A 57,671-nucleotide genomic window follows, 5' to 3' on the forward strand; every position below is an offset into this window, starting at 1 on the left:
CAGGGAATGGATATTCGACATTATCGGTTGAAATTTATTCTCGTGCAAGGCAAGGGGTAGCGTTATCGATCAATGCGTTGTCTACGTTGATCTTCTTGTTCACTGTTATGCTGGTGGTTGGCTACTATATGATCAATCGCCGGGCTACGAATAAGCCACGCCGCGAAGAACCGATCGCAGTAGGAGGCCCAAGATGAAGACTCTTACCCGAATGTTTCTCAGTATTATTGTGGTAGCGCTGATCTTGATGTATACCGCATCACGCTTGAATGTGAGCGAAGGATACTCCAGTGGAAATACGCTCACGATCTACAACTGGGGCGATTATATTGATCCCGATATTCTCGATCAATTTCAAAAAGAAACAGGCATTACGGTTATTTATCAGACGTTTGATTCTAATGAAGCAATGTTGACGAAAATCGAGCAAGGCGGAACGACATTCGATGTAGCGATTCCGTCAGATTATGCGATTTCCAAAATGCGCGAAGAAAATCTATTAATTCCGCTCGATCATAGCAAATTGCCGAATTTGAAAAATATCGATCCTAAATTTATGAACCAATCATTCGATCCAAACAATAAATATTCTGCTCCTTATTTCTGGGGAACAGTAGGTATTGTCTATAATCCGAAGCTAGCGCAAGGCATCAAGTTCGATAGCTGGGACGATCTCTGGAATCCCAAGCTGCGTAACAATGTGTTGCTAACGGATGGAGCGCGCGAAGTAATGGGAATGTCGCTGAATAGTCTAGGATATTCACTAAATGATACCAATGAGCAACATTTACAACAAGCTCTAACCAAGCTCAAAACGTTAACTCCTAATGTTAAAGCGATTGTCGGGGATGAGATTAAAATGTTGTTAGCCAATAACGAAGCGGCAGCAGGATTGGTCTTTTCCGGTGATGCTTCTGAGATTATGAGTGAAAATGATCAATTGGACTATGTAGTACCAAAAGAAGGCACGAATCTGTGGTTCGATAATATGGTTATTCCTAAAACAGCCGCCAATGTCGATGCCGCGCATAAATTTATCAACTTTATGCTAGATCCCAAAATCGCCGAGCAAAATACAGAGTATGTTGGCTATTCTACACCAAATGCCAAAGCACTGAAATTACTGCCGAAAGACATCTCTGGGGATGAGCGCTTTTATCCTCCACAAGAGCTGACCGATAAGCTTGAAGTGTATGATAATCTGGGGAAAAAGATGCTCGTGCATTACAACGAATTATTTTTACAATTTAAAATGAATAAGTAACGATCTAACCGAGCTGTCCTGTATCAAGGGCAGCTTTTTTTGTGGTTGGCAAAATAAAGAAAAATATAAGAAAAGCGAATACCTTGAAAATACAAACTATAAATCTTAATTTCACACATTGTTAAAAGTAAGCGCTAACATCATAATAAAGTCATAAACAGTACGTTTTGTACAAATTATCCATTGAGGGGGATATTAAAAGATATGAAAATGCCAAGTAAAACAATAGCTCTGTTATTAGCAGGCGCCATGGCGTTCGGGCTTGCAGGATGCGGTAACAGTGATTCAAGTTCAAGCGATTCAGGAGCGAGTGGAAACAGTGGTGACAAAACGAAAATCACGTTCCAAAATATTTATCCTGATCCAACTACACCAACGTATAAAATGATTCACCAGATCGTTGATCAATATGAAAAAGAACATCCAAATATTGATATCGAACTGGATACGCTAAATACAGATCAACAAAAACTCAAACTCAAAACACAAGCGGCTTCTAAAGAAATCCCTGATATCACAATCGTGAATCCAGCGGCTCAGATGAAACCGTATGTCGATGCAGGCTTGCTTGCTCCATTAAACGATGTGATTGATAAGGGCGGTCTCAAAGATACATATCAAAAAGGGCTGCTTGATTATTACAGCAAAGATGGAAATGTATATGCACTTCCAGACGGTAATAATATCGAAGTCGGTTTTTATAACAAAGCTTTATTTGCCAAAGCAGGTATTGCCGCTCCACCTACAACATTCGATGAGCTACTTGCAGATGTGAAAAAGCTTAAAGATGCAGGTATTACGCCTATCGCAATCGGTGAAAAAGATTCATGGACAGGGTCATTCCTATTTATGAACATCTTGCTTCGTACCAACGGTGGCCCGGGCTTCTTGCAAGATGTAGCAGATGGCAAAAAAACATTTAATGATCCTGCATTCGTAGAAGCTGTCGATGCGTTCCAAAAATTAGTTCAAGCCGGTGCTTTTCCTGAAGGCGCAACATCGATTGACGCTACAGCAGGCGGTAATATGTTCCGTACAGGTCAAGCTGCAATGTTCTTTATCGGAACATGGGAGACTGGCGCAAATGATGGTTCAACTGTTGGTAAAGACGTGAGCGTATTCAAATTCCCAACAGTGAATGGCAAAGGAAATCCAGATGAGTTTATGCTTGCTCCAGGTAGTGCATTTGCTGTATCTGCTAATAGCGAACATTTACAAGAAACCAAAGATTTCTTAAACTATTTTGCACTGAACTTACCTAAAGTATCTTTTGAATTGAAAAATGCGGTCGGTCTAGGTCAAAAAGTAGATGGTGACTTCAAAGCGGCTGGATATTCTCCTCTAGCGATTGATGTACTGGATCTGTTCAAAAATGTAAAAGGTGGCGACCTGTCATTCGATAACACGATGAATCCAGCCGTATCTCAAGTACATTTAAGCAGTATCCAAAGTCTATTTGTACAACAAGTCGATCCAAAACAAATTGCTCAAGAACATCAAGCTGCATTTGAAGCGAATCCTTAAATCAACCTAGAGATAGATATGTAGAAGCGAGGGGGCGTCAACAGCGTCCCCTTCGCTATGAGTAGAATAAGCTAAAGAGAGAAAATACACTTTTGAGTTGGAAGGAGGGAGAAGCCATGAATGTACTAAAAGTACCTGCTCGCACGATTGCTATTTTTGTACTTCCTTGTCTGATCCTTTACATAGGGACGGTGTTTGTTCCTATTCTGGTTTCTTTTTATACGGCGATGTTGGACTGGAATGGGATTTCGGATGCTAAGTTTGTCGGTCTGGCGAATTTCAAAACATTGCTTTTCCATGATCCTAATTTCTGGATGTCAGTGAAGCGTACGATTATGTATGCCGTCTTCTCCATTATTGAGATTCCTTTTTGTTTGCTGTTCGCTATTTTGCTGAATCGCTATGTACGTAAAGGAAATCGTCTGGTTACGCTCTATTTCGTACCGGTTATTTTATCTAACGTTATTTTAGGGCAATTGTGGAAAACGATCTACAACCCGGCTTCGATGGGCGGAATGTTAAATGGTGTGTTGATCAAGCTAGGTCTGGATAGCTGGACACATAGTTGGTTAACAGAACCAGCACTTGCGATGTATGCAATCTACTTTGTATCGTTGTGGCAATATTTTGGTTACCACTTACTGATTCAATTTACAGGGGTACAAAATATACCGGATGAAATCTATGAAGCTGCCAAAATTGATGGTGCCGATGGATTCAAAGCAGATCGTTATATTACGTTCCCGATGGTTGTACCTATTTTCAAAATCTCGGTTGTGCTAGCATTTATCGGATCATTACAAGCATTCGAACTGGTCATGGTTATGACTGGCGGTGGGCCTGCACATGCGACCGATACGATAGCGACGCATATGTATAATATGTCGTTCTTATCTCAGAAGTATGGTTATGGTAGTGCGGTAGCGACATTCCTTGTTATTTTCTGTCTGGTTATCACTGTGATTATCAATGGCGTATTTAACAAAATCGAACGTAAAGTGACGTAGAGGAGGAGAACACGATATGAATAATCTGAAAAAATGGTTCGTGTATCTGCTCTTCGCGATCCTGATCGTTACACAGTTATATCCGCTGTTATGGTTAGTGATGTACTCACTCAAAACGAATGAAGAAATTCTGGGAGGTAGCTTTTTCGCTCTTCCACATATTCCGCAGTGGCATAACTATGCAGATGCGTATACATCCGGTAGTTATCTGAAATATCTAGGAAATAGCGTACTGGTTACAGCAGTTAGTTTGTTCGCAGTTGTTATTTTAAGCTCAATGACTGCTTATGCGATTACGCGCTTCAAATGGAAATACGGGCAATATGTGATGTTGTTATTTTTGCTAGGAATGATGATTCCACTACAAGCGACATTATTGCCACTAATGATTATTTTCAAAAACTTAGACTTACTTAATACACGCTGGTCGATTATTATTCCGTACACAGCGTTTGCGTTACCGATTGCTGTATTTATTTTAAGTGGATTTATGCGGTCGATTCCGACCGATATTGAAGAATCTGCTTTTATGGATGGAGCGAGTGTATACCGGATTTTCCGTAGTATTATTTTGCCGATCTCGGTTCCACCTGTGATGACAGTATGTATTTTAACTTTTATCAATATCTGGAATGAGTATATTGTAGCGGCGACGTTTATTTCATCCGAAGAACTCAAAACATTACCGTTCGGGGTGTATACGTTTGTTAGTCAGTATTCGGTCAATTACGGAAATATCGGAGCATTCCTTGTAATGGGTGCGTTACCGGTTATTATTTTCTACTTTATTTTGTCTGAACGTATCACGAAAGGTATGGTAGCAGGAGCAGTTAAAGGATAATAGTATAAAATGATTTTGCCAGAAGCTACCTTTATTGGTACTATCTCTGTATAGGGACTTGGCGGTAATCATAAAGAGGACCCAATCCTTTTTATGGTTACCGCCCTTTGGCTTTTTTAGCGACCGATGTAGAAAGGAGCATTTCACTTTGTCACGTAGTCTGCATTCGATCCACAATCGATTGTTTATTTTGTTTTTATTCTGTATGGCCGGGATTGTACTGCTGGTCAGTATTCTTTTTTATAACCGTACAACGACTCAATTTCATGAAAAGTTAGGTGAGATTGCGCAGAAAAATGTATCACAAACCGTGGGATTGCTTGATCTTCTACTCGGTAGTTATGATAGTCTGTCCAAATCGATTAGTGCCAATGTTGATATCGTACGTCTGCTCGGTCAGAAGTCTGCTAGTTCACCACAGGTTGAGTATATTAATCAGAATTATATTACAACGATTATGGGAGCGATTTACTTTTCACGAGATGATCTAGTAGGTATTCATGTGATTGGTGAAAATGGCAAAATCTATGACTATAGCAATTCGATGAATGTGATCGATCCTGAATATACCAAGTCGTCATGGTATCAGCAGATTAGTGGGTCATCCGGTCAGATGGTCTGGTTAGGTGTATTTCCTCACTCGATTATTGATCAGGCAGAAGATCAGCCTGTGTTTGCTTTTGGTCGCCCGATATTTAATCTTAATGAACAGCATCAGATTGGAATTGTGCTGGTTGAAGCAAGAGCGGATACTTTTTTGACAGCGATGAATAATTTGAAATTAGGGCCTCATAGCGAAGTGAATATTGTAACAGGAGACGGCAAACATATGCCGACTTCGATCGAACCAAATAGTAAGCCAGGTTCACTACCGCCGAATATTTCGTTGCCACAGTTATCCGGTCAGGTGAATGTACAGCAGAATAATAGCCGTCTGATTGCAGCTTCCAAGCTTGGCACGACCAATTGGACGATTGTCAGTTCCACACCGGATCGTGATCTTAATGTTGAACTGACTCAGACCAAGCGGTATCTATTTATCGTAGTCACTGTGTTGATTGTCGTGTCTGCGCTGATTGCTTTTATCGTGTCTCGTACGATATCTTCACCGCTCAAGCGATTAATTCGGGAAATGAAGCAAGTGGAAAATGGCAACTTTCGCGGTATGGTTACAGTCACATCCTACGAAGAAATCAATTCGCTTGTATTATCGTTTAACCATATGGTCGCTCGTATTGAAGAACTGATCGAACGGGTCAAAGTCTCTTCGGTTAGTGAAAAAAATGCCGAACTTCATGCGCTTCAGTCGCAGGTCAATCCTCACTTTCTCTATAATACACTGGATATGATCTACTGGATGCTCGATGAGAAAGGCAATGATGAACTAGGGGATGTCGTGTTATCGCTATCGCATATGTTCCGGTATAGCAGTCATTGGGAAGATCATGCACTGGTGACATTACGTGAAGAAATCGAACAGATTAGTCATTACCTGACGATTATTACGATGCGACTGGATGGGCGATTGAGCGTAGAGATCGATGTCGAAGAGCAGTGGATGGATCTGCATGTGCCCAAAATGTTATTACAGCCCATTATCGAAAATGCAGTTAAGCATGGTCTGGAAGCGTTAGATCGACCGGGTATTTTGCGAGTAAGAGCAATACCTGATCGAAAATATCTTAATATTATTATTTCAGATAATGGCAAAGGAATGAATGAATCTACATTAGAACGATTACGAGATTCTTTACTTCATCCAACCGATGCTGTGCATCGTGATCGCAAAAGTATCGGTTTACAAAATCTACATCAGCGCCTATCGCATATGTTCGGAATTACTAACGGGATACACATTGAGAGCGCTCTAGACAAAGGAACAGCCGTCAAACTGGTATTGCCGTTATCCGATGCTTCTGCTGTAGCGCAATTCTCTTCACAGACGGTAGAGTCTAAATATTCAGATCAACCGATTTCGATCGATAAAGGAGGTATTGTGCGTGCACATTCTGATTACAGACGATGAAAGTTTTATTCGCGAAGGCATCAAACGTACTATCGAAAGTGTTTTTCCAAATTACCATGTTCATCTGGCTTCATCTGCTGAAGAAGCGGTGTTGATGATGAGTGAGCACCGGATCGATATTATTTTAACCGATATTCTAATGCCTGGAATTAACGGTCTGGAACTGATGCGTATTTCCCGTCATAGTCAGCCCCAAGCGAAATGGATTGTAATCTCGGCACATTCAGAATTTTCCTATGCTCAACAAGCGATGCATCTGGGTGCACGAGACTATCTACTAAAACCGATCGGCAAAAAGAAACTGGTAGAATTAATGGAATCGCTTACGATAGAGATTCGTCAAGAACGAGTCGTTTCTAAAGGTGAAGAAGCGCTCAAAGATGGATTAAACTATTTGCGTGAAGCTGTTTTTCAACGATTAGCTGCCGGGCTTAGTATGGGCAAAATCAGTCTGGATACATTTATCGCAGACTATCCTGAATTTTATCTAATTGTAGTCAATATCGAACAAGGTGAGCGAAGTACCCATTTAGAGCATTTTATTGTAGAAAATGTATTAAATGAATTGATCGATCAGTCAGGACAAGGATTCGTTGTGAGTTTTGATCGCAATAGTCTATTAGGGCTGGTGACACTGCACAATCATGTTCAGATGGAGCAACTGCTAGAACCGTTACAAGAACATTTGCAAAAGTATTTGAAAGTTCCTTTTGTAACCAGACATTCCGGCCCTCACCAAGAGATTGAACAGGTTGCGGTCGAAGTAAATCGCTTACGAGAAGAAAAGATAGAGCCAGTGAATGCGCCCGAAGAAGGAAGCAGTAGCGATCAAGCGATTCAGGTCGCTCTTCAATATATTCGTGCTCATTTTAATGAAGAATTGTCTTTAGAAAAGGTAGCGGCTGTTGTATTTCTCAACCCGATCTATTTCAGTCAATTGTTCAAGCAGAAAACAGGGCAAGGGTACAAAGATTATGTCATCTGTCTACGGATGGAGCAAGCCAAAGTGCTATTGCATAATCCTAAGTTCAAGCTTGCCGATATCGCAGAACAAATCGGCTACACCAATGTAGGGCATTTCACCCAAGTATTTCGCAAAAAATTTATGTTAACTCCGACCGAATATCGAATGCAGGAGAAAATTCTGAATACGTGAGTGTTTTTTAGCTTTTTCAGGGTTTAATTCGACCTTGAATAAGCAACATTCGCGAACTCAATATAGAACATACAAAACCCTAACTTCGCATAGAAGTCAGGGTTTTTATGTGTAATGTTCTTATTTATTGATAAAAATCAAGTGTTAACGCCGAGTCTAATAAGCCAATCCTACCCGATGTCCAATATAACGAGGATCACTTAACTGCTGATACGTGAAATACGCTGTATCTCCCGTCGAAATTGATGCTCCACCTTCAGGCAAAACATCTTGCTCATCACGATAGACACCGGTATACTCTCCATCCGGCAAATACGTTGGACATACCACTGTCCAGTCTAGCCCGGAATCTCGTAACGTCTCATACATCATTCGGTGTTCTTCCGCAGCGCGGGTACTTTTGCGCTTGGATTCAGAAGATTCATAGCGGTATGTATCAGTTTCGATACGGCTTTGTAAAATACCTGCTGTGCCGACTGTAATAATGCGCGCAATCGACTGCTTCTGCATCAGTTCAGCAATGATAGGTGTGCTGACAGATAACGTATTCGTTTTATCGGTGTTCAGTGTACTAATTACAGCTTGTACCCCGTCTAACGCCTTATAAAGATCATTATGGTTTAATGCATTGCCCACGATAACGTGCAGACCCGGAATCTGCTCATTGATGGGTAAAGAGTGATCAATCGCTGATATCGGCTTAGAAGAACCACCCAAATCTTCTGCATATGCTAACAATTGTTCATTTAATTTATCCAGAGAACGTACCAGTACAGTTAGTTCATGTCCATCTTGAAGTGCATATTGCAGAACCGATTGTCCAACACGTCCTGTAGCACCAAGCAGTAATATACGCATTAGTTACTCTCAGCGTTTTTCCAGTTTTGCTCACAAAATGCTGCTAACTCTTGCTCTTCCTCTTCTTCCAGATCGAAATCCAGTACACGATCTGTACCTTTTTCAATAATATCGTAATTGACAATGCCATTACCTGTGTCTTGGACTTTGTAGATGGCACGAATATATAGACCGTTTACCGAGTAAATATCATCTTCTTCATCTACTTCAAAATCAATAAAAAATTCATAGCGTGTGCCCACCAAAATTTCAAAAGGGTCTTTAATCATTTCTACCTGATAACTTGTTATTTCCATTATTCTATTCCTCCTGCATCTATCAAAGATGCGCTTATATTATTCTTATAATGATGTATATACGAAGTGCACAATGATTGCTCAGTGCCGTCTTATTATAACACGATTGCTAGAAGATAGAGGATAGTGAACGTAGCAATTTCTTTTCGCTTGAACAAATGTTTAAAGTCTATTGAACAATTGTAAAAAGCATTGTATACTCGGAAGATACATGACATGTCAGCTTTGCCGTAAATGATCGTCATCCAGATTGGCTTAGAGGAGAGAAATAGAATGAAGGCTTTATCCAAAGGGCAGACTGCTCTGTTTTTAGCATTTTTGATCTTAATGTGGGGCGTGAACTGGCCGTTATCCAAGTTCGCTTTAAATTATGCACCACCTATTTTGTTTTCCGGTATTCGGACATTGATTGCAGGGTTATTGTTGTTGGTTGTCGCTTTACCACGTTTGCGTGATTTACGTTGGAAGCAGACTTGGAAAATCTATGCAATCTCTGCGGTTCTAAATATTATTTTGTTTTACGGTTGTCAGACGATCGGTATCGCTTATATGCCTGCTGGATTGTTCTCGGCAATTGTCTTTTTACAGCCTGTCTTAGTCGGATTCTTATCCTGGTTATGGGTAGGCGAATCAATGAACCCGCTCAAAGCGATTGGTCTGGTCTTAGGTTGTGCAGGCGTAGCGACGATCAGTGCAGGCGGATTCTCCGGTTCGATCTCGGTGATTGGTATTGTATTGGCTCTAGCATCTGCTGTTAGCTGGGGTGTCGGAACCGTCTATGTGAAAAAGGTAGGCGATCGTGTAAATCCGATCTGGTTAGTAACGATCCAATTGATTATGGGTGGAGTCGTAATGACAGCGGTAGGTACAGGTACTGAAAGCTGGGCAGATATTACGTGGAACGCTACATTTATCGGAGTATTGCTGTTTATCTGTATTTTTGCTATCGCCCTAAGCTGGTTATGTTTCTTCCGTCTTGTTGGTTCAGGCGAAGCAAGTACAGTCGGTTCATATACATTTTTGATTCCGTTAGTATCTATTATTCTTAGTGTGCTCTTTATGGGTGAATCGGTAACCGTTAATCTGATTATCGGCTTGATCTTGATCGTTATTAGTATCTTGCTGGTGAATCGTACACCAAAAGAAAAATCCGATCATACGCCTATCGTCAATATCGATACCAAAGAAGTTCATTCGTAATAGTATAAAGAAGTTCAGTAGCATATACGTGTATAAATAAAAAGACTCTTGGATTGAAGATTATTCAATCAGGAGTCTTTTTGGTATCGTCTTGTGTATTTAGCTAGAGGATTCTAACGGTTCAGTCTGTAACTGTTGGTGCTTGTTGAATAAGCTAGGAGCGATAAATAGACTCAGCAAAATACTTGTAATAATCGCTGAAGTCATTGTAGTGAATACAATCAACAATTGAAAACGCACCGCTGTAATCGGATCAGCACCGGCAATAATCTGTCCGGTCATCATACCGGGTAACTGTACCAGTCCAAGTGTTTTCTGACCGTCTATCGTTGGAATCATACTGGAACGAACCGCGCTTTTGAGTACCGGCATTATCGCTTGTCTGGGCGTTCCTCCAAGTGACAGTAGCAAAATAATTTCACGCTGACGTAACGTCACTTCAGAACGTAAACGGTTCACTAATAAGCTTCCCAGTATCATTGAATTGCCGATAATCATACCGCTGATCGGAATAATATAACGTGCAGTTGCTGGAATAATCTCAAACCCTAATAATAGCGACTGTGTTACGATCTCAACAATCACTAATGTCAAAAACACTTTGATCGTCATATAAGGAACCGATTTACCTTTTTTAGATACATTAAGTGAAGCAACAGTAATCATCACTAATAGAAACACACCGACGACCCATAATTGCTCTAAGCCGAAAACAAAATTCAACACATAGCCGATAATCAGCAGTTGAATAGTGGCTCGTAATGTAGCGATCAGTACATCTTTTTCCAGACCTAATTTGAAAGAACGAGACAATACTACAGCAAATAACACAAAACATAAAGAAAGCGTTAATGCAATTATTGTCATTGTAGTTCACCTTTGATAAATCGCTGTGCTTCTTCTGTCTGTGGATGTGCAAAAAAGTCGGCAGTTGGTCGCTGTTCTAACAATTGTCCATTCATCAAAAACCATGTTTCTTGCCCGACCCGTTGCGCTTGTTCCATCTGATGGGTGACCCAGATTAACGTTATACCGGATTCACGCTGGATCTCGAGTAACAATAGCTCGACTTCTCGTACAGAAGAAGGATCAAGAGCAGAAGTAATCTCGTCGAGTAGCAAAATCTGCGGTCGATTAGCAAGTGTGCGTGCTAGAGCTAACCGTTGTTTTTGACCACCTGAAAGGTCTTGTACTTGCTGATGAAGCACCTGTGCAGACAAGCCTACTTGTTCGATAAGAGTCGCAGGATTACCGATATCGGTTCCATGTAATCGCTGAGAAGTCTGTAAATTATAAAGAGCAGTTCCTTGTACCATCGGAGCATCTTGAAATACAATTCCTACATTTCGGCGTAATTCAGTAATCGACCATGTCTGTATCTCTTTGCCTTGAATATATAATTGCCCAGAGTCTGGTGTAAGCAGTAGATTGCATAGTGATAGCAATGTACTTTTACCTGAACCGGAAGGACCTACCAGTGTAGTAATCGAACCTTGTCTAATAGTTCCGTTAATCTTGTCCAATACAGGTGTAGCTTGTTTTACATGGGGAAAAGATTTAGAAATATTCTGAAATTGAACCGCATATGTAGATGATAATGTCATCTGTGTATCAATCATCCTTTCCGTCTATGGCTACGTATTATTGTAGTATAAATGCGTTTGGGACAACAGAAAGATTATGTAGTGTATCTTTTGGTATACTGAGGATACAAACAAGAAGAAATACAGATGCAGGAGGATCGAAAATGTCATTTTCAATCGTTGTTTTTCAAGGCCCCAGTGCATCAGGCAAAAGCACATTACAAGCACGATTAGGAGTACCCAAAATTGTCACATGGACATCCCGTCAACCACGAGCAGGTGAGCAAGATGGGGTTGATTATCATTTTGCGACCAGAGAACACATCGAGCTTATGTTTCGTCAAGGATTGATGTTAGAAATGAGTGAATATCGTAATAATCTGTACGGTACATCGATCAGTTCAATTGAAGATGCTGGCAAAGATGGACAGGTACGTTCTACAGTGATGGACGCGCCAGGAGCTAAGCTGGTCAAAAAAAAATGGGGCGACCGGGTATTGCTTATCGGAGTACTAGCAGATCGTGAGCAACTAGCAAAACGATTATTCGACCGTAAAGTCAGTATTGAGGAACAAACGCAACGACTTCAGAGTTATGATCAGGAACGTGCGGCATTATCGGAATGTGATCTGATTATTCATAATTCAGAAGGGCAATTACGTACAGCGGAAAAAGTAATCGACTATATTCGAGAAGGCATTACTCGTACAGCGCGCAAATAAATTCAGCTTACCGATAGCATCAAGATCAATACAAAAAGAATCATTGATACCACTATAATCAGATAAAATCCTCCTATAAAGTCAGCAAGCTATACTGACTTTATAGGAGGATTTTTTTGTGTCTTTTACATTATTAAGGTTTATGATTGATCGGCGTGACGTTCTTGCAGTTCAAGCCAGATAGCGGCTAGATCCAGTTCACCTTTACCATTTTCATTGGCTTCACGATAAGTCTGATCTGCGGCTTGAGCTAGTGGCAATTGTACATGTAATCTTTTGGCTTCATTCGTCAGTAAGCCTAGATCTTTGGAGATTAGACTTAACATAAATGCGGCTGGAAATTCGTTGTTGATAAACATATCTTTTTTACCCGCTAATAACGGTGTGGCTACAGCAGATTCACCGAACATTTCTAATACTTGTTCACGTTGCAGTCCAGAACGTTCGGCGATTAATAGAGATTCGGCAATCGCTTGCGTAGAAATGCCTAACAATAAATTGATCGATAATTTGGCAGAGCTACCATGACCGACTTCGCCGAAATGGATCGTTTTTTTACCTAAAATATCAAAAAACGGTTGGCAAGCCTGAATATCTTCAGTCTGACCACCTGCCAGAATAACCAGATTTCCTTGTTCTGCCGGAGCCACCGAGCCGGATACCGGAGCATCTATATACATTGCTCCTTTGGCTGTAATCTGCTCCGCGAAATCTTTGGCTTCTTCAGGGCTGATCGTACTCATATTGATCACATACATACCTGCACGTAGCTGATTAAGAATGCCTTGATCTCCTGTTAATACATTATCGATCGCGTCTTTTTTGGTCAACATAATAAAAACAACTTCGGCTTGAACAGTCGCTTCGGCAGGGGTAGCATATAGTGTTGCTCCTGCACTTTCTAACGGCTTCGCCCGTTCATTGGTGCGATTGTAGACGTGTAATGTATATCCTTCTTTGAGCAAATTATGAGCCATAGGTAAGCCCATATGCCCTGTTCCGATCCACGCTATATTTTTCATAATGACACTCCTTAGATTTGGATACTATCGTGTAATTGACGGTATCGTTTGTTTAGAATAATCGTCCTAATGGTACTAATGTATGAATACCCAATTTCACTGCTATCTATCCGTTATTATAAATAGTTATTGTTAATCCGACGATAATAGTTGACATTATAACAGCCTGTAACTATAATTGTTACATGTAAGGGTTAATGTATATCACAGCTTGATAGCTACACATATAGAAAGTACGTATTTCGTCAGACCACACAAATTACATGGAGGTTTTAGATATGAAAATCGCAGTTATTGGTGCAACAGGTAAAGCAGGATCATTGATCGTTGAAGAAGCTTTGAGCAGAGGACACGAAGTTACAGCTATCGTACGTAGCGCTTCTAAAGTGCAAAACGATAAAGTAAACGTAGTTGAAAAAGAAGTATTAGATCTAACCACTGAAGATATTAAAGGCTACGATATTTTAGTAAATGCGTATGGTGCTCCACAAGGACAAGAAGAATCTCATATCACTGTAGGTCAATCGTTGATCAACATTTTGAAAGGTGCTCCTGATACTCGCTTAATCGTTGTAGGTGGTGCAGGTAGTCTGTATGTGGACGATGCTCAATCTGTACGTCTTATCGATACACCGGACTTCCCTGACGCTTACAAACCAACAGCATCGAATCAAGGTAAAAACTTGGACGATTTGAAAGCATCGAGCGGTATTCAATGGACATTTTTAAGCCCGGCAGCGTTTTTTGATGCACAAGGCCCACGCACAGGTTCTTATACAGCCGGTGGCGAGAAAATGATCGTTAACAAGGAAGGCAACAGCTATATCAGTTATGCTGATTATGCGATTGCGATTGTAGACGAAGCAGAAAAAGCAGCACATGTGAATAAACGCTTTAGTGTAGTTGGCGAAGCGAAATAATAATTTGCAACTCAAAATCTGTGTATGATGTTATCTTGGTAGATATCATCGCACGCTAGAGAATAAGTATCATATCACCGACCTCTTTCCTGATCATAGGGAAGAGGTTTTTTTGATAATAGTATTTCTCTATTTTCATGCAATAAATACATAGCATTCCCTGTAAAAACCATATATAATAAGTGAAAAACAATTCCGATCAGAATTGTAGGGAAAACGGTGGGATTATTATGGGTAAGCATATTAAAGGCGTAACCTCCATCAAAAAAGCAGTTTATGACCGAATCGCGATGCAGGACGATATATCCAAAGCAGAAATAATGAATGAATTTCAGATGACTAGCAGTAGCCTGACTCGACTTCTGGAAGAAATGACGAATGAAGGTTGGATTATGGAGTCTGGATTCGGTCAATCGACAGGTGGAAGACGACCGATTTTGTATCGAATCAACGCGAATTTCCGCTATATTTTTGGTCTGGATATTTCACGTATTTATTCGGTGCTAGGCTTATATGATATGCGGATGCAACCGTTAGCGATGGTGCGCTGGTCTATGGATGAAAGTATGACACCTCAGCGGTTAGTTCAGCATGTTCAGCAACAAGTAGCACAGATGTTAGCAGAGCAAGGGATAGCACCAGAATTAGTGATAGGAATGGGTGTAGGTGCAGTAGGCCCGCTTAGTCGTGAGCAAGGAAAAATACTTAATCCACTATACTTTGCCGCTCCCGGGTGGAAAGATGTTCCGCTACGGCGCTGGTTAGAAGAAGCAACAGGATTATCTGTTACTCTTGAAAATGGAGCCAATACTGCGTTGACAGGAGAGCACTGGATGGTACGTGATGAACATATCCAGCATATGTTGTATGTGCATGTCGGTACAGGTCTGCGGTCTGCGATGATGTCTAACGGACATGTGGTGCATGGCGCTGTTGATATGGAAGGCTCGATCGGACAGATGATTATTCAGACAGATGGCCCGCGACTTCATGGTACAGGCAATTATGGAGCGTTAGAAGCTTTTGCCTCGGTACAAGCGTTAGAACAACAAGTTCGAGCACGCAGTAAAATGGGACGCGATGTATGGAACGGCAATGTAGCAGTTAAGCCAGAAGCGATTAATTTTACAACACTGGTACAATCGCTAGAAACAGGCAATGATTATATCAAAGAAATTTTTGCACAATCTGCGGCTTATATGGGAATTGGTCTAGCGAATCTAATTAATATTTTACATCCTGAAAAGATTATTCTTGGCGGCGTACTAATCAATTCACATGATCTGTTCTACAATACAGCGATTGCGGTCGCCGAGCAGAATATCTATTATTCGAACAGCTATCGACCTGTTTTTTCTAAAGGAATATTGGAAGAAAATGCAGTCGCTACAGGAGCAGCAGTGATGGTCTGGCATGAGATGGATTTGTAAGTGGAAAAAACCTCTGATCTTCTTTCTAGTATTACATTAGAAAGAGTTATCAGAGGTTTTTTTAGATTTTTTTAGATAACGTTATAAAGATTTCTGCGGTTGAAGCTGTGCCAGAATCTGTGGATCTTTGATCTTGTTATCTTGCGCAAGCATCACGATCTTGGACAAAATCTCTGCTGTTCTCGGGTCTTCATCCATAAATGGTAAAAATAATCGTCCACGATGTTGAGAATGAACAGGAATAATATGCAGAGCACTAGCGGCTTGTTGATACACGATCGCACTACCAAGATGCACACTATAGTTGCCCAGACTTCCTGCTATACGAGCATGGTTGCCTTCGATCTGTACATTATCGATACGCAGTAGACGTAACGATTCTTCGACGATCACACGACGCATTTCAATCGTTGTTAAGCTTGTTTCTGGATCTACACCGCCTACATGAGCTACACTGACTACCAGATCAACATCGCGCATAATCTCAGAGAAAATAAGTGGCGATACTTGATCAAAAGGCAACATTTTATACGTACCACGATTATAAAATTGTACCGTCTCTAATGTAGGTGCTTCGGTATCGGCAGGTGAGAACCAATCAGCGAGTGCATACAGATTCGCAATAATATTTTCTTTGTAATACACTTTCTGCAATCCTTCTTCGTAACTAACTGTCCAACCTCTTCCACGCAATAAAGCGACCGCTTTGTTCGGTTGAATCTGATAACCCGCATAACGGCGAGATAATGTACCGTTAGCTTTTTCATCTTCGTTAGGCATATACAATTCGCGGAATACTTGCTTAAATGGCTGACGTTGCTGACGGTCAAACAGATCACGTTGATACAGACTCCATTGACCACTTTCATAAAAATGAACAGGATGAGCAATAATCACTTGATCATCTAATTGTAACGAATGCTCTACACCGTCTGGACTTCGCAATACAGACGCGTTTCCATCCAGATAACCAAGACTGTTGTTTGTTTGTAATACCAGACTATTGACCAGTGGAGCAAGAACTGGATTATGTGATAATTTGATCAATTCATCTGCTGTAAAAGTAGTGCTATTAGTCATGGAACGTTCCAATTCTTGACGAGCACGACGATATTGATCGGTCAGTTCAGACTTCACTTCTTTGAGACGAATGATATACTCATTTTTATTCAGACGTGCAGGAACCGATTTGAGTGGCTTCTCTTGCTTGATCGCTGTTAAGCTCGTCTGTCCTTCGCTATCAATCACCAGAGATACTTGCAGACCTTCCTCAATCTCGTGTGGTTCAAAATAACTGAGCAAATCATCCAACTTGCGTGATTCCATATCCCATTGTAAACGGGTGACATCGGTATACCCTGCATTACGAGCCAGATTATCTAGCGCAATCGCAGATACTGTTCCTTCACTAGCACGACGTTGTGCGCCAAACGTTTTACTTTGCTTTAAGAACAATTGAATAAATTCATACCGCTGACGAATATCCGCATCACGCTTAGTGCCTGAAGCGAGTGGAATCAAGCTATAAGCCAGCAACTGATCTTTGTTACGCTTATCCGCTACCGATTGCTGAATCGATGCTAGATCAAGCTTACCGAGTACAGCATCTGCAAACAGTTGACTGCGACGATGATTGGAGCCTGCCGAGATATATTTAGCACAATCGTATAAGATATCAAATCGTTCTGCACCTAATTCATCATAAGCTTGACGGAACCAGACGATATCGAACGCGCCATCATTGAATTCTTGTGGTGAGATGGGCGAATAATGCGCGACAATCGTTTCTTTTTCCGCTGAAAATGTCTCATTGATATGTGCATGGAAATACCATGCCGCACTACGTAGACCTTTCCAACCTAGATGTTTGGCGATGATTTCGATCCATTGAGGAGCATACATCGCTGCTTCTAATAATTTCTTATCATCAATTGGATATTGCTGAAGTAACAATTCTAATTTTTGCTCATCTTCGCCTTCTAAAGGATACGTGTTTTTGAGCAAATGACTGAATGTTTCTTTCTTCGTAATACTATTGCCATAACCGTAAATATAGCCGCGTACAAACGTTTCTTTTTGTAGATTCGAAAGAATACGTACAAACACTTCAGTGCCTTCTACACGTTCAATATTCATTGCCAGTGAAGTCACACCAGTAACCAATTCTCCGCGACTAAGTTCGATTTCCAAAATGCGAGCAAGCACAGCATCCCGAATTGGAATCATTTTAGGATATTCTTTGAGATTAATATGGCTAGCATACTTGGTATGTTGAGATGTTAATTCTCGAATAAACTGACGACTGAGATCGCTGTTCATGATTTTGGAATAGATTTCATTATCGCTGATTTTGTCCCATTCATAAGCACGTGCATAATCCGTTGTACCGAGTAGACCCTCCTGACCATAATAAAATTCCAATGTATAAAAAATATGGAACATTTGCATTGATGATTCTTGATCGTAGAGACGACTGCGTACTAATAGACGCCACGGTGAAATCAAAAATTGGAACAGACCGCTTTCTTCTTTTAACTTTTCTTGCGGGAATGTATACATCATTTTAATCAGAGCATCCCGAACCATAGCAAAAGTCGATTCTTTATCACTATCTTCCAGATAAGCCCGGATAAGTTCCCCCAATTGTTGACGATACGGAAGATTTTTGTAGAATGTCTGTACTTCTAAGATTTGTTCTAATGGATAAATAGATTCGATAAATGTTTTGCGCCAGCCTTCTAATAATGTATGTTTGCCTAGCTCCGTATAGTCCATTTGATCGGAGAAATACCTGTATAGATCGCGCAATGTCTGATCATACATTTCAGATTGAGTGTACACATACAACTGTAATATACCTTCTGCTGACAGTTCACTTTGTTGTAGATAATTTTTCCATACTTCTGGTAAAGGATAGCGATCTAGTTGAGGAGTTTTTTCATCCTCAGCTTGATTGTACCAATTTGCATTGAGTTGATTACCAAGCAACATCGTTTCTTTATAACCACTATAGTATTCGACTGTATACTCATGATCTCGATGTTCATGTACCAGATCATTCAATCCTTGTAGAAAATCGGTGATACGCTTCGGTTCAATTGTAAATACATCACGATTCAACTGGAAATCAGGTTGTTCTGGTTTTTCTTTTAACCAGGTATCCATCATTTGTGGATCGAATAATCCAAAGCCATTGGATTCGTTATATTCTTCTGATGAACCTAATTTATTAATCAATACTTGTTCTTTGGCTGTGGGTTGAGATATGTTTTCGATCAAGGGAAGCAAACGTTCATACTGCTCCGAGCGCTCTGGTTTGCTTTGTAATTCGCTGATCGTCTCCAGTCCAGCTAGACGTTGCAATTCGCTTTTACTTTGGATTAGACGTTCAACTGTAGCGTCTAGTGAATCCGCAGGTTGAGTGAGTAGCAATTCAATAGAACCTTGACGCAATGAACCTGTTTTGAGTTTGAGTAGATTTTCAATAGCTTGTAATTCAGAATCAGTTAAAATAAGCTTTTTCGCTTGTTTTAACGCTACCTCGCGGTTAGACATACTTTTATCAGACAGCGAAGCAAACACAAATTGGCGTTGTTCCGGTGCATTTGTATTGGAAAGATAATGTTGCAGGATTGTTCCCCGTAGATCAGGGCTTAATTTATCTTTTAACTCTAAAATCTCACTGATCCATTGTTCATCCATATCATAGGCGGCTAGATACAGCATTTTTTTGACAGGCAGATCGGCAGAATAGCTTACCTGTACAAAATCAAGCACGCTTGATGGAAACGAAATTTCGCGTCCATTCAGACTTAAAAATAGATTGCGAAAATGTTCAAAATCACGTCTGCGTACTTCTTTATCTTCTAATAAAGGAGTACGAGGAACGACCAGTTGAAGTGCTGCCGTATCATTTAGCGTTTCCCATGAGTAGGAGCACTCATAATCATAATTTACCAGTACCCAGTAGCGTAACTCATCATCTTCTTCAGCTAAATGGGGCTCTGCAATCCGTAGACGCAAATCTTTATTTTGACTATTACGAAGCACATAGAGCGCTACAATCTTCTGATAACGTGCTCCTGTATCCATTAGATGTTGAATGCGATCATAGACATCTTGTTCTTCATGTACCGCTGTTGCCCAGAGACTCATATAGATATGATTCGCATTCTCACTGCTTAACCATTGTTCTCGCACTGCACGATCTGTTAATGCCTCATAGGCTTGTGTAATCAGTTGCTTGGACAGACGTGTATTCGTTGCTTCTAGATTAATGCCTGTCCATGTGCCTAATGCACGCACAATAGAGCTATAACGAATCAGATCATGTTCAATAATCGTCTGTAGTAGAGTCATTGTGGCTTCTAAAGTACCTTCATCCAGTTGCTCGACAATACTTTGACGCAGACCTTCTTGCAGACGAGCCGCGATCAATAACTCGCTAATCATCTTGTATGCTTCAGGTTGATGACTCATCAGCATCCCTTCAATCATCAAGCGGTCGAATAGAGCAGTCTGGTTATCACCATAAATAATGTCATGTAACGCTTGCTTCACTTCAGCATGATTATGATCCCATGCGTAAGCGATATGGATCGCAATTGCATCTTTTTGTACACGATAATCTTTGTTAAGCGGATAATCGCGTTCAGTCAAATACGTCATCAGATCAAACTCATACGCATTCAGGAAAAAGAGAGACACGAGTTGAGTTACGATGGGTTCTATATGTAAAGAGATATCTGTAGTGCGATAAGGACGACGATAATAACCTACACTATACGGATACTCGGTCGCATGTTCTGTAACATAACGAAATCTATCCGCAGTCGCTTGATCTGACAAATGTTCTACGACTTCAATTAAAGGTTCAAATGACACATTCTGTTGGTCACTGTGTACCCCTAATAACTGTTTTAATTGCTTGATTTCGTCCTCACTATTACTGATATAGGTATGCTCGTAAAAGTGTACACACCACTGAGCAATCTGCTGTTGTTGACCTGTAAGTTTGGCAGTCGCCGTTTGCAAATGTGTAAGATATTCATCGTAATAATTGCGTTCACTCATAATCGATAATCCCCTTTCTTACCATAGGCTTCCAGCCAGCATTGTAAATCGAATAAAAGCAACATCATCTCCGTCAGATAATTGAACAGCATCGTCCAGATGTTCGATTTCCTGTTCACCAATAAATACTTTATACAGTCCATCTTCAAAAGCTAATAAAGCCGCTTCAATCGCAGAAGATTCATCTGGCACACGATCATCATGAATATGCCTAAAGCCTACTTTGCCGGCTTCTCCTTGTTCAGTGACCTGCTCGGGTGTTAAGTAAGACAGCAGTGAAGATTGCTGTTGTCGCTCGGTAAATGCTCGTACATTTTCTTTGACCACTTCGGTTAAAAAGTCGCGCAAAGTGATAGGCATCTGAAGGATATCCAGAGGTTCGCGTGTCAGTGCATTTTTGCGTTTGCCTAGACTTTTGACAGTAACATAGATACGCATAAGTATATTTCCTCCTTTGCTTGGGATAAGTTATATACACAGTAGATAACCGTTCTATCTACGTTGTTAAACGATAAATGATCTTTTAAGTGTATACGAAACATAATACTTAAATCCACCATACCACAAAATTTAAAATAGAACAAATGTTCCTGTTTTGAATCACTAAAAAAGCCTTCTATCGATGGGGTATATACCATCCAATAGAAGGCTGTTATTTTCACTATCACATATCTTCAAAAATAAAGACAATAGATATCGTTCATTCAACATCATTTCATTATAGATTAGGATTGAAGCACAGCGTAAGCTTCTTGTAACACTTCACGTGATTTCATATTGTTTAGATTTTTGGGAACAATATGAATAGGTGTAGTTGTATGCAGAGCTTCTTTGACATGAGAAGCCGCAGCTTTTTCACCGCTTAAAATAATTTCTTGCCACTGTTTTTCTCTAGCCATACGTTCAATAATCGGAGTCAATCGTTTTACCCAGCGAGCTTGATCGACTTCCCAACGTTCTTTGTAATCTTCACGTTGTTTGTTCACCGTTGACTTGAGATCGCTTGTACTTTGACTTGGACGTTCACGCCACTCATCATTCACAATATCCCATTCAAAATAAGATTCATTGCTAATCTCACAAAGCAGACTATCAATAATCGTTACCGAATCACTGCTCAGTTGTACGATACCCGCAGCAGGGCATTTAGACGTAATCGCATGTAATTCTTCCAAACGTGCCTCTGCTTCATAGTAAAAAGCATTCGATAATCCTACCTGTACTTTTTCGCAAAAGAATAATCCACCAGAGGAATCCGCTACGATAATCAGACCTTTTTTCATATCATTCCGACTGTTTTCCACGCGTTCTTCGACTTTGGACTGTAGAGCAAGTAGGCTATCTAAATGTCTACGTTCGTCACCGGCTTCAGTGTATTCAGCGAGCTTTTTGAAACCGTTCTTGAGGTGTAGCTTCCATTCCGGCTGGGTGCTGGCAGTTGGTTCGGTGTTCAGATAGATGGTCAAAAACCGTTCTGCTGCATTAGCAGAGTACTTCTGAAGTGCTTTCCAATTTTCCATAAATCCCATTAGTTTGTACCTCCTCAAAGAGAGTTCCTTCTGTACTTACCCGTTTACACTTAAATTAAACAATAACTGTAAATAAGAAGTCAAATTTCGCCCTGTTACACTAGAAAATATAGCAAAATAGGAGTGAAAAATTATAAAATTAGGAATAGGAAGTATTTACTAAAAGTAGGAATGTTCAGGAAATGTTCAGAAGAATATATTATACTAAAAGTAATCTTATATTCCATATTATAACATTTATCTGGTAAAGGAGATCATGGGGATGAAAGTACATTCACTGATTCAAAAAATAAACAAATATATCAATAATCCTGTAGTTATGGTAGCATCCCTTTCGATTGTAGCTATAACGACGACTTCTTTTTTACCTATACAATTAACCAATCAGCATCAAGGCAACAAAGCGTATGCGATGATGAGTGAAGATCAATCCGGTGAAGTCACTCAATTTCAAAATGAATATCAAGCTGAACCTTCTGTAACTATTCCTACAGAAGCACCAAGCTTGACTAATATTATACCAGATCAACCTATGATTCAGCCTTTTGCTGATGAATCAGTTGTTGGAACAATTGTATCTGAAGCACTTCTGCATACCGATCAAAAAGGGCATCCTGTTTCTATGCAAGTTCAACGTGAACTTAAAGATCATGAATATATGCAAGATACCGCCAAAATAGATATTAAAGAAGCGGCTTTGACTGTAGATATGTTACGTAGAGATACAGGAAGTACAGCTTACTTGAGTATGCCTGCTCCTTCAGAAATGCCTCCTGCGGTCGATCTAGCGGTAGTATTAACATCACGCGCTCAAAAATTGTTTGCTGATTCCCAATTGGGGATTAGTATACAAGCCTGGCATGGTAGAATGACTATTCCTCAGCAGGTATTACAATCCGACCCTACAGATATGACCATTCGGTTGGGTAGTGATCGTCAAATTGTTTCACCATCAGGCGCATTAGGAACTACTTTAAAAGTTGTAGTTCCAGATACAAGTTCGCCCCAAGACGTATGGATCGCTCTTCCATTGCCTGAAAAAAAATTAACAGCATCTCAGCTTACTCGTCTAGCAGTCTGTGCAGAATATGAAGATGGAACGCAACAGTATTTGAAAGGTAAAGTAACCAAGTATACTCCAACGACTCAAGCGATTCAATTTGCTACCCATCAATCAGGCAACTACACTATCGTTCTTACAAAATAGATGATATTTCTAAAAAGAAAAGACTGGTTCTTCCTAGCAAAACTTGTTAAACTGTTTAATAGTAATAATTACTATTAATAAAGTGGAGCAAGGAGTTGTTACCAGATATGAACAAAACCAATAAAAATAATAGCCGTTTACCCAAAGCAAAAGGGACAGATATGGCTACTGTATATATGCCTAAAGAATGTGCTCGCAAAGTTAGACATATCGTTTTAAATGAGTGTAATCAACGCATTATCGATGAATTTATGATGATCTTGGATATGAAAGAAAAGTTTATCGAACAAGATGTACCGATGCCTAATAAATTAGTGATGTCAGGCCCTCCGGGAACAGGCAAAACGCTGACTGCTTTTTATATCGCCGAACGTCTACAATTTCCACTGGTACTTGTTCGGTTGGATACGATTATTCATAGTCATTTAGGAGAAACAGCTTCAAATATTCGGAAAATATTTGATTTTGCTCGTCTTTCGCCATGTGTGTTATTTCTAGATGAATTTGATGCGATTGCACGTACACGCGATAACAATGATGAAGTGAAAGAGATGTCGCGGGTTGTAAATACGTTATTGCAATGTATGGATGAATTTGAAGGAGAAAGTATTCTAGTAGCGGCGACTAATCTAGCAGATGAGTTGGATCATGCCGTCTGGCGCCGGTTTGATACGAAGATGGATTATGATATGCCTTCCGAGCAAGATCGTCAGCAGTATATTCATTTATTGATCGGTTCATTTGCTACGATGGGAAGTCTGGAACAATCGGCTTCAGCGATGTTGCAAGGATGTAGCTTTGCAGATATTGAACAGATTGTACTCAAAGCCAAGCGTAAAGCGATTATCGAAGATAGCGCATTAACATTGAATCAATTACAGACAGCGTATCAAGAGTACAATCCCAAAGTTCATGCATATGTATAAATGAAAAAAAAGCACTGGCAACGATTATGCACCAGTGCTTTTTCTTATGGTACGCCTATAGAACTCATCAAAGGTCTGCTAGTAGAAGCTACATGCCAGATTAGATTATCGACTTAGTCTGTACGCGGCTTCGGTGGACGGGTACACCATAGAATCCACCAGATCATTAAAGGTTGAAAAATCAAGCGAATCCATAGAGCAGCAGGATCGGTATAAGCTTGACCCGGTGCTGGAATCTGGTAAATCGCTGCATAAATATTCGCTGGAAAAATCAAAACTAAATACCAGGCTGTCCATACACCGGCACGTTGTCGCCAGGCAGGAATTAAGATCAGAATTGCTAATACTAACTCGATAATCCCTGTCAAAATAATCAATGTGCTTTTGAAAGGAACAAAAGCAGGTAATAATTTGGCAAATCCATCGACTTCAATAAAGTGAGCGACACAGGCCGCTATAAAAAAGAGCGCAAAGATAAAGCGTGCAATTGTACGTGGCACTGTAGTTGGATATGTAGTCATAAGTCATCTCCTTTATAGTATGTCTAACGTATATCATAACAGTCATATGTATATATTAAACCAATCGTCACAAATTGAATGTGATCCAATTGACTACACTGAATATAAACGTTATACTATCTTTGGTATTTAAAAGTAAGTATGTTATATATCGTGCGTATTATTATAGAGAATACATTATAGATATAGGAGAGATACCCATGAATAAAGAACAACGTAAACAAGAGATTTTGCAAGCTTATGAAGCAAGACATGCTACCAAAGCATTTGACCCGGAACAAAAAATCTCGGAAGACGATTTTGAATTTATTTTACAAACAGGTCGTTTATCACCAAGTTCTGTTGGTTCAGAGCCTTGGAAATTTCTAGTGATCCAAAACCCGGAATTGCGTGAAAAATTACGTGAATTCACCTGGGGTGCACAAGGTCAATTACCTACAGCAAGTCACTTTGTTGTAATTTTGGCGCGTAATGATGTGCGTTATGATTCTGATTATTTGCGTGATCAAATGATCGAAGTAAAGCAAATGCCAGCAGAAATGTTTGAAACGATTCTTCCTCGTTATAAAGAGTTCCAAGAAAGAGACTTGAACTTGCTTGAAAGCGAACGTGCTTTATTTGACTGGGCTTCCAAACAAACTTATATTGCACTAGGTAATATGATGACGGCTGCGGCAGAAATCGGGATCGATTCTTGTCCGATCGAAGGATTCCAAAAAGAAGCGGTTGAACAAATTTTGAGCGATGCAGGTCTAATGGGTAACGGTGAGTATGGCGTAAGTGTTATGGCTGCTTTCGGCTACCGTACCGAAAAAGAATTGCGTCCTAAAGCAAGAAGAGGCTTAGACGAAATCGTACAATGGGTGAAATAAGAAACTGAATATTCACTATAAATATACAAAAAGACCCAAATGTTTGGGTCTTTTTTGCGTTTAAGCAGGTATTTGATTTATATAGATAATATCGTATATGTGAAAATGATTAACCTTAAAATAGTATTATTATCTAATAAATGTTAAATTTAAAAAGTACATATAAAATAAAGTAGGTGATTTGTCTATGATTATGATGAAGAAATTAAGTATCATTACAGTAGCAAGTGCGCTTGTACTGACTGCTGGTGTAGCTGTGCATAGCTTTGCAAATGCTAACGAGGTTACAGATCAACAGCAAGCCAGTCTGTCACAGATGCAAGAACTTCAAAACAGAGTCGGTACTATTTACAACGAATATGGTATTTTTTATCGAGTAGATGCTAGTCATCCGCTTCCTGCTCCTGACCATACACATACTGTATATGATGATGCCGATGTGAATGCGTCTACTACTGTGATCATGATGGACTCGGGTACCTTTGTTAAAGGCAAAGAATAATAAAAACAAGAACGCAACAAAAAGCTCACCTCGCATACAACGGGGTGAGCTTTTTTATAACATGATATTCATTACAGATACACTACAATGAATACTGATTATTGATCTTAGTGGCGGTTATGATCGTCTTTTGCTTCGCCGACTTTTTGTTGTACTGCGCCTTTAGCTTTATCTACTTTACCTTCTGCTTGTAGAGAAGTGTTATTCGTAGCATTACCTACTTGATCTTTCACTTCGCCTTTAGCTTTAGATACTGCACCTTTAATTTTATCGCCCAAACCGTTATCGTTACTCATCATTAACATCTCCTATTCAAATAGAATAAATTTGTATTTAATGCAAAGGAATCATTTTTAAATGACCAACAAGTTGTCTATGCTTTAGCTCGAACTTGTTGATAGGTAACATTACCCGACAGCATTATGATTTAAACAATATGTGTGAATCGTTTGACAAAAGATTACATGAACAGACAAAATGTTTAAAAAGTAAAAGGATTGCCTCATACTTTACTTTATAAATAATCTAACAATTGAATACGATGGGATCGATAAAGATACAAACTTTGATTAAAGGGGAGAAACAGAAAATGATAAAAGCAGTTGTGTTTGATTTTGATGGATTGATTTTGGATACAGAAAGTGTCTGGTTTGAATGTTATCAAGAGGTGCTACGTACGTATAAGATGGAATTAGCACTGGAACAATTTGCACCAAGTATTGGTACACATGGAACCGAATTTCTGGATTATATCGATCTAACGTTGAAGCAGCCGGGCATTTCAGCAGAAGTCGATAAAGCAGTGAGTCTGTTGCATAATCAGAAAATGGAGCAGTTGGAAGCTCGTGCAGGTGTGCATGAGTATTTAGAAGAAGCACAGCAATTGGGACTGAAAATTGGTCTTGCAACCAGTTCTAATCGTGCATGGATTGATCGCTTTTTGACGAAATTAGGATTAGCCGATTATTTTCAAGTCATTCGCACCAGTGATGATGTGAGCAAAGTCAAACCTGACCCTGAACTGTACACACAGGTAGTTACTGCGCTTGGAGTAGAACCGTACGAAGCACTGGCTTTTGAAGATTCATTAAATGGATTGACCGCCGCCAAAGCAGCCGGATTACGCTGTACGATTGTACCGAATCCGGTGACATCCTTTTTGCCATTTGAACACCATGATCTACGATTAACTTCAATGACAGAGATGACCTTGACTGAAATCATCGACCGTATGAATGAAAGTACGCCAAAAGGGTAATGCCTAATAAAGACTAGCAGATTTATATAAGATGAGGAGGAATTGCTTTTGAAATTATTTATTCATCGCAAAGATTTACGAGCTCATGATTTGATCGGATTTAATTATATTCATGAAGCCGAAGCAGAAAGTGTACATCTACTGATTATCGATCCTTTTTTATTGCGAAAAGGAAGAGAAAAAGAGCACAGTGGTGTGAATTTTCTACGTCATGTGCATCGTCTCCAGAAGTTATATCAAGCAGAACACAAAACGCTACATATCGTATATGGAGAGCCTGATACTGTGTTAGAGCATGTGTTGGATAAGCTCGATATTGACGAAGTGGTGACTCACCGCGATTTTACCCCGTATGCCAAAGAACGAGATCGCAAATTAAAAGCTGTAGCAGACAAAGCCGATATTGCTTTTACATTACTGGTGGATCATATGTTAATCGATGTGGAGCAATTTACAGATTTTACAGGCAAAGATGGCTTTTATAAAGTGTTTGCTCCATTTCATCGTAAATGGTTAGACTTTCTGGAACAGCATCCTAATCACGCTTCCAGTATCAGTCTGAAAGATTTACATGTCTCCCGCGCCCAATTGGAATTGCCTGCAAAATTTGAGTTACCTTTTTCATTAGATGATTATGAGCCAGCAGAAGATCCAGAACCGATCCTGCATACTTTTCTCAAAAGCAAAATTGTCGATTATGGCGAAGAACGTGATTATTACAGTATCGATCCGTCCAGTGATCTCAATCCCCATGTAACGATTGGAGCGATCTCAATCCGGCAGATGCTTGATGATGCATTACGTACAGAGGGGCATGAAGAATGGGTTCGCCAATTGTCTTTTCGTGATTTCTACTTGTATCAGGCGATCTATGATGAACATTATTTCAAATATGAACACAAATATGATTTGTCTGCATTAACCGATCAGCATTTTGAAGCATGGTATAAAGGAGAAACCGGTATTCCGGTGATTGATGCGTCGATGAGACAATTAAATGAAACAGGTCGAATCCACAATCGGTTGCGGATTTTATCCGGTATGTTTTTGACCAAAAATTTGCAATGTCCTTTTACATTAGGAGAGCAATATTTCCGGCGTAAATTATTGGATTACGATAATGTGATCAATCGAGGCAATTGGATGTGGTGTGCTTCATTAGGAATTAATTCGTCTCCTTATTTCCGGGTTGTGAACCCGGTGACTCAATCTGCCAAATATGATCCAGAAGGCGATTATATTCGGGAATGGATGCCAGAATTAAAAGACTTATCTGCGAAAGAAATTCATCAACCACAAAAAAATGCAATCGTTGATCTCAAAACATCGCGTGCGAGCGCAATCGAAACGTACAAAAAAATCGTGAATAATGTGTAAAAAATGCCTATATAAAAGGTTTTATAAGGTTTATTTGAATAATGACATATAAAATCAAAGATTTAATATAGCATTGATAATTGAGCTTGAATTTAACAAAGATCGCACGTAATAAAGATATTCATTTGATAATTGATTGCTACAATCATCCTGTTCGTAAAGCAAAAAGGGGATGATTGTTATATTTAAGATGATGAACAGACACAAATTAAATCAGCTACACCTTTCGATTACAGCGGGAACACTGGCTGTCTCATTACTGCTTGGTCTTTCTGGTGAAACAGTTAGTGCGGCGAGTAAAGAACAGCCAGAGATTCGTGCCAAAAATGTAATTATGCTGATTCCAGATGGAATGAGTATGGATGGTACGACGCTAGCCCGTTGGTATAACGGAGGCAAAGCATTAGCGCTTGATGAAATGGCAAGTGGACTGGTGCGTACATATTCTGCGGATGCAGCGATCGCTGACTCGGCTCCCGCAGGAACAGCTTTTGCTACAGGATTCAAATCACATACCGGTTATGTAGGCGTATTGCCTGATCAAAATACAATGCCAGGGCTTCCTAAATTAGCAGCGGGTGATGCTAAAAAGCCTGTTGCCAATATAGTGGAAGCGGCACGATTAGCAGGTAAATCGACAGGAATTATTGCCACTTCTGAGATTATGCATGCCACTCCAGCAGACTTTAGTGCTCATTATCCAGATCGAAGCAATTATGATGCACTTAGCGAACAACAAGTGTACGCAGGTATGGATGTTGTATTGGGCGGAGGAGCTACTTATTTTACACCAGCAGGGCGCGATGATGGCGAAGACTTAACCAAAGTGATTGCTAACTCTGGTTATAACATCGTTAAAAATACAGCAGAACTCAAAGCCGCTTCATCCGGTAAGTTATGGGGCATGTTCGCAGATACAGCGATGGCAAACGATATGGATCGTGATCCTGTGAAGCAACCGAGCATAGCAGAAATGACCGACAAAGCGATTCAAGTCCTTTCCCAAAATGAAGAAGGATTCTTCTTGATGGTAGAAGGTAGTAAAGTGGATTGGGCGGCTCATGCGAATGATCCGATCGGTATTATTAGTGAAGTGAATGCTTTTGATCGTGCTGTTGCGAAAGCACTTGCTTTTGCCAAACAAGATCAGAATACATTGGTGATTGCAGCGACCGATCATGGTAACGGTGGTATTACGATTGGTGATGTGGGTACAACAGGAACGTATGACGAAGAACCGCTATCTACCTTTATCGCTCCTTTGAAAAAAGCAAAAGCAACCGGTGAAGGATTGGAAAAGAAATTCAATAGTAACCGTAGCAATATCAAAGCAGTGATGAAGCAATACTATGGCATTACTGATCTGACCAAAGAAGAGATCGCTACGATCAAAGCAGCAGAAAAAGGTAAAATGAATTATGCTGTAGGTCCAATGATTAGCAAACGCGCTCATATCGGCTGGACAACAGGCGGTCATACGGGTGGCGAAGTGGCTCTGTATTCGTATGCACCGGGTGGTGTACAGTTAACAGGTGTTGTTGAAAATAGCGATATCGCTGGTTATATGGCGTCTGCATTGCAAGTCAATCTAGCCGATGTATCGAAGCAATTATTTGTGCCCGCCAAAACTGCTTTTGCCGCTAAAGGTGCTACCGTTAAATGGGATGCTACCGATGCGCGTAATCCAGTTGTCGTGGTAACCAAAGGAAATGATACATTACGACTGCCTGTATTTAAAAATACAGCAGACTGGAACGGCAAAACAGTAAAATTAAAAGGCAATGTTATTCATAACGGCGTACAGACTTATGTACCACAAGATGCTGTTGATTTATTCTCATAAGTGATACCAAACAAAAAGTCATATCTCTTGATTAGAGATATGACTTTTTTACGTTAATTGTGATATACTCCAAATAACAACAGAATAGCAGAGATAGGCGGTCGGCTAATCTCCTTTGTGACCAGACTTTTGTAACTAATGATGTTGCAAGTTTGAAAGGGGGTGATGCTTGTGGAGGTTAAAGATACACTCACTTTAATGATTCAGTTCGGTATTCTTATTATTACATTACTGGGCTTAGTCGTTAGTATAGTTGTAGCAATTAATCAAAACAAAAAGAAATAGACCGCCTCCCCAAGGTATGGGTCTATTTCTTTTGTAAGTAGATCACTATGTTGGAGTTGCTGACCGCTCTTCAATGCGGGTCTGTTGCCAGATTGTGCAGGTGCTACCAACATCTGTACAATCTTTTTTTTATACTTTGATTATACGCTTTGTTTGTTAGGGGTTCAAGCCATTTATTGAAAATAATACTTTTTTACGTATTCATAATGTGAATATAAAATCCATTAATATATCCTATGAAGATGAACTTCCAATATCATGTTTTTCAGACAAAACGTTTTGATCAGCTAACATCTCGATTAATTCTTTGGCATTCGGAGTCGCATCGCCAGCAGAATTGTTATTGAACACCACATATACATGTTCGGACTGATTTTGAATCTCTAGCAATCGATCCCGCCATTCTGTTAATTCTTCGGTATTGTACTTATACAGATACCTCAGCTTGCGCCAGTTGGGATCACTGCTTTTATGCCAGCCATCTACATTGCGTCCATGCATACGTACATAGGTCGCTTGTTTGGAAGTAGCTGCGGTAATAATCGGAATCGAGCCCATACCTGCTTGAGGTTCATCGACAATCGTATGAATCCAGTCTTCTTTTCGCATAAAGTCGAGCGTTTTTTCTCTAAATTCTGGCATATACCAGGTCTGGTTCCGAAATTCTAAAGCACAAGGAATATCGCCCATCAGTTCACGCGTTTCACGTAGCGTATCGACATTGTCACGATTACATTCAAACCACGGTGGATATTGAAATAACGCCATCCTTAATTTGCCTGCATCTATCGCTGGTTGCAATGACACATGGAACGCTTGGAACATTTCTTCTTTGGTATCAAAATAATTCTTTTTCCCGCGTAAATGTCCGGTCATGCCTTGATAGGCTTTAAATACAAAGCCAAAATGATCGGGTGTCTGTTCTACCCATTTGGTTACATTTTTGACAGGCTGAACTGCGTAAAATGAACTATCTATTTCAACGATAGGAAAATGCTCACTATACGTAGGTAATCGTTCAGGCGCTTTGATTTTGCCATACAATTCAGGATGATCTCCAAATCCTGTGAGTCCGATCTCAATCATGATGGTTATCCTCCTACCGTCCCTAATTTTCAATCACTATAATGAGTTTGAGTTCTAAATAGTATTAAACGAAAGAGTGAAACCTTTAAACAAATGCAAGTATAGTGTCTATACTCCTATCTTATTTTTCCATGCTTATACTCATCTTTACAGCTCTATCTATCAAGAAAATACGTTATCTTTCTCTTTATTTTCGTAGGTTACTGATAGTTTTTCATCACAATGGGTAAATAAGATAGGAGCACCATATTAACATTCCATACTCAATTCATTGAAGGAGGAAGATTATAATGACAAACCCGGATATACTTAGTGCTATGAAGAACAGAAGAAGTATTTATGGTATTAGCAAAGAAGCTGTAACTTCTGACGAACGTATTCAAGAGATTGTAGAAGAGGTGGTACTACATACACCATCCGCATTTAACTCTCAAAGTGCTCGTGTGATTGTGTTGTTAGGTGAAAAGCATGATCAATTGTGGCAGTTTACAACAGATATTTTGAAAGAAATCGTACCTGCTGACAAATTCGGCCCAACACAAGAAAAAATGGATAGCTTCCAAGCAGGTTATGGTACGATCCTATTTTTCGAAGATGAGTCAGTTATTCGCGGTATGCAAGAGCAGTTCCAAGCGTATCAAGATAACTTCCCGGTATGGTCACAACAATCTTCCGGTATGCATCAATATTTGATCTGGACATTGCTTGAAGCTGAAGGTTATGGCGCTTCATTACAGCATTACAATCCATTGATCGATGAGAAAATCAAAGCAGAATGGGATATTCCAGAATCATGGAAATTGGTTGCAGAAATGCCATTCGGTAAACCAACAGCACCAGCAGGTGACAAAGAGTTCAAACCGCTTGAAGAACGCATTCGCGTTTTGAAATAATTGCTACTATTAAAAAGCAAGCTAACTACAGGTAAATGCTGTAGCTAGCTTGCTTTTTTTCGTATAACGAGGCGCTATAAGATTGTAAATAAAATTCGTATATTGTAGATAAGATTCGTATTTTAGATCATAAGTGTGTAAGCCATTATAGTATTCAAATCAATTACATCTCTAGTTGAAATGAAGCTTTATCTTGCTCTACACCATTAATATAGATCGATACATAATGAATACCTGCATAATATTTACGTGTTGTAATTTCTTTGAATAGATGCTTTTTAGTAAGAAAATGACTACCCGGTGTAAAAGATTTGGCTGTCCATTTGAATCGTTTGGGTACATTTTTGCCGTTTGCTTTCAGATGGTGAATCTCGTAATCAATCCGTAGCGATTGATCTGTAGACGATTCATTCATTAATAAAAAAGAAAACTCTACATAATCGCCCATCATGACTGCTGTAGGCTGAATATGAAAATTGGCAATATGTACCTCTTCACTGGCTATATAACCGAATAGTTGCAAAATCGCCGGATGATCTCGCTTGAGTAGCGTTCGGCAACCATGACGCACAATCCAATCGGTATGTGTATCATGACCGTACCATTCTTTGGCTAACTCAGCGATTCGTTCAGGATGGTCTTTAGCAATATCATTAAGATGATTGGCGACACTTTTACGTACATAAAGCGAAGGATCGGTTTTGAGCTGTGTTAAGCGTTCAAGGGTTGGCGATGGGTCTTGAATAAATAAAGGTAGCTGTGTCGCCCAGGGTAAGCGTGGACGGAATCCTTCGCTAGCCAGACGACGTAGATGCTCATTATCGCTTGCAATCCAGCGATCCATCTGTGCTAACATCTGTTCAGGATACCGGATAATAAATGGACGTACAGCAAACTCAGCACTAGAATATACAGTAAATACTTCCAGAGCACGTATAGAACTATCCAGATGCTCTAACCCATTCAACTCTACATAATCCGGGAAAAATAAATATTCGACTCCCCGGCAACTGGGAGCAACCTGAATCAAGATATCTATCGCTTGCTCATAAGGAAGAGGCAGAGCTACAGTGATTGCTTGCGCGATATGTCGTAACCGCTGCTTAAAAGCCAGTTCGTGCCACCGATCATCATAAATTTGCTTGAAAAATACATCGGCATCAAATGCAGTAGAATGACTCTGTATACAATCAACAAAATGTTGTAAAAAAGACTCGCTAAATCGATCTTTAAAGTTTTCCATAATGTCACTCCATTATTTTTTTATTTAGCTATACATATTTAAGGTAACTAACCGATAAAATAATATATACTATCATTTAGTTACGAGAAAGAAGGAGAAACTATTGGGAGAATTTTTGGATGTATACAAAGAAAGAAGATCAGCCGCTAAATTTTTGCCAGATGTTCAGATCACCGAAAAAGAATTAGACGAAATCTTCAATCTAGTTAAGCTTGCACCTTCTGCTTTTAATTTGCAACATGTTCATTATGTGGTGATTAATGATACCGAAGGTAAGCAAAAAATGTATGAAGCTTCAGGTAAACAATATAAAGTACTTACGTCATCGGCTGTAATTGTCGTCTTAGGAGACACCAAAGCCCATGAGCATACTGCTGAAATCTATGAAGGTATGTTCAATCTCGGTATACTGAGCAAGCAAGAATATGACCAGACTGTGTCGTCCACGATTCAATTTTATCATGATCGAGGCGAAGGTTTTCAAAAAGAAGAAGCGATTCGTAATGCCAGCCTGTCGGCAATGGCGTTGATGTTGATTGCTAAAGAAAAAGGTTGGGATACCTGTCCTATGATCGGCTTTGATCCTGTACAAGTCGCGACTGAACTTCATGTGCCTGATACATATGTACCTGTTATGATGATGACGATCGGGAAAGAAGATACAAACAGTCAACGACCACGCGGTTACCGCAAGCCTGTAGCTGAATTTGTAAGTTATCATTCTTTTCAATCCAAATAATATAACGTATATATCATATCAAAGTATAAAAAAGCGGAATATCTCTTCTTCTGAATTAGAAGAGTATATTCCGCTTTTGTTAGATATAAAGGATTTCTTTAATTAATATTAGTGAGTTGGTGCAGGTTCATTGTCATTAGAATCTTCTGAACCGCGATCTGCTACCACGTGTCCTTCTAATTCTTCGCCTTCAGGTACAGCGACACAATGATCATCTTCTTCCGTGTTCTCTTCATGATCGATATCCAGTTCAGGCAACGCCCATACCGATACACTACCACCGTTGACAGGGAAAGTCGCCCAACCATCTTCTTCAATCGTAATATGGTCTTCACGCGCATTGGTCATATCTACCCAGATTTCACCGGCATGTTCTTCACCGATAAACATCCGTTTGTCGCCACCATCGCTATTAGACATCACGACTGCACAACCGGAACGTTCGATTTCTTCGATACCTTTACGTACCCAACCAATAATATTAGCATCATCGAAGTAATCGTCTTGTTCACCATATGCTTTGTTATAACGGGAATATAGCAAGCAATCCAGCATATCTTTTTTGCCTTCTACTGGATGTTCGCCACCGATTCCGAAGTAATCACCATAGAATACACAAGGATATCCATCTTTACGTAACAAGATCAATGAATATGCTAGTGGTTTGAACCAATCTTCAATCCAAGATTCCAACGCTTCATTAGGCTGAGAATCATGATTATCAACAAAAGTTACAGCATGTGTGGGGTGAGTCTGTACTAATGTATCGTTGAAAATCGTTGAAAGATCAAAAGCCGCTCCGGATTGAGAAGCTTCATGTAATTTGTAATGTAGCGATACATCAAATAGATCAATCTGATAATCAACCGTATCCAAGAACTCCTGAGTAGCGGCTAATTCAGGATTCCAGAACTCGCCTACGATATAGAAATCTTGTCCACGTTTGTTGATCATTTCGCCTACAAATTCACGTAGAAATTCGTAGTTGATATGTTTAATAGCATCCAGACGGAAGCCGTCACAACGGGTTGTATCGATCATCCATTTACCCCAGTTGATCATTTCTTCGCGTACTTCTGGAACATTATAATCTATGTTAGCAAACATCAAATAATCATAGTTACCAAATTCATTATCTACATTCTCATTCCATTGTTTGCCTTCATCAGCAATACGGAAAATACCAGTACGTTCTGCGCGTGCATCATAATCGGTACCATTGAAATGATGATAATTCCATTTGAAAGCAGAGTATTCTTCGCCACGACCAGGGAAAGTGAATTTTGTCCAACCTTCGATTTCAAATGGCTCAGAAATTTCTTCTGTGCGGTTGTTCGGATCGACTTCGATGACGTGGAATGCTTCTGTTTCATCGGCTCCTGCTTTGTGGTTCATGACCAAATCCGTATATACATTGATTCCAAGACGGTGGCAGGCAGCTATCGCATCCAGCAATTCTTTTTTGGTACCATATTTGGTGCGTACCGATTCTTTTTGATCAAATTCACCCAAATCATACAGATCATACACACCGTATCCTGTATCCTGTGGTGTATGTCCTTTGGTTACCGGAGGAATCCATACTGTTCCGATTCCTGCTTTTTTCAAGTCTTTTGCTGTCTCCTGCAATCTTTTCCAGTGTGAACCATCAGCCTCGACATGCCATTCAAAAAATTGCATCATTGTTACATTGCGACTCATCTATTATTACCCCCTTGATCTTTTCAAGCGAACGACCTGCCACCGGAGGAAGAAGAGAGACCATAACTCTCAAAGATACCAATCTCGGCGTAGACTGCGTACGGCTGTGAAAAACATTACCCATTTAGTTATGGATGTTAAACGTAGTAAATTGTAGGTTATGGCTATAATGTAGAAGAGTAGCTACTTTTAATAAGTGATTAAGAGCATTTAAGCAGAAATATCGCGATATTTAGCCATTTTTATAAAAATAATCTTTTATCAACATCAGAACAACTTTTATAAAAATCCAAAAATGAGAACGATTACAAAAAATATCTATTATTATTTACCCTTATCAGTAATAAGCCATTCGGTATGATATGTAGGCAATGGAATAGACAAAAAGCCTTGAAAGTAATCTTCAAGGCTTTCTCTGAGAAATATATTTACAAATAGAGTTGTATGAAAATAAAATTATGCTTCTTCGACTTCAAAGCCAGCTTGTTTCCATGCTGCTGTTCCGCCATCGATATAAGCTACATCAGTGAAGCCCATTTCTTTCAAAAGGTAAGCACCAAGAGCAGCTTGTCCGCCTGCACCACAAGTCACTAGAATCGGACGTGAACGATCTGACAAACGACCATCGCGCAGTTCTTCTGGCAATTGTAGATCAGCACGAATTGGCAACATACCCAACGTGATATTAGCGCTACTTGGAATTAGACCACAAGCTCCAGCGTCTTTAGCATCCTGTACATCAATAATAAATGTTTCAGGTTGTGCGTTGATTTTTTTGCGTGCTTCTTCAGAAGATACACCAGGTACGTTATTTCTTGCTTTTGTTACCATATCCGTAAATGTTAATGCCATTGTTCATCGACCTCCAGTTAGTTAGTGTAAAAGTAGTACTTCATCATTATTTTACCACAATTTAACAACTGTATTCAGCATACAATTAGTTTAACTTTTCACCAGCAAGTACTTTTTGAATATCACTTTCTACTTCTGCTGGATCAAGACGTGATGGATATTGTTTAACCACATTTCCCTTTTGATCAACCAAGAATTTGGCAAAATTCCATTCGATCTCGCCTGTACGAGAAGGTGCAGGAGTCTCATTCACTAGATATTGGAACAACGGATGAGCTGTCTCACCAATGACATCTACTTTAGAGAATAGCGGGAAACTAACGTTGTAGTTCACCTGACAAAATGATTTGATATCTTCTTCTGTGCCTGGCTCTTGTCCTTTGAACTGGTTACAAGGGAAACCAAGTACTTTGAATCCTTGTTCTTGATACGTATCGTATAATTTTTGCAGACCTTCATATTGAGGAGTTAGACCGCAACCACTTGCTGTGTTCACGATAAGGAGTACATCACCGTTATAATCGGCAAGAGACTTTTCTTCTTTATCAATTGTTGTTGCTGAATAATCGTATACTGACATTCTATTCCATCTCCTTTTAAAATGATTTTGCAAAATTTAATTTCAAAAAATATATATCTTAATTGTAACGTATTCATTTTAAATGTCAATGTCCAACATGATCATCTTCATGTAAACTGTAAAGAAACCAGAAGTCTTTTTTTGTACGAATAGCACACCAGTATACGATACAGGAGGCGGTATATGATGAAACTATTATTATCTGGATTTGAACCATTTGGTGGTCATACCATCAATCCAACACAGTCTTTATTGCAAGCGATGGAAGATTACTCATTTACAGATATTTCGTTAGAACTGCATACGATTTTGTTACCTGTACATTATGATGAATGTGTAGAGTTGTTGCTGGCTGAAGTGGAAAAGTTTCAGCCTGATATCATTATTGCTTGCGGGCTTGCCGCAGGACGCACAGCCGTTAATCTGGAACGGATTGCTGTGAATATCAAAGATATCGAAGCTTCTAGTTATGCAGATAACCGTAATGAACGTCCACAAGATATACCGATTCGAGCAAATGGCCCGGATGGATTATTTTCAACGTTACCGATTCGGGTGATTACTGATCGCTTGATCGAAAATGGGATTCCAGCCGTTATTTCCAATACAGCCGGAACGTTTATCTGTAACAATGTGATGTACGGTATGCTGGATTATATCAAACAGTCCAGTCCGGGTGTACTCGCAGGCTTTGTTCATTTTCCAGCGTCTACAGAAATGGCATTGCATAAGCCCAGTCTTCCGACATTGCCGATCAACTTAATGGCACGAGCACTACAATTAATTATACGTACGACTGTAGAACAATTGCAAAAAGACGAATAATCTACAGTAACGTCTGATGGCTATTCTAATCTATCAAAAAATAAAAACCTCTTATTTCGGGAAGATATCGAATAAGAGGTTTTGTTTTATTAGCTTATAGTAGAAGAGCGTGAATGTCGTCTGATACGCCATCGATAGATCCAGATCACGATTGCCCATACAAGACTGACCAACATAATCGGGAACATCAATAACAATGGAATATCGATTAACGCTCCTATCGGTTCTGGGTGTGTAAGTTGATAAATATAACCCGGTAGAAGAGCGCATAATCCTAATACAAATAAGATTGTGGTACCGATCCAGCTTTTACGAGAAAAACGTGAACCGGTCAAAATTATAAATAATAAGATCAGTAATTCAATCAACCAGATTAAGCGAAATAAAGGATCTGAAAATACAGTTGCTGGATTAATCCATCCCATTGGATATTGCACCACCGTTTCTATTCAAACGTGATTACAATTTTACCTTTAGCATGATGAGTCGCACTTAATTCATGAGCTTCTTGTAGACCTTTTTCAGAGAAAGGAATTTCAGTGCCGACGATTGCTTTGAGCTTGCCTTCCGCCATCAATAGCGCTAACTTCTGCAATTGTTCACCATTCGGTTCTAACCAGATCGACTTGGCAGTTACATCGTATTGAGCTTTGAGCTTCTCATCCGGTTCGCCAACGATAGAGATCAAGCGTCCTGTACCTGGTTTGAGAACTTTAAAGCTATCTGCTTGAATCTTATCACCCATCGTATCGAACACTAGATCAATATCGGATAACACTTCGGCAAAGTCGGTCGATTTATAATCGATTACTTGATCTGCTCCTAATGATTCAAGAAATTCTTTATTTTTTTCGCTAGCTGTGGTGATAACATGTGCTCCTGCATTTTTGGCAAGTTGGATCGCTAGACTACCAACACCACCTGCACCCGCATGAATCAATACCGTTTCGCCTGATTTCAACTGTCCATGATCGAAGAGGGCTTGCCATGCAGTGAGTCCTGCTAAAGGAATCGAAGCCGCTTCCTGAAACGTTACACTGACAGGCAATGCTGCTAATAAATGATCATCTACAAGTGTATATTCGGCATACGTACCAAAACGTGTCGTTTCCGGGCGAGCAAATACTTCGTCTCCGATTTTCCATTCAGTCACCGCAGATCCGACTTCTGTAATCACGCCGGCAGCATCCCATCCCAAAATAATAGGGAACTCCCAATCCATCATTTGTTTTAAATAACCTGCACGTAATTTCCAGTCAATCGGATTGATCGAAGTCGCTTTTAATTTGACAACCACTTGATGTTCTCCGGGCACAGGATCAGGAACATTCATTTCTTTCAGTTCTTCTTTTTCACCATATTGTTCGATTACAACTGCTTTCATAAGTATTCCTCCTTATATGCTATGACTCTACCATTAACATACACCAAATCAAACATCTTGAATAATTAACGAAAAGGCTAACTTTTTTTGCTTCAAAACCAACATTTCTGGATGCTTTTAACCGTTATATACATTAGAACATGAACTATTTTGCGCAAACCTGCAAATCGTTCTTACATAAATCGTCAACATCAGAAGAAAATGAAGGAGCCGTTATGAAAAAACAATGGCTAGTCCCTATAATTGTATTGTTGTTAATCGCTTTGCCTGTATACGGATTTATCCGGCAATATCTTGTCGATAAAATAGACGATCCTGTCGCGCAACATGGCGTGATCGATTTGCGCCAGTGGGATTACACTGCCAATGGTACGGTATCGCTAAATGGAGAATGGGATATATATCCTTCTGTTCTTCTGAATCCGCAAGATTTTCAAAATGGAAAAGCAGTACAAACCAGTACTCCGGCGCAACCTATTCAAGTTCCTCAAGCGTGGAATCAAGTGATGGAACAACATGGTGCTTCGGCTTTCGGCTATGCCACATATCATTTGCGTATTCTGGTAGCCAATCCGCAACAAGCAGAACAATTATACGGTATTCATGTCAAAAATATTCGTACAGCCAGTCGGATATTTATCAATGGACAATTTGTAGGATCTAGTGGGTCGCCAGGCACTACAGCTTCTACAACGATCCCGAACAATGTTCCTTATAACACATGGGTTCCTGTAAAGGGAAATACGATTGATTTAATCGTTCAAGTATCGAATTTTAGTTATTCTTCTGGAGGTATTGCTTATCCGATCAACTTTGGCGATCTAGCGGCGATTACGAAAGAACGTGAAATTTCGATTATTAGTGATATTGCAGTTATGGGAGGATTTTTGCTTCCAGGTCTTTATGTTTTGATTTTGTATCATATGCGTCGTAAAGATCAGACTTTGCTATATCTTGGATTTTTCTGTATTGCTGCTTTTATACATGTATTAACGCATGGAGAAAAGTTATTCAGTATGGTATTACCACATCTTTCCTACGATATCGTATTGCGTGTTCAGTTGATCTGCTCGGTTACTTTCTATTACTGTTTGCTGTTTTATGTGAGTCAATCGTTGCCGAATGTAGCACATACTTGGGTGTTACGTAGCTATCGAATCATGTCGATCCTTTTGCTGATTATGAGTCTGGTGACACCGACTTCGGTGTTTACTCAAGTGGATAAAGCTTGGTTTGTATCTAATTTGCTGACTATTGCTTATATTCTCTACATTGTTGTCAGAGCAGTTATACGCAAGCAACCGAATAGTCAGTCGATGTTGTTAAGTGTTCATAGTCTGGCGGTCGTTGCGATTATCAGTTTAATCAGTTTGCGAGGAATTGTAGATAATACCGTTATTATTCCTTTAGAAGTGCTATTTTTTGTAATTACACAGTGTCTGATGATCGGTCGTCAATTTGCGCTTTCTTTTCAACAAATTGAGAATCTATCTCAGCAATTACTAACGTTAGATGAGTTGAAAGATGAATTTATCGCTAATACCTCACATGCGCTGCGTACACCTTTGCATGGCATGATTAATATGACTGAATCACTGGTTGAAGGAGCGGCGGGCCCTGTAGCAGACAAGCAAGCCGAGCAACTGATCTTAGTCTCTTCAACAGGGCGTAAGCTAGCAGCTCTAATCAACGATATTCTCGATTATTCTAAATTAAAAAATGGAGATTTATTGTTAGATCGCAAAGCTGTTGATCTGCGTACAGTTGCAGAATCTGTACTGGAAATTGTTAGTTATACCGCAGCAGGACGGCAGATTGTTTTTATCCAAGAATGGCCTGAATATGTACCTCCGCTGTATACCGATGAAGATCGGTTAAATCAGATTTTGTATAACTTGCTTGGTAATGCTGTGAAGTTTACAGAGCAAGGAGAGATTCGTTTTATTGTAGAAGTAGGTGTGCAAGCTGTTACTTTTTCTGTAATAGATACAGGGATCGGAATCGAAGCAGATCGGTATGAAGATATTTTCAAATCATTTGAGCAAGGGTTAGGGCTATCCGAACAAAGTTACGCCGGTACAGGGCTTGGACTTAGTATTACTAAAAAGCTTGTTGAATTGAATGATGGACAGATCACAGTAGACTCGGTTCCAGGTCAAGGATCTACATTTACAGTGACGTTGCCGATAGCCGATGTTCCGGTCACCAAAGAACTGATCACGCTCTCCAAACCGATCACTGTTCAACACAAAGTCAAACTATCGCTCTCCAAAAACAAACCTGTGTTGCAACGCGAAAAAGAGGCAGTCACTCATACCGATGAACAATTATCTGCTACTCCGCATACTCATGTAATTTTGATTGTTGATGATGATCCGGTGAATTTGCAGGTGTTAAATAATATTTTATCGTTACAACAGTATGTAGTCATTGAAGCTCAAAGTGGTACACAAGCGTTGGATAAATTACGGTATCATCCAAAGATTGATTTAATGATTACCGATTGGATGATGCCTGCGATGTCTGGACTGGAATTATGTCGCCAAGTTCGTCAACGGTATTCTTTGACTGAATTACCGATATTGATGTTAACTGCACGAAGTCGTCCTGAAGATATTCAGAATGGATTTGCCGCAGGGGTAAATGATTTTCTAGGCAAGCCTGTGCATGCGATTGAGCTTAGAGCAAGGGTGAACACATTACTAGCACTCAAATCGTCTGTACAGACGGTATTGCGAACAGAAATGGCTTTTTTACAAGCGCAGATTAAGCCCCATTTTTTATACAATGCGTTGAATACAATTATTGCGATGTGCTCGATTGATTCTGATCAAGCCTCAGAATTATTGATTGAACTGAGTCAGTATTTACGGCGGAGTTTTGATTTTCAGAATCGAGATCAGTTAACGACATTAAACAAAGAAATTGAATTGATTCAATCATATTTATTTTTGGAAAAAGCACGCTTTGATGAACGGTTACAGGTTGTATGGGATATAGATCGCGAAATGGGACAAATGATTCCACCGCTTAGTATCCAACCGCTTGTCGAAAATGCAGTACGACACGGATTGATGAACAGAGCAGCAGGAGGCATACTGACGATTTCGATTCAAGAACAACAGAATGATTTGTTAGTACGTATTCAAGATGATGGTATCGGTATTGCCCCTGACAAGATTCAAGCGTTGTTAACAGGAGAATCTGCTGTTTCTGCCAATAGTGGTGTAGGTGTGATTAATATTCACAAACGACTACTCGCCATGTATGGAGAAGGGCTTCACATTGAAAGTTCTATCGGCAAAGGAACAATAGTAAGCTTTATTATTCCGGGAGGTGAAATAAGCGCATGAGAGCGATTTTGATTGATGATGAGAAACCAGCATTGTTACACTTGGAAAAACTGTTACACAAAGATGGCGAGATTGAAGTCGTTGGAAAATATACATTTGCTCAAGCAGGAATTGATCATTTGAAAAAAGACAAAACCGATATTGTTTTTCTCGATATCGGTATGCCCGAGATCAACGGTTTAGAAGCGGCTGAATATATTCAACAGATCGATCAGAGTATCAAAATTGTTTATATTACAGCCTATTCTGAATATGCTCTAGAAGCTTTTGAATTGAACGCACTCGATTATATATTAAAACCAATTGTGCCTGTTCGTTTCCAAAAAACATTAGAGCGGATTCGCAATTCAGTTCCAGCAACCCAACCTGTAGAGACTGAGCCTGTGGATGATGTTGTCAAAGTATTATGCTTTAAGCGACTTACTTTACAAGATGGGCACCCTGATGGCAAAAAGCTAAAATGGCGTACGATGAAAGCTCAAGAATTGTTTGCTTTTCTGATGCATCATAAAGGAGAATGGGTCTCCAAAGAAAAAATTATAGATGCGTTATGGCCGGAATATACAGAAGAAAAAGCAACAACCCATTTGCATACATCGGTATATCAAATTCGGAAATTACTCAAAGAATGGGGTATCACAACCAAGCTGGAATATGCACAAGAAGGATACCGCTTGAGTCAAGAAGGCATTATGAATGATGTCGATCGATTTGAAGCAGGAATTCAAGCAGACAAAGATTATGCCGAAGATTGCTACCTTCAAAATGATCACTTGTTGTCTTTATATCGAGGTGATTATTTAGAAGAACATGATTATCCGTGGGCAAGTATTCGTCGTCAAAATTTATTGCAAGCTTATATGAATTTGCTGTTCACTACCGCGCAATATGAGATCAACCATAATCGGGAACAACAAGCGATTCAGCGCTTATTAGGTGCATGGCAAAAAGACCCGTATTCTGAAGAAATTTGCCGATTATTAATGAGTGCTTATGCTAGTATCGGTCATTATGCTTTGCTGGCAAGTTGCTATAGAAGCTTTGTGAATTTGTTACATGAAGATCTGGGCATTGAACCTGAAAAAGAAACAGTGCAATTATATCAACGGCTTCATCCATAAATCACCAAAACTACGTGATTATTAAAAAGAATAGAGGGTTAGCGATGAAGCATGATCGAGGACGTGATATCAGTCGATATTCACTGTATGTCTGCTGTATCAGTCTGCTAATGATGGTAACGTGGGGATGGGGTGCTGTACAAGATGTTCAAGCCGCCGAGATATCAGCACCATCATCAGATAGCTTATTATCACCTGTTGTTGCAGCATCTTCGATAGATTTAGCAGATGTAGGGGTAAATATTTTAGCAGGCTGGCTTACAGGAACTACTACAGCGATGGAGTATAGTGTAGATTCTACGAATGGCACTAATGGTACGTGGGTTCAAGCAGAACTTATGGTCACACCTGTACAATGGCAACCTGGCTATCTGTATATTCGAGAACAAGCAGATCCTAGTCATTTTCGCTTGTTAGCTGTTATTCAGTTGGGTAGAGATGGTGGGTATGTATTTGTCGATCCAACTGTAACCTCTGTTGTACCGGATCAAGTAGATTCGTCTCTTACAGAACCTGTTATCGAATCCGCAGACTCCGCAGATTCTACAACTACGCCTAGCGATAACAACACAGTGAATCGTCCGCTAGTTACGATAGAACCGACTACAGATCATACTACATTATCTACATCTACGATTCGTATAAACACTCCTTTAGCGATTCAACAACTAACAGCCGATAACAATCATCGACTAATGATTCCAATCTCAAATCAAGAGCCATTGATTCAAGTGCCGATTGAAGGTTCATTATTACAAGCATTATACGAGCAAAATGGTTCGCTAATGATTGTCTGCCCGCAAGTAACGTACACTTTACCGATAGCTACCCTACAGCAACAACAATTGATTCAATCATTTACCAATCCACCATCTACAGTCACACCAATTACATTCATCATTAATATCAGTACACCATCCAGTAGTGAAATAGCACCGCTACAATCTATTGCGAACCAACAAGGACTGACGGTGATCGGTTCTCCTGTAACTATTCAATTACATGCTGAATACAATGGACAGACAGTAGCAGTGAATCCGCAGGCAAATGATCAAAGTCTTGAAGTAACGATGTCAGTACCTGATACAACATCTGCTTCGGCTTATCCAGTCACTACAGCGATTGTGTATCACAGTGATCAGACAATTAATCCTGTGCCTACCGTAATCTCATCGTCAGCAGACCGTCAGCCTAGCGCACATATTCATGGATGGAGTAACGGGATCTATGCGCTGATATCGCATCATCAATCTTTTGTCGATATGAATACGCATTGGAGTCGTACAGATGTTAACGATATGGCTTCAAGGCTTGTAGTAACAGGAGAAAAGGGAGGAATATTTGCCCCGGATCGACTGGTAACCCGAGCAGAATTTGCAGCGATGATTGTCAGAGCACTAGGATTGTCTGCTGAACCAAGCAAGATCACTTTTTCCGATGTGCATGATTCTGATTGGTATGCTGGTGTGATCGGGAGCGCCAGTAATCATGGATTGATCGAAGGATATAAAGATACGACATTTCGCCCGAATCAACAGATTACCCGCGAAGAAGCAAGTGAAATATTGAGTCATGCGATGAAATTAACAGGCTTGCGTACCGATATGACGACTAATGAAGCCAATGCACAGCTAAATGGTTTTTCCGATCGCAAGCAAGTCTCCAATTGGGCTGTGCCTGCATTGGCTTTGGCTGTCAAATATCATATTGTTGAAGGTGCTCAAGGAGCTATTAATCCACAAAGCGATGTGTCACGCGGACAAGCAACAGCGATGATTCGCCGCTTATTGCAACAATCCGGCTGGATCTAATCTCAATCATCCTCAATCATAATCCAACACAATAAAAGCCTATCCCTGAAAAGATTTATACACAGGGGTAGGCTTTTGTGCTAGTGCTAGTGTTCATTGATCGCATCTCGTAACCATCTGGCACGATACACTTCAGGAGAACAACCAACCATTTGCTTGAACAATCGGCTAAAATGAGTCAGTTGCTTGAATCCTACCAATCGACTAGCTTCAGTGATCGATAGATCGGACTGGTATTGCAACAACAATGTGGCTTGTGTGATCCGCCGATTGTATAAATATTTGAATACCGTTGTGCCTGTCGATTGCTTGAACACGCTTGCAATATAAGGCTTGGACAAATGGAGGTGATCTGCAATATCATCCAGAGTGATATCGTTCATATAATGAGCTTCGATATAATCAAGAATCTCTTGAGCATATCCTGACTTTCCGATACGTTCATAGGTGATATGTTCTTGCTTACAACGTTCAGCAAGCAGTGATAATAGATCACACATACGCATCATAAATCGCAGCGATACTTTTTCATGTTGCTGAGGAGCGATCTGTTGTAGATACGCTAACGACTGCTCCCATTCTGCTTGTTGTTCTAGATTGAGAGACAGACGGCAATTCCCGATATGTTCAAAAGGATACAGCAATTCCGAGATATGTTCAGGTTGAATATAATTGTGTAACACCGCTGGATCGAAATGCAAAATCGAGCGAATATACGGTTGATCGGGTGCAGGATGAGGGCGATGCAAAGTCATACCATGCATCAATAACACATCACCCGGACGCAGATCATAACTACGATCTCCTATAATATAGGTGCACACACCGGCATGAAAATAATAAATTTCATAATGTAAATGAGAGTGGAATCCGTCTACGGTTGGTGGCTGAAAAGGCATTTCCGAGCGATATCCATACGTCACAGACTGGTCTAAACGCAATGTGTTAGGCATCTTGCCAGTGTACCTCCTGCAATGGGTCTATTTATCTTATGATCTTGACTCCATTGTAACACTGGCAGAGAACACTAGGACAGTCGATTGGCGAAAGGAACAGTCGCAAATCCTTGTAAAGCGTCTGTTCTTTTCCATGCTTGCTGTTGCGCTAGCAGACAGAGTTCAGCGGCTTTGAAGGCATGTTCTTGAGTCATAGCGTGTTCGGTTCGCTCCAACACATCCAGAATCAATTGACCGAAAAATGGATAGCCTACTTTACCTTTGACTTCAAAATGATATTCGCCTTCATGATTAACCAGATAGACATGATCGCCTGCGGTATCCCGGGCAATATCGACATACTTACGCAGTTCAATATAACCGTCTGTGCCTAGAATAGTTGTGCGTCCGTCTCCCCATGTGCTAAGACCTTCCGGTGTAAACCAATCGACACGCATATATCCTGAAGCACCACTATTCCCAAACAATGAAATTTCACCGAAGTCTTCTAATTCAGGATATTGAGGATGATGAAAATTAGCTACACGACTATGCTGAATCGTCGCATCTGTAGACCCAGTAAATGTTAAAAATTGCTCGATCTGATGGCTCCCAATATCGCATAGAATCCCTCCATATCGTTCTCGCGCAAAAAACCAATCCGGTCGCTTCGTCGCTTGTAAGCGGTGTGGCCCTGTACCCATAACCTGTACTACCTGTCCGATAGCCCCTTGCTGAATCAACTGCTCTGCATAGACCGCACTTTCCACATGCAGACGTTCACTATAATAGACCATATATTTACGCCCACTGTGAGCAGTTTCGACTTTGGCTTGAGATAATTGTTCCAATGTCGTAAAAGGCGCTTTGTCAGTAAAATAATCTTTGCCTGCTTGCATCACCTGTATGCCAAGAGGCCCTCGATCTGCTGGAATCGCAGCAGCAGCGACTAGAACAATCTCATCATCTTGTAAAATATGTTCCAGTGTTGGTGCAATGCTCACTTGAGGAAATTGCTTGCAAAATTGCTGTACTTTGAGTGGATCAGGATCATATACCCATTTTAGCGAAGCACCAGCTTGTACTAATCCTTCGCACATCCCATAGATATGCCCATGATCCAGTGCAGCTACAGCTACCTGACATTGACCAGGGGCGCATACTGGTTGAGCTTGATAGTCACTGGTTGGCGCGTAAAACATACCGTCTTTTGACGAATGAATCATAGCTTACCTCCTTAACATATATTCACTTGGATTGTTTTATTTATAAGTAGTGCTGAGATCAGCAGGTAATTGATCTGTTGAGAGTTGGGATTTGGCAACAGAAGATTGCTGTTTACGTTGCTCTAATTCATGTTCAAATTGTTCTTCACTCACAGGTAGTTCTACCCAATCATCGAGCCATGTCGACAAGTACATCGCATTGGATAGGCTTAGACCACGAATCCCTTCTTCTCCGGGAGCAATCAATGGTGTGCCATGCTGAATACTCTCGATCCAATTACGTATAATGCCTGGGTGACCGGTCTCAATTCCTTCAATCGGAATCTCACATTTCCAACATTCAGGATGTCCGAATTTCCCGGTGTAATGTTGATTAAATGAGGTCTCTGATTCGCGCAAACGCCAGAATGTGAGCGTATCGTTCTCGATCACAATTTTGCCTTGATCACCTGTAATTTCAAATCGATTACTGCCCGGATACTCTCCTGTTGTTGTAATAAAGACGGCTGTTGCGCCATTCTCGTATTCTGCATAAGCAGTAACATCATCTTCAACTTCGATATTGCGATATTTACCGAACTGACAAAAAGCACGTATCCGCGTTGGCATCATGCCTGTTGTCCATTGCAACAAATCCAGTTGGTGTGGACACTGGTTGATCAATACCCCACCGCCTTCACCACTCCATGTCGCACGCCAACCACCGGAATCATAATAACTTTGCGAGCGATACCAGTTCGTAATAATCCAATTCAGACGTCTGATCTCACCTAGCTCACCGGAAGCAATCAAATCTTTTAATTTGATATAGAGTGGATTGGTACGTTGATTGTACATAATCGAAAATACACTGCCACTTGCTGCTGCCGCTTCGTTCATTTCTCGTACTTGTCTGGTGTATACACCAGCAGGCTTTTCGACTAGCACATGAATACCTTTAGCAAATGCGAGCGCCGCTTGTCTGGCATGATCATAATGCGGAGTCGCCAAAATCACTGCATCTACTGTTCCAGAAGATAACATGTCTTCTGCATTGCTCCAAAAGGCAATCGCAGGTGATAGCTTTTCACTTACCCAATCGCGCATCATTTCTCGAATATCGCAGACAGCTACCAACTCTGCACCGGGAATCGTACCTGATAATAATGTACGTGCATGAGCACTTCCCATATTGCCAACCCCAATAATACCTACACGTATAGTAGAAGATGTATCTTTCATCGTTGACCCTCCTTGATCGACTGCCCGGCAAGTTCGCGAAATGATCTGGCAAAATACGATAACATCTCGAACGAATCCATTTGTGTACTAAAATCTTCAACACCCAGATAACCGTCATAGCCTACACTTTGCAAATCACTAATCAATTGTTGCCAGGGCACAATCCCTTCCAGTAGAGGAGCCCACTGACACTGCCATTGCTGATTGTGCTGAACCCATGCGGCATTTTTGACATGGACATGAGCTAGATAAGGCCCTAGCAATTGAAGCCCCATCCGATAATTTTCATATCCTTCATGTACCATATTGCCGGGATCATACAATACACCGACATGCTGTGGATCAAGATGTTCTACCAGACGTAACGCCGCAGAAGCACTGGCTGCAATCGTCTGATGATGAGTCTCAATCAAAGCTTGAATACCGTATTGTTGAGACAGTTCCTGTACACTGGAAAGGTAACGGGTAGCTTCTGCATCCAGATCACGATAATGACGGCTACGATCATATAGCGGTACACCGACACGCATCATCGAAGCACCTAATTGACTGGCAGTAGCAAACGCATGATGCGTACTGTCCAGATCACCACATTTCAGATAAGGAACCAGCGCTATCGATTCCAATTGATGTTGTTGTACAGATTGCTTGATTATAGAAACGCTAGGTTCAGTATGTTCTGGATCAATCGAACAACGATTATGTCGCCAAAAAGAAGGAGCTTCTTCTTGCGCCTCTTGCGGAATAGCAGCAAAGCGCCACTCAATTCCGTCTATACCTGCCTGCGTCGCTGCTGTAATCAATTGTTCTGGTGTAAGATCAGGTGTACATACAGTAAAAACTGAAAGTTTCATACGTGCATAGTCAGCTCCTTTATCATCATTTGAGATCAAAAGAAATACATTGATTTGCACAATGTATCATGTATTTGTATCCAATAAGAGGGTCGAAGCGTAGAAGTAGAATAAGGGATAAAGAAAAGAGAAAAGCGGTTAGTGTGAGATAAATGAATAACGGGTAAATATATACTAACGAAATACATAGATACCGAAAGGATGAAAACAATGAGTATGATGAAAGCTGTAGGCGTAACCCGTTATTTGCCAATCGATCAACCGGAGAGTCTATTGGATGTAGAAATACCCAAGCCATCTGCAAGCGGGCGTGATCTTCTTGTGCAAGTTCAAGCGATTTCGGTTAATCCGGTAGATACAAAGATTCGAGCGCCTAAAGATCAAGTAGAAGAGACTCCTCGTATTCTGGGTTGGGATGTAGCTGGAACTGTGGTTGAAGTAGGAGAACAAGTAACGAATTTTCAGATCGGGGACGAAGTCTTTTATGCGGGCAGTGTGACAAGAGCAGGTGGGAATAGTGAATACCATCTTGTCGATGAACGTATTGTCGGTCATAAGCCCAAGTCGCTTGATTTCGCTGCGGCAGCGGCATTGCCTTTAACATCACTGACTGCATGGGAAGCTATTCATGAACGTCTGGGTATCCCGGAAGAGGCATTAGCGAACTCGGGTCATACGATACTGATAATCAATGCCGCAGGTGGAGTCGGTTCTATCGCTACACAGATTGCCAAGCAAGCAGGTCTAACTGTGATCGGTACAGCTTCCCGTTCGGAGACATCTGATTGGGCGCGGGCACATGGAGCCGATCATATTATTAACCACCATGATGAATTTGTTCCGCAATTACAAAAGATAGGTATCTCTAATGTGGATTATATTTTATGCTTAAATCATACCGATCAACACTGGCAACATATGGCGGATGCGATAGCTCCTCAAGGTAAAATCTGTTCGATTGTAGAAACAGAGCAACCGATAGATCTGGAAGCACTCAAAAACAAAAGTGCTACATTTGTGTGGGAATTTATGTTCACCCGTTCGATGTATGAGACCGATGATATGAGCGAGCAAGGAGTTATCTTAAATCGTATTGCGACTCAGATCGATGAAGGTAAGCTACGCACAACAGAGACGAAGCGCCTGCATCCGATTAATGCGGCTCAATTGCAGGAAGCGCACCGTTTGCTAGAAACGGGAGATATGATTGGCAAATTGGTTTTGGAAGGCTTTGAATCGTAAACGATATCTTGATCTATATACAGGAGGCACATAATGAGTACGAATGAACAGCTCAAAGCAACGATTCGCAAAACAGCAGACGAAGCGTTCGACAAAGAAATGGATGAGATCAATCGCCAGATGAAAGATGAAGTATTGATCGCTTTAATCGGAGATGTGAACGCAGGGAAATCGTCTACGATTAATCGTATTGTAGGCGAAGAAGTAGCCGGTGTAGGTGCAGAACCTGGAGAGACGACAGAGATCAAGCCTTATGCTTATCGAGAGAAAATTATTTTTATCGATACACCGGGGCTAAATGATGTGAATCTGAGCAATTCTGCGGTCACGCGTGAATACTATCGCAAAACAGATGTAGTTCTTTTTTTCCTCAATGCCGCAGGAACCGTCTATTCCGAAGCTGAAAAAAATTCATTACAAGCGTTAGAAAAAATCAATAGCAATATTATTATTGTACTGAACAAAATTGATGCAGCCGATGAGATCGATCGTCTGGTTCGTCGTATTCAGCAAGAAACCGGTCATAAATATCAAGTGATTCCTGTGTCTTCTCGTACCGGACAAAATATCGATACATTGCGTGACAGCATCTTGGATTTGTTGAAAAAAAAAAGTAAAGACATTTTATTCGCCCGTACAATCAAAGAAAAGTCATCGACCGCTAACAAATGGATTATTGGCGCGGCTACTTCGGCGGGAGCGGTAGGAGCAGCACCGATTCCGGGCGCTGATATTATTCCGATCACAGCGATTCAGATTGGATTATTAACTCGATTAGCCGCTTTATACGATAAGCCGATTAGTCGGGAAACGGCGAAAGAAATCGTGATTACAGCTATTGTGGGTAATCTAGGCAAAAGTTTATTTGCTCAAGTGCTCAAAATTTTCCCTGGTGCAGGTTCTGTAGCCGGAGCAGGTGTAGCAGGTGCTATTACTCTAGCGTTAGGTTACTCGGTCAAATACGCGTATGAACGCAATATTGAAGTAACTCCAGAAACGGTCGGTAGATTGTATAAAAAATTCCGCGAACGTACCAAAAAGCAAGATGTATCTCAAATCACATCACTGGATGATCCCAAGTAACGATAACGATGTGAATCGAAAGGCTGGATAATGTATTGAGGGCATTACAACGTATACAAGGTCATATAATGCGCTGGATACAAGAACGACATTTTACTGAAGGACAACTTATTCATAGGCGATATAGGATTCGTCATCGTTTGGGAACGGGTAGCTATGGTGTCACTTATCTATGTGAAGATATGCAGACATCTCAGGCCTGTGTATTGAAAAGAGTGTATCCTTTGCGTGGTGGTCGTTCTCGGGCGCAATTAATCTATGAACGAGAATGTAGAGCGATGAAGGCGATAGATCATCCTAGAATCCCATCATTGCTCGATACATTTCAGTATCATCAATATGATTGTCTGGTGATGGAGTATATTGAAGGTCATAATGTAGGCGAATGGATTTTTGAAAAGGGGCTTACATTTACAGAACTTCAATCTTTACAGTGGATCAAGCAATTAGTAGAAATTGTAACGGTAATTCATCATCAAGGATGGGTACATCGAGATATTAGTTTATCCAATGTAATCTATCATCAGAATCAAGTCTATTTGATCGATCTAGGATTGATGTGGCAACAAGGAGAAGGAGTAGCACATGTTGCTCTGCTAGATGAACTGGTTAGTGGCGATCAGGAAGAGAAACGAATTAGACGGGCATTAGATGTGAGTAGTGACTTTTACGGATTAGGGCATTTGTTATTATTTTTGTTATATAGCCATGAAGAAGAGCAAGACCAGCACTCTTTATTAACCGATCATCAAGAGCGTAGCTGGGAAGAAGAACTACAGCTTCATCCTCTTACACATCAAATGATTCGTAAAATGCTTTTGGTAGAACCAGAACAGCCATATCAGCATATCGATAAGATTGCGCAAGATATTGAGCTTATTATGGCAGATCTTGAATCTTCATCGGTACACAACAGCACACACCCAAATATCCCGCCAGTCTAGTATCGTGTTATTGACGATAGACTGAGCGGCATATTTGGTGTGTGCGAATAGCTGAATATTCATAAGAATAGGGTAGTAGTTGTTAACTACTGCTGTACGAACTAGATGAGCGCTTCCCCCGATAATGACCACGTCCATATTGATTATGAAATCCTCCACGACGATAACGATCACTACTGCTATACGAACGACGACGATGTTTTTTAGATGAAATGATTTGTTTGATAATAGTTTTAAGAATACCCATAATTAGTAGCTCCTTTTTGGTTATTATTTTTATTGCTCTAACGATAAAAATAATGAAGTAGGTCATATGACATGGTAAACGTTTAACATATTTCTTTTAAAATCATTATTTTGTCTCTTCATCTCTACTTTTTACGAAGTCTACGCGATAAGGTTTCTACAATTTGTAGCTTTTGCTCAAATCACTGCGATGTACATATATTATCGAAAACATTGTCGCAACAACATTTTCTTACTTTTGATGTACACAGAAAGAGTTTGTAGACATATTAATATTGAAATTTAATCGTTTACAATTTAATTTCATAAATTAAATCTTAAAAAATATAAACAATGGTGATTCAAATGTCGAAAAAAAGTATATATTAAAATATATATAGTCAAAAAGAACTGATTCTAATAGATTACTAAATGTCGAAAAAAGTAATATTATTAGTTTATTATTCTAAAAAAGTATAAAATAGTATATTTTACTGAGTTAATAACCCGTCGTTAGTCATATAAAGAGTATAAATCAGATTTTAAACTAAGAGGAGTTAATTACTACTATGAAATTATTTCGAAATATGACCGGGAGCTTGTTTTCGCGGATATTATCTATTGCTGCTGTATGTATTATATTGTCTATGTTGGTTTCTATTGTAACCGTTGGGGTCATGACGACTCGTTCATATGAATCGATGAATACAAATTCATTAACACGCGTAGCCAACGAGAAAGTTACCGAGCTTCAAATGGCAGTTGCCGCTCAGCAAACATTAGCTAGCTCTATTGCTAAAGAAATTTACAATGTCGACTTTTTTCAAAATCTTACCGCAACAGGCGTAGTGAATAAAACAGACTTCAATCGTATTCAAAACAACTTTAGTGAGAAATTACAAAATTCAAATGGATTGTATGAAAATATATTTTTCTCCTACCAAGATAAAGTATTTTTAGATGGTCTTGCTGGAAAATCTCAAGGTACAGACTTGATCTCTACTTCACCGTGGTATAAAAAGGTGCTAGACAGTGGTAATCCTATGGTATCTGATACGCAGATTTCACCAGTTACAGGTAACCCTGTTATTGTTGTTGTAGAACCTGTCAAAAATCCGACTACCAACAAAGTTCTAAATGTATTTGCACTTCCACTGAATATTAATATTTTGCTAGATGGAATTACAGAAAAAGAAAAAGAACAAACGATCAACACGATAGTAACGAACGATAAAGGCGTTGTTATCGCATCACAAGATGCTAATCAAGTGCTCAAAACAGACTTTACCAAATTAAATAATGAAGATGGACTGAAAAATATAGCAACATCTGAAAATGGTACAGGTTATGTAACAATCGATGGTGTACGTTATCTCGCTTCATTTGTTAAAGATGATGTTCTTAAAATGAACGTAGTGACTTTTTTACCTGTTAGCAGTTATATGAATGATCTATACAGTATTTTAACAACGATTATCGTGATTACGATTATTGCTTTGTTGATTGCTCTAGTGGTTCTTTTCCTAGTCGTACGCGGTATTGTTAAACCGATTCGTATTGCTTCTGAACAGTTAGAAATTATGTCTCAAGGAGACTTCTCACAAACATTGCCTACGCAATATGAAAATAGTGTAGGGGAAACAGGAGTATTGATTCGTTCGATGAACCGGATGCATCAGTTTACCAAGCAAATGGTTCAATCCGTGAGCGAAGAATCTCAAAAGCTAAAAGAAGCAAGTGGTACAGCGCATACGATGTTTATGGATATGGATAAAGAGTTGCAAGACGTATCTGCAACAACCCAAAACATGTCTGCTGGTATGGAAGAAACAGCCGCTTCTGCACAACAAATTAATGCTTCAACCGATGAATTTGAAAAAGCGATTGAATCAATCGCTAAAGGTGCTCAAGAAGGTGCAGAAGAAGCGAATGTGATTAGTAAACGTGCCACTGATTTCAAACTAGCTTTGGAAAAATCGGTTGCAGAAACGACTGTCGTTTATGAAGAAGTGAAAGCAGGATTGGATGAAGCGCTAGAACAATCCAAATCAGTAGATACAATCAAAGAATTGAGTGATTCGATTCTACAGATTACCAAACAAACCAATTTACTAGCGCTTAATGCTTCGATTGAAGCCGCAAGAGCAGGTGAAGCTGGTCGAGGATTCGCTGTAGTAGCAGAAGAAATCCGCAAATTAGCAGATGCTTCTAAAGACACTGTAGGTCAGATTCAAGTGATTACGAATAATGTGACTGATTCTGTCGGTAATCTACAGCATTTCACACAAAGTCTAATCGATCTACTGACAGGCAATATTGCAGAAGATTATGCTATGATGAACAAAACTAGCGAATCGTATATGAATGACGCTACGTATATTGACCGTATGGTATCTGAATTTAGCGCAACCAGTGAAGAGTTAAGTGCTTCTGTACAGAATCTAGCTCAAGCGATCAATGAAATCTCGATCTCTAACAACGAGTCTGCTGAAGGTACTGAAGAGATTGCAGACAAAACAACTGTTGTTGTTAATAAAGCGAACGAAATTGCAGAAGAAGCGAAGAAAACAAATGATAGTGCAGATCGTCTGAACCAATTGATTCAACGCTTCAAAGTATAATTATACCGAATGCCAGTATTGTAATAGCGGCCCTTGTGGCCCATATATCGGGTCCATTTTCGGAAGAGGAACATGCGAGATTTCAGCTAGAGCTGTCGCATGTTCTTTTTCTGTTTCTGTTGCTGTACGGGTATTGTAAGACATTCCATCAGGATAAGCGCCAACCATACGAAAATCCGAACTGGCAGATATACGCTTATGCCCTGTACCGGCAGGTAGCACAACAACATCACCTGCATACAAAGTAACGGATTGACCTTCTTCTCCGCCTAGCTGAACAGTAACATGTCCACTGATAACGCCTAATACTTCATGAGCATTGCTATGATAATGATGATAATCAAATACACCGTTAGTCCAACTATTGAGCCAATGATTCTGATTGAAAATAGATTCGGTATCTGCCGGTTGAGCTTGTAATGCTTGCGGATACAATAATACAGGCAATGTAGGATGATTAGGGATACCATGATTAGGCTCAAAATAATAC

Annotated in this window: 52 protein-coding genes (2 of these 52 cut by a window edge); 29 read left to right on the forward strand and 23 right to left on the reverse strand. The window is 40.1% G+C overall.

Annotation, left to right across the window (positions count from 1 at the left end; all coding sequences use genetic code 11):
* The 7 genes from ACFSGI_RS20025 to ACFSGI_RS20055 all read left to right on the forward strand — a co-directional run.
* Window positions 1-197: the end of an ABC transporter permease gene (locus ACFSGI_RS20025; protein ID WP_204825979.1), read on the forward strand. The gene continues 625 nt to the left of window position 1, outside the view; 197 of the gene's 822 nt are visible here — the last part of the coding sequence; its start codon lies off the left edge, out of view; its stop codon occupies window positions 195-197.
* Window positions 194-1,264 (forward strand): ABC transporter substrate-binding protein, encoded by a 1,071-nt coding sequence (locus ACFSGI_RS20030; protein ID WP_204825980.1) that lies wholly within the window; start codon window positions 194-196, stop codon window positions 1,262-1,264. The genes ACFSGI_RS20025 and ACFSGI_RS20030 overlap by 4 nt, the downstream gene beginning before the upstream one ends.
* Window positions 1,265-1,468: 204 nt before the next feature.
* The gene (locus ACFSGI_RS20035) at window positions 1,469-2,788 is read left to right on the forward strand and encodes an extracellular solute-binding protein (protein WP_204825981.1); all 1,320 of its coding nucleotides are present in this window, start codon (window positions 1,469-1,471) and stop codon (window positions 2,786-2,788) included.
* Window positions 2,789-2,904: 116 nt separating this feature from the next.
* Window positions 2,905-3,795, forward strand: a complete 891-nt coding sequence (locus tag ACFSGI_RS20040) for a carbohydrate ABC transporter permease (RefSeq protein WP_204825982.1) — start codon at window positions 2,905-2,907, stop codon at window positions 3,793-3,795.
* Between the two features lie 16 nt (window positions 3,796-3,811).
* The gene (locus ACFSGI_RS20045) at window positions 3,812-4,636 is read left to right on the forward strand and encodes a carbohydrate ABC transporter permease (RefSeq protein ID WP_204825983.1); all 825 of its coding nucleotides are present in this window, start codon (window positions 3,812-3,814) and stop codon (window positions 4,634-4,636) included.
* A 148-nt stretch (window positions 4,637-4,784) separates the two neighbouring features.
* Window positions 4,785-6,662, forward strand: a complete 1,878-nt coding sequence (locus ACFSGI_RS20050) for a cache domain-containing sensor histidine kinase (protein WP_379284183.1) — start codon at window positions 4,785-4,787, stop codon at window positions 6,660-6,662.
* Entirely contained in the window at window positions 6,637-7,818 is a 1,182-nt protein-coding gene (locus tag ACFSGI_RS20055; RefSeq protein WP_204825984.1) for a response regulator, read from the forward strand. The genes ACFSGI_RS20050 and ACFSGI_RS20055 overlap by 26 nt, the downstream gene beginning before the upstream one ends.
* Before the next feature lie 156 nt (window positions 7,819-7,974).
* On the opposite strand, the gene ACFSGI_RS20060 is transcribed toward ACFSGI_RS20055, so the two are convergent.
* Both ACFSGI_RS20060 and ACFSGI_RS20065 read right to left on the reverse strand, forming a co-directional pair.
* Window positions 7,975-8,676 (reverse strand): NAD(P)-dependent oxidoreductase, encoded by a 702-nt coding sequence (locus tag ACFSGI_RS20060; RefSeq protein WP_204825985.1) that lies wholly within the window; start codon window positions 8,674-8,676, stop codon window positions 7,975-7,977.
* Complete coding sequence (locus ACFSGI_RS20065; protein WP_379284186.1) at window positions 8,676-8,972, reverse strand: DUF6509 family protein; 297 nt, start codon at window positions 8,970-8,972, stop codon at window positions 8,676-8,678. The genes ACFSGI_RS20060 and ACFSGI_RS20065 overlap by 1 nt, the downstream gene beginning before the upstream one ends.
* 273 nt (window positions 8,973-9,245) lie before the next feature.
* Between ACFSGI_RS20065 and ACFSGI_RS20070 the strand changes: the two genes are divergently transcribed.
* A complete protein-coding gene (locus ACFSGI_RS20070; RefSeq protein WP_204825986.1) occupies window positions 9,246-10,172 on the forward strand; it encodes a DMT family transporter in 927 nt (308 codons plus the stop codon).
* Between the two features lie 99 nt (window positions 10,173-10,271).
* On the opposite strand, the gene ACFSGI_RS20075 is transcribed toward ACFSGI_RS20070, so the two are convergent.
* Both ACFSGI_RS20075 and ACFSGI_RS20080 read right to left on the reverse strand, forming a co-directional pair.
* Entirely contained in the window at window positions 10,272-11,039 is a 768-nt protein-coding gene (locus ACFSGI_RS20075; RefSeq protein WP_204825987.1) for an ABC transporter permease, read from the reverse strand.
* Window positions 11,036-11,776 carry an ATP-binding cassette domain-containing protein gene (locus ACFSGI_RS20080; RefSeq protein ID WP_379284189.1) on the reverse strand — a complete coding sequence of 247 codons (741 nt, stop codon included), beginning with the start codon at window positions 11,774-11,776 and terminating at the stop codon, window positions 11,036-11,038. The genes ACFSGI_RS20075 and ACFSGI_RS20080 overlap by 4 nt, the downstream gene beginning before the upstream one ends.
* Window positions 11,777-11,919: 143 nt before the next feature.
* On the opposite strand from ACFSGI_RS20080, the gene ACFSGI_RS20085 reads away from it, so the two are divergent.
* Window positions 11,920-12,477, forward strand: coding sequence for a guanylate kinase (locus ACFSGI_RS20085; protein WP_204825989.1), 558 nt, complete (start codon window positions 11,920-11,922; stop codon window positions 12,475-12,477).
* 140 nt (window positions 12,478-12,617) lie between these two features.
* Here ACFSGI_RS20085 and ACFSGI_RS20090 read toward each other — a convergent pair whose 3' ends face one another.
* Window positions 12,618-13,499 (reverse strand): NAD(P)-dependent oxidoreductase, encoded by an 882-nt coding sequence (locus ACFSGI_RS20090; protein ID WP_204825990.1) that lies wholly within the window; start codon window positions 13,497-13,499, stop codon window positions 12,618-12,620.
* Between the two features lie 278 nt (window positions 13,500-13,777).
* Between ACFSGI_RS20090 and ACFSGI_RS20095 the strand changes: the two genes are divergently transcribed.
* Together ACFSGI_RS20095 and ACFSGI_RS20100 are read left to right on the forward strand one after the other, a co-directional pair.
* The gene (locus ACFSGI_RS20095; RefSeq protein ID WP_204825991.1) at window positions 13,778-14,419 is read left to right on the forward strand and encodes an NAD(P)-dependent oxidoreductase; all 642 of its coding nucleotides are present in this window, start codon (window positions 13,778-13,780) and stop codon (window positions 14,417-14,419) included.
* A 230-nt stretch (window positions 14,420-14,649) separates the two neighbouring features.
* Window positions 14,650-15,849, forward strand: coding sequence for an ROK family protein (locus tag ACFSGI_RS20100; protein WP_204825992.1), 1,200 nt, complete (start codon window positions 14,650-14,652; stop codon window positions 15,847-15,849).
* A gap of 81 nt (window positions 15,850-15,930) precedes the next feature.
* Here ACFSGI_RS20100 and ACFSGI_RS20105 read toward each other — a convergent pair whose 3' ends face one another.
* The 3 genes from ACFSGI_RS20105 to ACFSGI_RS20115 all read right to left on the reverse strand — a co-directional run bounded on the left by ACFSGI_RS20105 (window position 15,931) and on the right by ACFSGI_RS20115 (window position 22,451).
* Complete coding sequence (locus ACFSGI_RS20105; RefSeq protein WP_204825993.1) at window positions 15,931-20,922, reverse strand: DUF4132 domain-containing protein; 4,992 nt, start codon at window positions 20,920-20,922, stop codon at window positions 15,931-15,933.
* Between the two features lie 18 nt (window positions 20,923-20,940).
* Complete coding sequence (locus tag ACFSGI_RS20110; protein WP_204825994.1) at window positions 20,941-21,360, reverse strand: hypothetical protein; 420 nt, start codon at window positions 21,358-21,360, stop codon at window positions 20,941-20,943.
* Window positions 21,361-21,647: 287 nt separating this feature from the next.
* The gene (locus ACFSGI_RS20115) at window positions 21,648-22,451 is read right to left on the reverse strand and encodes a VLRF1 family aeRF1-type release factor (RefSeq protein ID WP_204825995.1); all 804 of its coding nucleotides are present in this window, start codon (window positions 22,449-22,451) and stop codon (window positions 21,648-21,650) included.
* 262 nt (window positions 22,452-22,713) lie between these two features.
* Here ACFSGI_RS20115 and ACFSGI_RS20120 point away from each other — a divergent pair, with 262 nt between their 5' ends.
* Window positions 22,714-23,658: a hypothetical protein gene (locus ACFSGI_RS20120; protein WP_204825996.1), complete on the forward strand. Its 945-nt coding sequence runs from the start codon at window positions 22,714-22,716 to the stop codon at window positions 23,656-23,658.
* Window positions 23,659-23,765: 107 nt separating this feature from the next.
* Window positions 23,766-24,584 carry an AAA family ATPase gene (locus ACFSGI_RS20125; RefSeq protein WP_204825997.1) on the forward strand — a complete coding sequence of 273 codons (819 nt, stop codon included), beginning with the start codon at window positions 23,766-23,768 and terminating at the stop codon, window positions 24,582-24,584.
* 113 nt (window positions 24,585-24,697) lie between these two features.
* Here the strand turns inward: ACFSGI_RS20125 and ACFSGI_RS20130 are convergent, their stop codons facing one another.
* On the reverse strand, window positions 24,698-25,105 hold the full coding sequence (locus ACFSGI_RS20130) for a DoxX family protein (protein ID WP_204825998.1): 408 nt from the start codon (window positions 25,103-25,105) through the stop codon (window positions 24,698-24,700).
* Between the two features lie 200 nt (window positions 25,106-25,305).
* Here ACFSGI_RS20130 and ACFSGI_RS20135 point away from each other — a divergent pair, with 200 nt between their 5' ends.
* Together ACFSGI_RS20135 and ACFSGI_RS20140 are read left to right on the forward strand one after the other, a co-directional pair.
* Window positions 25,306-25,977, forward strand: a complete 672-nt coding sequence (locus ACFSGI_RS20135) for an NAD(P)H-dependent oxidoreductase (RefSeq protein WP_204825999.1) — start codon at window positions 25,306-25,308, stop codon at window positions 25,975-25,977.
* Window positions 25,978-26,164: 187 nt separating this feature from the next.
* Window positions 26,165-26,479 (forward strand): hypothetical protein, encoded by a 315-nt coding sequence (locus ACFSGI_RS20140; protein ID WP_204826000.1) that lies wholly within the window; start codon window positions 26,165-26,167, stop codon window positions 26,477-26,479.
* 107 nt (window positions 26,480-26,586) lie between these two features.
* Here the strand turns inward: ACFSGI_RS20140 and ACFSGI_RS20145 are convergent, their stop codons facing one another.
* Entirely contained in the window at window positions 26,587-26,775 is a 189-nt protein-coding gene (locus tag ACFSGI_RS20145; protein ID WP_204826001.1) for a CsbD family protein, read from the reverse strand.
* A 296-nt stretch (window positions 26,776-27,071) separates the two neighbouring features.
* Between ACFSGI_RS20145 and ACFSGI_RS20150 the strand changes: the two genes are divergently transcribed.
* The 4 genes from ACFSGI_RS20150 (at window position 27,072) to ACFSGI_RS20165 (ending at window position 31,242) form a co-directional block, all read left to right on the forward strand.
* Window positions 27,072-27,737 (forward strand): HAD family hydrolase, encoded by a 666-nt coding sequence (locus ACFSGI_RS20150; RefSeq protein WP_204826310.1) that lies wholly within the window; start codon window positions 27,072-27,074, stop codon window positions 27,735-27,737.
* A gap of 48 nt (window positions 27,738-27,785) precedes the next feature.
* Entirely contained in the window at window positions 27,786-29,114 is a 1,329-nt protein-coding gene (locus ACFSGI_RS20155) for a cryptochrome/photolyase family protein (RefSeq protein WP_204826002.1), read from the forward strand.
* A 190-nt stretch (window positions 29,115-29,304) separates the two neighbouring features.
* Window positions 29,305-30,957 (forward strand): alkaline phosphatase, encoded by a 1,653-nt coding sequence (locus ACFSGI_RS20160; RefSeq protein WP_204826003.1) that lies wholly within the window; start codon window positions 29,305-29,307, stop codon window positions 30,955-30,957.
* A gap of 165 nt (window positions 30,958-31,122) precedes the next feature.
* On the forward strand, window positions 31,123-31,242 hold the full coding sequence (locus tag ACFSGI_RS20165) for a putative holin-like toxin (RefSeq protein WP_379284198.1): 120 nt from the start codon (window positions 31,123-31,125) through the stop codon (window positions 31,240-31,242).
* Between the two features lie 234 nt (window positions 31,243-31,476).
* Here the strand turns inward: ACFSGI_RS20165 and ACFSGI_RS20170 are convergent, their stop codons facing one another.
* Complete coding sequence (locus ACFSGI_RS20170; protein ID WP_204826004.1) at window positions 31,477-32,328, reverse strand: DUF72 domain-containing protein; 852 nt, start codon at window positions 32,326-32,328, stop codon at window positions 31,477-31,479.
* A 290-nt stretch (window positions 32,329-32,618) separates the two neighbouring features.
* Between ACFSGI_RS20170 and ACFSGI_RS20175 the strand changes: the two genes are divergently transcribed.
* Window positions 32,619-33,221, forward strand: coding sequence for a nitroreductase family protein (locus tag ACFSGI_RS20175; protein WP_204826005.1), 603 nt, complete (start codon window positions 32,619-32,621; stop codon window positions 33,219-33,221).
* Between the two features lie 163 nt (window positions 33,222-33,384).
* Here the strand turns inward: ACFSGI_RS20175 and ACFSGI_RS20180 are convergent, their stop codons facing one another.
* Window positions 33,385-34,464 (reverse strand): DNA alkylation repair protein, encoded by a 1,080-nt coding sequence (locus tag ACFSGI_RS20180; protein ID WP_379284201.1) that lies wholly within the window; start codon window positions 34,462-34,464, stop codon window positions 33,385-33,387.
* Window positions 34,465-34,567: 103 nt separating this feature from the next.
* On the opposite strand from ACFSGI_RS20180, the gene ACFSGI_RS20185 reads away from it, so the two are divergent.
* A complete protein-coding gene (locus ACFSGI_RS20185; RefSeq protein ID WP_204826006.1) occupies window positions 34,568-35,203 on the forward strand; it encodes a nitroreductase family protein in 636 nt (211 codons plus the stop codon).
* 108 nt (window positions 35,204-35,311) lie between these two features.
* On the opposite strand, the gene ACFSGI_RS20190 is transcribed toward ACFSGI_RS20185, so the two are convergent.
* The 3 genes from ACFSGI_RS20190 to ACFSGI_RS20200 all read right to left on the reverse strand — a co-directional run bounded on the left by ACFSGI_RS20190 (window position 35,312) and on the right by ACFSGI_RS20200 (window position 38,336).
* Complete coding sequence (locus ACFSGI_RS20190) at window positions 35,312-36,904, reverse strand: alpha-amylase (RefSeq protein ID WP_204826007.1); 1,593 nt, start codon at window positions 36,902-36,904, stop codon at window positions 35,312-35,314.
* A 456-nt stretch (window positions 36,905-37,360) separates the two neighbouring features.
* Entirely contained in the window at window positions 37,361-37,756 is a 396-nt protein-coding gene (locus ACFSGI_RS20195) for a rhodanese-like domain-containing protein (RefSeq protein WP_204826008.1), read from the reverse strand.
* A gap of 85 nt (window positions 37,757-37,841) precedes the next feature.
* Window positions 37,842-38,336 (reverse strand): glutathione peroxidase, encoded by a 495-nt coding sequence (locus ACFSGI_RS20200; protein ID WP_204826009.1) that lies wholly within the window; start codon window positions 38,334-38,336, stop codon window positions 37,842-37,844.
* A gap of 183 nt (window positions 38,337-38,519) precedes the next feature.
* Between ACFSGI_RS20200 and ACFSGI_RS20205 the strand changes: the two genes are divergently transcribed.
* A complete protein-coding gene (locus ACFSGI_RS20205; protein WP_379284205.1) occupies window positions 38,520-39,161 on the forward strand; it encodes a pyroglutamyl-peptidase I in 642 nt (213 codons plus the stop codon).
* 89 nt (window positions 39,162-39,250) lie between these two features.
* Here the strand turns inward: ACFSGI_RS20205 and ACFSGI_RS20210 are convergent, their stop codons facing one another.
* Together ACFSGI_RS20210 and ACFSGI_RS20215 are read right to left on the reverse strand one after the other, a co-directional pair.
* Window positions 39,251-39,586, reverse strand: a complete 336-nt coding sequence (locus ACFSGI_RS20210; RefSeq protein WP_204826010.1) for a hypothetical protein — start codon at window positions 39,584-39,586, stop codon at window positions 39,251-39,253.
* A gap of 20 nt (window positions 39,587-39,606) precedes the next feature.
* Window positions 39,607-40,545, reverse strand: a complete 939-nt coding sequence (locus ACFSGI_RS20215; protein WP_204826011.1) for an NADP-dependent oxidoreductase — start codon at window positions 40,543-40,545, stop codon at window positions 39,607-39,609.
* Window positions 40,546-40,760: 215 nt separating this feature from the next.
* Between ACFSGI_RS20215 and ACFSGI_RS20220 the strand changes: the two genes are divergently transcribed.
* The 3 genes from ACFSGI_RS20220 to ACFSGI_RS20230 are packed head-to-tail and all read left to right on the forward strand — an operon-like array spanning window position 40,761 to window position 46,830.
* The gene (locus ACFSGI_RS20220; protein WP_204826012.1) at window positions 40,761-43,898 is read left to right on the forward strand and encodes a hybrid sensor histidine kinase/response regulator; all 3,138 of its coding nucleotides are present in this window, start codon (window positions 40,761-40,763) and stop codon (window positions 43,896-43,898) included.
* Window positions 43,895-45,019, forward strand: coding sequence for a response regulator (locus tag ACFSGI_RS20225; protein WP_204826013.1), 1,125 nt, complete (start codon window positions 43,895-43,897; stop codon window positions 45,017-45,019). Before ACFSGI_RS20220 ends, ACFSGI_RS20225 begins: the two co-directional genes overlap by 4 nt.
* 44 nt (window positions 45,020-45,063) lie before the next feature.
* Window positions 45,064-46,830, forward strand: a complete 1,767-nt coding sequence (locus tag ACFSGI_RS20230) for an S-layer homology domain-containing protein (RefSeq protein ID WP_204826014.1) — start codon at window positions 45,064-45,066, stop codon at window positions 46,828-46,830.
* 86 nt (window positions 46,831-46,916) lie between these two features.
* On the opposite strand, the gene ACFSGI_RS20235 is transcribed toward ACFSGI_RS20230, so the two are convergent.
* From ACFSGI_RS20235 to ACFSGI_RS20250, 4 genes are all read right to left on the reverse strand, one after another.
* Complete coding sequence (locus ACFSGI_RS20235) at window positions 46,917-47,783, reverse strand: helix-turn-helix domain-containing protein (protein WP_204826015.1); 867 nt, start codon at window positions 47,781-47,783, stop codon at window positions 46,917-46,919.
* Between the two features lie 74 nt (window positions 47,784-47,857).
* Window positions 47,858-48,991: a Gfo/Idh/MocA family protein gene (locus tag ACFSGI_RS20240; protein ID WP_204826016.1), complete on the reverse strand. Its 1,134-nt coding sequence runs from the start codon at window positions 48,989-48,991 to the stop codon at window positions 47,858-47,860.
* 36 nt (window positions 48,992-49,027) lie between these two features.
* Window positions 49,028-50,212, reverse strand: a complete 1,185-nt coding sequence (locus ACFSGI_RS20245) for a Gfo/Idh/MocA family protein (protein ID WP_204826017.1) — start codon at window positions 50,210-50,212, stop codon at window positions 49,028-49,030.
* On the reverse strand, window positions 50,209-51,066 hold the full coding sequence (locus tag ACFSGI_RS20250) for a sugar phosphate isomerase/epimerase family protein (RefSeq protein ID WP_204826018.1): 858 nt from the start codon (window positions 51,064-51,066) through the stop codon (window positions 50,209-50,211). Before ACFSGI_RS20250 ends, ACFSGI_RS20245 begins: the two co-directional genes overlap by 4 nt.
* A gap of 210 nt (window positions 51,067-51,276) precedes the next feature.
* Between ACFSGI_RS20250 and ACFSGI_RS20255 the strand changes: the two genes are divergently transcribed.
* From ACFSGI_RS20255 to ACFSGI_RS20265, 3 genes are all read left to right on the forward strand, one after another.
* Complete coding sequence (locus ACFSGI_RS20255; protein ID WP_204826019.1) at window positions 51,277-52,308, forward strand: zinc-binding alcohol dehydrogenase family protein; 1,032 nt, start codon at window positions 51,277-51,279, stop codon at window positions 52,306-52,308.
* A 33-nt stretch (window positions 52,309-52,341) separates the two neighbouring features.
* Complete coding sequence (locus ACFSGI_RS20260) at window positions 52,342-53,391, forward strand: YcjF family protein (RefSeq protein ID WP_204826020.1); 1,050 nt, start codon at window positions 52,342-52,344, stop codon at window positions 53,389-53,391.
* A gap of 68 nt (window positions 53,392-53,459) precedes the next feature.
* On the forward strand, window positions 53,460-54,335 hold the full coding sequence (locus ACFSGI_RS20265) for a serine/threonine protein kinase (protein ID WP_379284211.1): 876 nt from the start codon (window positions 53,460-53,462) through the stop codon (window positions 54,333-54,335).
* 82 nt (window positions 54,336-54,417) lie between these two features.
* Here ACFSGI_RS20265 and ACFSGI_RS20270 read toward each other — a convergent pair whose 3' ends face one another.
* On the reverse strand, window positions 54,418-54,582 hold the full coding sequence (locus ACFSGI_RS20270) for a hypothetical protein (RefSeq protein WP_379284213.1): 165 nt from the start codon (window positions 54,580-54,582) through the stop codon (window positions 54,418-54,420).
* Between the two features lie 547 nt (window positions 54,583-55,129).
* On the opposite strand from ACFSGI_RS20270, the gene ACFSGI_RS20275 reads away from it, so the two are divergent.
* On the forward strand, window positions 55,130-57,181 hold the full coding sequence (locus ACFSGI_RS20275) for a methyl-accepting chemotaxis protein (protein ID WP_379284215.1): 2,052 nt from the start codon (window positions 55,130-55,132) through the stop codon (window positions 57,179-57,181).
* Here ACFSGI_RS20275 and ACFSGI_RS20280 read toward each other — a convergent pair whose 3' ends face one another.
* A protein-coding gene (locus tag ACFSGI_RS20280; RefSeq protein WP_204826023.1) for a cupin domain-containing protein crosses the window boundary here: on the reverse strand, window positions 57,182-57,671 show its 3' portion. 23 nt of this gene lie beyond the right edge of the window; the window shows 490 of its 513 coding nt (coding positions 24-513); the start codon falls outside the window, past its right edge; it ends in the stop codon at window positions 57,182-57,184. It abuts the gene before it with no gap.

The sequence above is a fragment of the Paenibacillus nicotianae genome (assembly GCF_042681745.1).
Taxonomy (GTDB): Bacteria; Bacillota; Bacilli; order Paenibacillales; family Paenibacillaceae; genus Saccharibacillus; species Saccharibacillus nicotianae.

Coding starts and splice junctions, on each gene's coding strand:
- ACFSGI_RS20135 (WP_204825999.1), top strand. CDS start 25,306: ATGAATAAAGAACAACGTAAACAAGAGATTTTGCAAGCTTATGAAGCA.
- ACFSGI_RS20060 (WP_204825985.1), bottom strand. CDS start 8,676: ATGCGTATATTACTGCTTGGTGCTACAGGACGTGTTGGACAATCGGTT.
- ACFSGI_RS20105 (WP_204825993.1), bottom strand. CDS start 20,922: ATGAGTGAACGCAATTATTACGATGAATATCTTACACATTTGCAAACG.
- ACFSGI_RS20215 (WP_204826011.1), bottom strand. CDS start 40,545: ATGAAAGCAGTTGTAATCGAACAATATGGTGAAAAAGAAGAACTGAAA.
- ACFSGI_RS20100 (WP_204825992.1), top strand. CDS start 14,650: ATGGGTAAGCATATTAAAGGCGTAACCTCCATCAAAAAAGCAGTTTAT.
- ACFSGI_RS20145 (WP_204826001.1), bottom strand. CDS start 26,775: ATGAGTAACGATAACGGTTTGGGCGATAAAATTAAAGGTGCAGTATCT.
- ACFSGI_RS20195 (WP_204826008.1), bottom strand. CDS start 37,756: ATGGCATTAACATTTACGGATATGGTAACAAAAGCAAGAAATAACGTA.
- ACFSGI_RS20255 (WP_204826019.1), top strand. CDS start 51,277: ATGAGTATGATGAAAGCTGTAGGCGTAACCCGTTATTTGCCAATCGAT.
- ACFSGI_RS20080 (WP_379284189.1), bottom strand. CDS start 11,776: ATGACATTATCATCTACATATGCGGTTCAATTTCAGAATATTTCTAAA.
- ACFSGI_RS20165 (WP_379284198.1), top strand. CDS start 31,123: ATGCTTGTGGAGGTTAAAGATACACTCACTTTAATGATTCAGTTCGGT.
- ACFSGI_RS20065 (WP_379284186.1), bottom strand. CDS start 8,972: ATGGAAATAACAAGTTATCAGGTAGAAATGATTAAAGACCCTTTTGAA.
- ACFSGI_RS20045 (WP_204825983.1), top strand. CDS start 3,812: ATGAATAATCTGAAAAAATGGTTCGTGTATCTGCTCTTCGCGATCCTG.
- ACFSGI_RS20190 (WP_204826007.1), bottom strand. CDS start 36,904: ATGAGTCGCAATGTAACAATGATGCAATTTTTTGAATGGCATGTCGAG.
- ACFSGI_RS20170 (WP_204826004.1), bottom strand. CDS start 32,328: ATGATTGAGATCGGACTCACAGGATTTGGAGATCATCCTGAATTGTAT.
- ACFSGI_RS20090 (WP_204825990.1), bottom strand. CDS start 13,499: ATGAAAAATATAGCGTGGATCGGAACAGGGCATATGGGCTTACCTATG.
- ACFSGI_RS20160 (WP_204826003.1), top strand. CDS start 29,305: ATGATGAACAGACACAAATTAAATCAGCTACACCTTTCGATTACAGCG.
- ACFSGI_RS20095 (WP_204825991.1), top strand. CDS start 13,778: ATGAAAATCGCAGTTATTGGTGCAACAGGTAAAGCAGGATCATTGATC.
- ACFSGI_RS20210 (WP_204826010.1), bottom strand. CDS start 39,586: ATGGGATGGATTAATCCAGCAACTGTATTTTCAGATCCTTTATTTCGC.
- ACFSGI_RS20180 (WP_379284201.1), bottom strand. CDS start 34,464: ATGGAAAACTTTAAAGATCGATTTAGCGAGTCTTTTTTACAACATTTT.
- ACFSGI_RS20125 (WP_204825997.1), top strand. CDS start 23,766: ATGAACAAAACCAATAAAAATAATAGCCGTTTACCCAAAGCAAAAGGG.
- ACFSGI_RS20110 (WP_204825994.1), bottom strand. CDS start 21,360: ATGCGTATCTATGTTACTGTCAAAAGTCTAGGCAAACGCAAAAATGCA.
- ACFSGI_RS20250 (WP_204826018.1), bottom strand. CDS start 51,066: ATGAAACTTTCAGTTTTTACTGTATGTACACCTGATCTTACACCAGAA.
- ACFSGI_RS20245 (WP_204826017.1), bottom strand. CDS start 50,212: ATGAAAGATACATCTTCTACTATACGTGTAGGTATTATTGGGGTTGGC.
- ACFSGI_RS20175 (WP_204826005.1), top strand. CDS start 32,619: ATGACAAACCCGGATATACTTAGTGCTATGAAGAACAGAAGAAGTATT.
- ACFSGI_RS20230 (WP_204826014.1), top strand. CDS start 45,064: ATGAAGCATGATCGAGGACGTGATATCAGTCGATATTCACTGTATGTC.
- ACFSGI_RS20260 (WP_204826020.1), top strand. CDS start 52,342: ATGAGTACGAATGAACAGCTCAAAGCAACGATTCGCAAAACAGCAGAC.
- ACFSGI_RS20220 (WP_204826012.1), top strand. CDS start 40,761: ATGAAAAAACAATGGCTAGTCCCTATAATTGTATTGTTGTTAATCGCT.
- ACFSGI_RS20075 (WP_204825987.1), bottom strand. CDS start 11,039: ATGACAATAATTGCATTAACGCTTTCTTTATGTTTTGTGTTATTTGCT.
- ACFSGI_RS20140 (WP_204826000.1), top strand. CDS start 26,165: ATGATTATGATGAAGAAATTAAGTATCATTACAGTAGCAAGTGCGCTT.
- ACFSGI_RS20030 (WP_204825980.1), top strand. CDS start 194: ATGAAGACTCTTACCCGAATGTTTCTCAGTATTATTGTGGTAGCGCTG.
- ACFSGI_RS20235 (WP_204826015.1), bottom strand. CDS start 47,783: ATGCCTAACACATTGCGTTTAGACCAGTCTGTGACGTATGGATATCGC.
- ACFSGI_RS20240 (WP_204826016.1), bottom strand. CDS start 48,991: ATGATTCATTCGTCAAAAGACGGTATGTTTTACGCGCCAACCAGTGAC.
- ACFSGI_RS20040 (WP_204825982.1), top strand. CDS start 2,905: ATGAATGTACTAAAAGTACCTGCTCGCACGATTGCTATTTTTGTACTT.
- ACFSGI_RS20275 (WP_379284215.1), top strand. CDS start 55,130: ATGAAATTATTTCGAAATATGACCGGGAGCTTGTTTTCGCGGATATTA.
- ACFSGI_RS20085 (WP_204825989.1), top strand. CDS start 11,920: ATGTCATTTTCAATCGTTGTTTTTCAAGGCCCCAGTGCATCAGGCAAA.
- ACFSGI_RS20270 (WP_379284213.1), bottom strand. CDS start 54,582: ATGGGTATTCTTAAAACTATTATCAAACAAATCATTTCATCTAAAAAA.
- ACFSGI_RS20225 (WP_204826013.1), top strand. CDS start 43,895: ATGAGAGCGATTTTGATTGATGATGAGAAACCAGCATTGTTACACTTG.
- ACFSGI_RS20070 (WP_204825986.1), top strand. CDS start 9,246: ATGAAGGCTTTATCCAAAGGGCAGACTGCTCTGTTTTTAGCATTTTTG.
- ACFSGI_RS20200 (WP_204826009.1), bottom strand. CDS start 38,336: ATGTCAGTATACGATTATTCAGCAACAACAATTGATAAAGAAGAAAAG.
- ACFSGI_RS20205 (WP_379284205.1), top strand. CDS start 38,520: ATGATGAAACTATTATTATCTGGATTTGAACCATTTGGTGGTCATACC.
- ACFSGI_RS20035 (WP_204825981.1), top strand. CDS start 1,469: ATGAAAATGCCAAGTAAAACAATAGCTCTGTTATTAGCAGGCGCCATG.
- ACFSGI_RS20265 (WP_379284211.1), top strand. CDS start 53,460: ATGCGCTGGATACAAGAACGACATTTTACTGAAGGACAACTTATTCAT.
- ACFSGI_RS20130 (WP_204825998.1), bottom strand. CDS start 25,105: ATGACTACATATCCAACTACAGTGCCACGTACAATTGCACGCTTTATC.
- ACFSGI_RS20120 (WP_204825996.1), top strand. CDS start 22,714: ATGAAAGTACATTCACTGATTCAAAAAATAAACAAATATATCAATAAT.
- ACFSGI_RS20115 (WP_204825995.1), bottom strand. CDS start 22,451: ATGGGATTTATGGAAAATTGGAAAGCACTTCAGAAGTACTCTGCTAAT.